The organism is Streptomyces sp. NPDC048191, assembly GCF_040652655.1.
Classification (GTDB): Bacteria; Actinomycetota; Actinomycetes; order Streptomycetales; family Streptomycetaceae; genus Streptomyces.
Genome location: NZ_JBEZMO010000035.1, coordinates 1 through 55,322, shown reverse-complemented (window position 1 = coordinate 55,322; position 55,322 = coordinate 1). Strand labels below are relative to the sequence as shown.

The window sequence follows — 55,322 nt, the reverse complement described above, 5'->3', positions numbered from 1 at the left end:
GGATCCGGACTCGGACCTCGACCGCACCGCCGCACAGCGTGCGGAACAGGCCCGCAAGCGCGGCAAGCCCGGACTCTCCCAGCATCTGCGGGAGGAGCCGAGGACACCGATCCAGGAGGAGTTCGACCGCTGAACCGCCGGTTGCGGCCGGGTAGTTGGGTGGGTGCCCGGCCCTTGACGGTGTCGGACGTCGTCACTAGCGTGGGCGACGGTAGACAGGTCTGGACAGGTAGGGCAGGTGGCTCGGCGATGACGCAACCGCGGGACCCGCTCGGCATCACCGACGGCAGATCCTCCGGCCGCCCGACGCAGGTGGAGACGCACGGGCTCGACGTGATCGGGGACGCGGAGCGCAAGGGCAGCCCGCGCACCCTGTTCTGGCCCTGGTTCGGGGCGAACGTGTCCGTCCTCGGCCTGAGCTACGGCGCCTTCGCGTTCGGCTTCGGCATCTCCTTCTGGCAGGCCCTCGTGGCCGGCCTGCTCGGCATCGTCGCCTCCTTCCTGCTGTGCGGTTTCATCGCGGTCGCCGGAAAGCGCGGCTCGGCGCCCACGATGGTGCTCAGCCGGGCCGCGTACGGCGTACGTGGCAACAAGCTGCCGTCCGTGATCTCGTGGATGCTCACCGTCGGCTGGGAGACCGTCCTCACGGCGCTCGCGACGATGGCCACGGCGACCGTCTTCGACCGCCTCGGCTGGGGCGGCGGTACCGAGACCAAGGTGGTCGCCCTCATCGTCGTGGCCGTGCTGACCGTCGTCGGCGGAGTCATGGGCTTCGACCTGATCATGCGGTTGCAGACCGCCATCACCGTGATCACAGGCGTCCTCACACTCGTCTACGTCGCCCTGGTCGCCGACCACATCCACTGGGGCACGGTCAGCGCGCTACCGTCCGGTTCCGCGCAGGAGTTCATCGGCGCCCTGGTGTTCATGATGACCGGTTTCGGCCTCGGCTGGGTCAACGCCGCCGCCGACTACTCCCGCTACCTGCCCCGGAGTTCGTCCAGCCGCGGCGTCATCGGCTGGACCACCTTCGGCGCCTCGGTCGCCCCGCTGCTCCTGCTGGTCTTCGGCCTGCTGCTCGCCGGTTCCTCCCAGAAGCTGAGCACGGCCATCGCGGCCGACCCGATCGGCGCGCTCACCACGATCCTGCCCACCTGGTTCCTCGTGCCGTTCGCCGTGGTCGCCGTCCTCGGCCTGGTCGGCGGCGCCGTTCTCGACATCTACTCCTCCGGCCTCGCCCTGCTCTCCGCCGGCCTGCCGGTGCCCCGCTACCTGGCCGCGTTCCTCGACGGCGTCCTGATGATCGCCGGCTCGGTCTACATCGTGTTCTTCGCCGATGACTTCCTCGGCCAGTTCATGGGCTTCCTCACCACGCTCGGCGTCCCCATCGCCGCCTGGTGCGGCATCGTGCTCGCCGACCTCACCCTGCGCCGACGCGACTACGACGACGCCGACCTCTACCGACGGCACGGCCGCTACGGCGACATCCCGCTGCCGCCCCTGCTCCTCACCCTCGGTGCCACGGCCGTCGGCTGGGGCCTGGTCACCAACAGCGCGGCGAGCTGGCTCACCTGGCAGGGCTACCTGCTCGGCCCGCTGGGCCTCGGCGGCAGGTCCGGCGCCTGGGCCTACGCCAACCTCGGCGTCCTGGTGGCGCTGGCCCTCGCCTTCCTCGGCACCCTGCTGCCGGGCCGGGGCCGGGTGCGCGCCCAGGAGGCGCAGGCGCCGAGCCCGGCGACCGACGAGGGGGTGCTGAGCCCATGACCGCCGGGCATCTCGCCGTCATCGACATGCAGCGGGTCTTCGCCGACCCGGCGAGCCCGTGGGCCACCCCGCGGTACGCCGACGCGGCGGCGGGTGTCCGCAGCCTGCTGCCGGCCTTCGGCGACCGCGTCACCTTCACCCGCTTCCTGGCCCCCGCGAAACCGGCCGGGGCCTGGCGCGCCTACTACGACCAGTGGCCCTTCGCGCTCCAGCCCCCGGACGCGGGACTCTGGCACCTGTCCGAGGAGTTCGCCGGCCTGGCCGGGCACGTCGTGGACGCCCCCACCTTCGGCAAGTGGATCCCGGAACTCGCCGCCCGCGTCGGCCCGGACGACCGCCTGGTCCTGGCCGGTGTCAGCACCGACTGCTGCGTGCTCTCCACCGCCCTGGCCGCCGCCGACGCGGGCACCGAGGTGCTGGTGGTCGCGGACGCGTGCGCGGGCGCCGACGACGACTCCCACCTCAAGGCCCTGCAGATCATGGAGCTGTACCGGCCGCTGGTCCGGGTGACGAACGTCGACGATCTGCTCGCGGAGCCCGGGCCGTGACCGGAGTCCCGCTCAAGCACGAGCGGATCAGCCGGATCCTGGCCCGGGAGATCCAGGCCGGCACCCGACGGGCCGGCGAGCGGCTGCCGGGCGAACACGCCCTCGCCGAGCGGTTCGGCGTCAGCCGTACGACCGTCCGCGCCGCCCTCGCGGAACTGACCGAGCAGGGCCTGATCACCACCCGCACCGGCAAGGGCTCCTACGTCCTCTTCGACGACCGCCCGCCGGACGAGCGGCTCGGCTGGGCCCGCGCCCTGGCCGTGCGGGAGGTGGACACCACCGTGCGGACCCTCGCCGTACGCGAGGCGCACGACGGCGCGCTGGCCGCGGAACTCGGCCTGGAGGACGACGTGTTCGTGCGGGTGGAGCGGACCCGGGAGCTGGTCCCGGACGGCACCGTGGTGTCGTACGAGCGCAGCTCACTGCCACCCCTGCCCCTGCTCCGCGAGCTGTTCGCCCAGGGCCTGGGCCCGCGGTCGCCCGCCGAGCTGCTGCTGCGCGCCGGGCTGCGGCCCGACCACGGGGAGCAGCGGGTCGGCGGGCGGCCGGTCGACGCCCGGGAGGCGGAGCTGCTGCGGTGCACGCCGGGGGACTGGTTCCTCGAGACCCGCCGGACCAGCCGGGCGGCCGACGGCTCCTTGGTCGAACACGTCGTCACCCTGCTCGCCCCCGACCACTTCCAGCTCGCGCTCACCTGCGGCCACTGACCACCCGGCGGGCCCGCGCCACCGACGCGTGAACCGAACTGGGCCTACCGCCCACCGGGTTGGCAAGGGAGCTGGCCCGGCGGGCCCGACGGAGCTCGCCCGAAGGCACGACACGCGCGCCCGCGGCCCCGTAGAGGGGGCCAGGACCGCGGTCCGCGGATCCAGGGCCGCATCGGCATGCGCCCACGTCAGGCTCCACCCGGGACCGGCTGGGGGCCGATTTCCACCGTCCGGCCACCACCGGGGCCCGCTGCGACCGGTAATCCCGCCGATCCTCACGCATGCCCCGCGGCCCACCGGGTACGCGAGGCGCGAGCACGCCCGGGCGCGAACCAGGCCCGGGAGGCCCGTACGACCGCCGCTACCTGGGGATCTGCCATGGAGACACCCGCACACAACGACCTGCCGACGCCGGCCCAGCAGGCGCTGGACACGCTGGCCGCGAATGCCGAGGACCAGGCCGCGCTGGACGTCCTCGCTCACAGTGACGTGCTCGTCCCGGTGCCGGACGACGCGGTCGACGGAGAGGGAGCCGATGCCACGAGTGTGGCCCTGCCCGTACTCGAACAGCCCGGAGGCGACCCGGTGGTCCCCGTGTTCACCACGGAGGGCGAGATGGTCGACCTGCTGCCGTTCGTCTCCCGCTACCGCCTCATCCCGCTCGGCGCGCTGGCCTCCCAGTGGCCCGACGAGGACCTCTCCCTGGCCATAGACGGCAACTCCACGCACGCCCTGACGCTCACCTCACAGGGGGTGCGCACGCTGCTGGCCCGTTAGCGAGCGGGCGGGACCAGCGATCATCCGCCCCGTGGGCGCGAAAATGGGTCCATGGAATACATCGCCGGCGTGGCCGGGGCCGTGGTCCTGGTGCTGGTCCTGAGCAGCATCATCCGCACCCTCGTGGTACCCAGGGGCCTCTACTCCGTGCTGGTGTTCCGCCTGTGGTGGACCTTGCGCGGACTCCTGCGCCTCACCGCCGTCCGTGGCGGTTACCACGCGATCGACCGCTCCCAGACCTGGCTGGCCCCGCTCATGCTCATCGGCATGCTGGCCAGCTGGCTGGCCGGAGCGCTGCTGGGCTTCGGCCTCCTGCTGTACTCGCTGTCCCCGCTGTCCTGGGCCACCGCGTTCCGGGAAGCGGGGTCCAGTCTGTTCACGCTCGGTTTCGCCAGCGGAGCCCGGCTGAAACTGTCGGTGCTCGACTTCATCGCAGCGGCCACCGGGCCCGTCCTGATCGCCCTGCAGATCGCCTACCTGCCCACCCTGTACGCCGCCTACAACCGACGTGAACTCGAGGTCACCCTGCTCCAGGCACGAGCCGGCGAGCCCGCCTGGGGACCGGAGATCCTCGCCCGGCAGTGGCTGGTCGACACCGAGACCGCGCTCCCGGCGCTGTACCGCGCCTGGGAACGCCTCGCCTCGGACATGGGCGAGAGCCACTCCACGTACCCCGTCCTGCTGACCTTCCGTTCCCCGCGCCCGCACCGCAGCTGGCTGGTCGGGCTCATCGCCGTGATGGACGCGGCGGCGATGCAGCTGGCCCTGGACCCGCGGCTCGCCCCGCCGGAGGCCCGGCTGGTGCTGCGGGCCGGCTTCACCGCCCTGCGTGACATCGCCCGCGCGCTGCGCATGCCCTTCGACGCCGACCCGTCGCCGGACGCCTCGATCCGGCTGCCCTTCGCCGAGTTCGACGCGGCCGTGGCCATGCTGGAGTCGGCCGGGTTCCGCGCCGAGCGCCCACCCGAGGACGCCTGGCCGCACTTCCAGGGCTGGCGGGTCAACTACGAGGCGATCGCCTACGAGCTGTGCCGCCGCTGCGACGCCGTACCCGCGCTGTGGACCGGTCCACGTGACTTCCCCGGCGGCCCGATCCCGCCCGACCGCCCGGAGGACCGCCGGCCCCGCGAAGGACGGCCGGAACTGCCCCCCGCCACCGGATAGGCACCGGCCCGGGGCGGGAAGATCCCAGCGGAGACAGGTCCGCACGTGTAGAAGGAGCCGATCGTCGTGAGGGTCGTCCTGCTGGGCACCGCCGCCGGGGGCGGCTTCCCGCAGTGGAACTGCGCCTGCTCACTGTGCACGGCCGCCCGGGACGGCAAGCTGCCCTCCCGCACCCAGGAGTGCGCCGCCGTCACCGGCAACGGCCGCGACTGGTGGCTGCTGAACGCCTCCCCGGACCTGCGCACCCAGCTCACCGCCACACCGGCGCTGTGGCCGGGCCCCGGCCGCCGGGAGACCCCGCTGCGCGGCGTCCTGCTCACCGACGCCGAGGCCGACCACGTCAGCGGCCTCGCCGGACTGCGCGGAGCGGCGGGCCTGAAGGTCTACGCCGCCCCGCCGGTCCGCGCCGTGCTGGCCCCCGCCCGCGCCGCCCTGGACCGCTACGCCCGCTGGGAGTGGGCGGACAGCCTGGCCGAGGGCGGCTTCGTGCTGGCCGGGGGGCTGGTGGTCACGGCCCATCCGGTGGGCGCGAAGATCCCGAAGTACGTACCGGCGCAAGCGCCGGAGGCGGGCGCGCCGTGGGTGACGGCGTACCGCGTCGAGTCCCTGGCCAGCGGGGGAGTCCTGGTGTACGCGCCCTGTGTGGGCGCCTGGGGCCCGGAGCTGGAGGAGCTGTGCGCCGAGGCCGACTGCGTCCTGCTGGACGGCACCTTCTTCGCGGCCGACGAGGCGGGTGCGACGGTGCGGTCCGGCGCCGGGCAGGCCGCCACGGGCCACCTGCCGGTCACCGGGCCGGACGGCACCCTCGCGGCGCTGTCCCGTCATCCCGGCGCACGCCGGATCTACACCCACCTCAACAGCACCAACCCGCTGCTCGACCCGGCGTCACCGGCACGCGCGCGTGTCGCCGAGAAGGGCGTCGAGGTCCTGCCCGACGGGGCCGAGCTGGTGCTCTAGAAGTCCTGCTCGCTGAGCATGCGCGCCAGCGCGGCGCGCTGCAGCGGCAGCACCTCGGCATGCAGCGCGCGGCCCTTGGAGGTGAGGGCCACCCACACCCCGCGCCGGTCCTCCGCGCACACCGAGCGCTCGACCAGCCCGTCCTTCTCCAGCCGGCCGATCAGCCGGGACAGCGCGCTCTGGCTGAGGTGGACACGGCCGACCAGGTTCTGCACCCGGCACTGTTCGCCCTGCGCGGGCGACTCGGTCGCCAGGATGTCCAGCACCTCGAAGTCGCTGGCGCCCAGCCCGTGCGGGTGCAGGGCCCGGTCGATCTCGCACATCGTGTGCGCGTGCACGGCGAGGATGTCCCGCCACCGTTCCTCGAGCCGGGCGTCGGCCGTCTTGACTGCCATACCCGCACGGTAGCACCGATCCGGCCAATTGTTGAGGGTGCAACTAGTGCGTGTGCAAGTGGCTGCAACCCGCTGATCAGGCCGCCGGGTCCTGGAGGAGGCCGATGAGGTTGCCGTCGGCGTCCTTCACGGAGGCGATGAGCCGGCCGTTGCCGACGTCCCGCACGTCCTGGAGCACCTCCGCGCCCGCCGCCAGCAGGGCCGCGAGACGCTCCCGGAGGTCGGTGACGTGCCAGAACGGCACCGGCCCGGTCATGCCCTGGGCGTGACCGTTCGGGTCGAGGCCGACGTCCTGACCCTCGGCCTTGAAACCGACGTAGTAGGGCTCGTCCGCGTACGGCTCGACCCCCAGCAGGACGGTGAACAGGGCCTTGGCGCGGTCCTTGTCCTTGACGGGGTAGATGATCGTCTGCAGACCGGCGGTCATGGGTATCTCCTTCTGAGCTGCGTGGCCCGGCGGGTTGTTTTCCGCCGGTGCACATCACGCTAGGGCCGCAGAGCCCGCCCGGGCTTCTCCGATCCTGACGTGTTGCCCGGCCGTGCCGCCATCGGCGGTGACACCACGACCTGGTCCGGGAGACGGGGACCGGTGAGACGGGGAGGACAGTCCGTTCCGCTGCCCAGACGCGCCCGCCGTGAGCCCAGACGCGCCCGCCGTGAGCACGGACGCGCCCGCCGTGGGGGCCGGCCCTCGCCGCGGGGACCGGTACGCCTCCGGCGGGGACCGGTACGCCTCTGCCCGGGGACCGACGCACTCGCCGTGAGGCCCGGCTCCCCCTCCGTGCGGCCCGGCTACCCCTTCGTGAGGCCCGGCTCCCCCGGTGAGGCCCGGCCACGGCCGCGAGGACCGGATCCGAGTACCGGCCCCGCCGTGAGGGCGCCCTTCCCGCCGTGCCGTCCGGGCCGGTCCGTGCGGCGGTCAGGTCGACTCGCGGCGCACCAGCTCGGTCGGCAGGATCACCGCAGCGGGGTCCTCGCCGCCGATCTGGGCGAGCAGCACCCGCACCATCTCGTTGCTGATCCGGTCCCACGGCTGCCGGATCGTGGTGAGCGCCGGGGTGGCTGCCGTCGCCGCGGGGGAGTCGTCGAAGCCGCCGACAGCGATGTCGTCGAGGACCCCTTCCCGGCCGCCCGGTGCAGCGCCGCCAGCACGCCCTGCGCCATCAGGTCGGAGGCGACGAACACCGCGTCCACGTCTGGGGCCCGCGCCGCCAGCCGCTCCGCGCCCGCCTCACCTCTCGCCCGGCTGTAGTCCCCGGAGACGACCCGGCCGACGCCACGTTCGGCAACGGCTGGGAGAGCCAGGCCCTGTTCGGATACGACGACTAGGCGCTCACCTCGATGACGCGGTTCAGCCACCGCTGAGCCACCGGTGCCGGGCCCGGCCGTAAGGGGCGGCCGGGCCTTCGCTGAATTTCCGGGGTCATGTGCACCACCCTCGGTCGCACGGCCGTTCGGTACCGGACAACGACCAACGAGTGCCGGACGGGACGGAGTTGGCCGGTCCACAGTGGGAACACTGCGTACGAGGAGGCCGGGGACGGAGGCGGACGGATGATGGGAACCCCCTCGGGCCGGATGCGGCGGACGATCCTGGAATGGCTCAAGGAGCCCACGGATCATTTCCCGGTGGGCAGAAGCCGCGACCTGGGCGAGACGGGAGTCACCGCACGGGCCGTCGCCGCCAAGCTGGGAGTGCCCCGCCGGACCGCCGTCGCCCACCTGGACTTCCTCACCCGGCTCGGCGTACTGCGTACCCGTCGCATCCGCTGCCGCACCTACTACAGCCGCGACGAGATCCGCATCGCCGAGGTGGCCCGGGTGTTCGAGAAGGGCTGGTGACGGACGCCCGTGGCTGCTTCGGCCGGACCACGGGGGAGCCGGTCGCCGACAGGCGGCTCGCCCGTCGCTGCGAACGCCCGCCGACGGGGCCCGCTGCCGACGCCCGAAGGGGCACGCAGGGCCTACCGATCGTGCCCGACGCCGACGCGCGAAGGGGCGCGCCGGGCCCACCGATCGTGCCCGCCGCCGACATGGCGGGCCGTCCGAGTGGGGCACCGGGCCCACCGACCGCGCAGGCCACCGCCACGTCCAGCCGTCCGTGGGTCCGCCGATCGTGCCGGCCACTGAGGCGTCCAGTCGTGCGTGGTGCCGCTGAGGTTGTTGATCGTGCCGGGCGCGCCGCGCGGAGTGGGGCGTGGCGTGGCACCGCCGAGGCAGCCGATCGTGCCGGGCGCGCCGCGTGGAGTGGTGCGTGGGGCCGCTGAGACAGCCGATCGTGCCGGGCGCGCCGCGTGGAGTGGTGCGTGGTACCGCCGAGGCAGCCGATCGTGCCGGGCCCGCCGCGCGGAGTGGTGCGTGGTACCGCTGAGACAGCCGATCGTGTCGGCCGCCCGGGGCGTGCAGTCGTCCGTGGATCACGGAACCTGCCGGTCGTGTCGGCCGGCGCCGGAGCCGTCGAGCCCGTCGATCGTGACGGCCGCTCTCCGAGGGCTCGGCGAACCCGTGGCCCGATGGCAGGATGGGCCGACCGACGGCGAAGGGCAGCGCACATGGACCGACCCACGGCACTCGTCCCGCAACACCACCTCTCCCTGGGCGCCCGCGGCCCCGAGGACGTGGTGGCCGACGCGTACGGGCGCGTGATAACCGGAGTGGAGGACGGCCGTATCCTGCGCGTCCACGGCATCGGGGACCCGCACACGGCCCGCGTGGAGGTGCTGGCCGAGACCGGAGGCCGACCGCTCGGACTCGAACCCCTGCCGGACGGCGGCCTGTTGGTGTGCGACGCGGAACGCGGCCTGCTGCGCGTCGATCCCGTTGAAGGCGCCGCCGGCTCGGTCCGTGTCCTCGCGGACTCGGCGGCGGGGGAGCGGCTGCGCTTCTGCAGCAACGTCGTCGCCCTGCCGGACGGCGCCGTGTACTTCACCGTCTCCAGCCGCCGCTACCCGCTCCACCAGTGGATCGGTGACATCCTCGAACACACCGGCACCGGACGGCTCCTGCGTCTGCCGCCCGCGGGAGGCGAGCCCGAAGTCCTCCTGGACGGGCTGCAGTTCGCCAACGGACTGGCGGTCGGCGGTGACGGTTCCTTCCTGGTGGTGGCCGAGACCGGCGCCTGCCGCCTCACCCGCTACCACCTGACCGGCCCGCGCGCCGGTCGGGCCGACCTCTTCGCCACGCTTCCCGGCATGCCGGACAACCTCTGGCGCGAGGGCCCCGACGGCCCGCTCTGGGTCGCCCTCGCGAGCCCCCGGGTCCCGCCGCTGGACCTCCTGCACCGCACTCCGCCCGCCGTGCGCGCCGCCGCCGCGCGGGCCGCCGTACACGCGCCGTACCGCCCCGGCGGCACGATCGGCGTGATGGCCCTGGACGACACCGGACGGACCGTCGGCCACCTCGTCCGCCGCCGCTCCGGATTCCGCATGGTCACGAGCGTCTGCCCCGTCGGGGACCAGCTCGTCCTCGGCAGCCTCCGGGAGCCCGGTCTCGCGGTCTGCGCCCGTCCCTCGGCCCGCTGACACGGCGGTAGGCTGGTGCCCGGCCGTGATCATCCGTCGGGGCAGGCCGACACACCCGTCGGGGCAGGCCGAACAGGAGACGTAAGCGCATGACAGCCCCGGAAGCCGAGAGCCTCCGTGCCCGCCCCACCCCCCGCCGGCGATCCGAGTGGCGCTCCCAGGCACCCGTCGTCGCGGTGGTCGCCGCCGGCGGCGCGCTCGGCGCGTGCGCCCGCTACGGGCTCACCCTCGCCCTGCCCACGCCGCCCGGGGGCTTCCCGTGGGCGACCTTCTGGACCAACGTCAGCGGCTGCGCGGTGATGGGGGTCTTCATGGTCCTCATCACCGACGTGTGGGCCGCCCACCGCCTCGTACGCCCCTTCTTCGGCACCGGCGTGCTCGGTGGCTTCACCACCTTCTCCACCTACGCCGTCGACATCCGCAGACTGGTCGACGCCGGCCGCCCCGGTCTGGGGCTCGCCTATCTCGCCGCGACGCTGTGCGCGGCCCTCGCCGCGGTGTGGCTCGCCTCGGTGGCCGCCCGCCGGGTGCTGATCAGGAGGCAGCGATGACGTCACTCACCGGCCGGGCCCTCAGGCTGACCGTCTACATCGGCGAGGACGACACCTGGCACCACAAGCCCCTCTACTCCGAGATCGTGCACCGCGCGCACGCGGCCGGACTCGCCGGGGCGAGCGTCTTCCGGGGCATCGAGGGCTTCGGCGCCTCCTCCCGCATCCACACCTCCCGTCTGCTCTCCCTGAGCGAGGACCTGCCGGTGGCGGTCGTCGTGGTGGACACCGAGGAGCGCGTACGGGCGTTCCTGCCGCAGCTGGACGAACTCGTCGGCGAGGGGCTCGTGACCCTGGAGGAGTGCGAGGTCGTGAGATACGTGGGCCGCGCGGGCGGCCAGGGGGACACGGATCCGAAGGGTAAGAAGTCGTTGTGAACTGGCTGCTGGTCATCGCGGGGGCCGTGGTCGGCGCACCGATGCGCTATCTCACCGACCGCGCCGTACAGGCCCGGCACGACTCGGTCTTCCCCTGGGGCACCTTCGTGGTGAACGTCACCGGCAGCCTGATCCTCGGGCTGCTCACGGGCGCGGTCTCCACCGGTGCCGCGGGGCCCCACGTGCAGCTGCTGGTGGGCACCGGGCTGTGCGGCGCGCTGACGACGTACTCGACCTTCTCCTACGAGACCCTGCGGCTGACCGAGGCCGGTTCCGGGCTCTACGCTGCCGTGAACGTCGTCGCGAGCGTGATGGCGGGCCTCGCCTCGGCCTTCGCCGGTGTCTCGCTCGCGCACGCCCTGTGGGCCTAGGCGCTTGCCAGAGGGCCGGGCGCAGCAAGTACTGTCTACAGCACTGTCGACCAACTCTCCCCAGAACTGGATCCCATGAGCGCCATCTCCGTCGGTCAAGCCGCCGTCCTCGGCATCGTCGAGGGGGTGACCGAGTTCCTCCCGGTGTCCTCCACGGGTCACCTGAAGATCGTCGAGGGACTCATGCACATCCCGGTCGACGACAAGTCCGTCGTCGGTTTCTCCGCCGTCATCCAGGTCGGCGCCATCGCCGCCGTGCTCGTGTACTTCTTCAAGGACATCAAGCGGATCGTCTCCGCCTGGTTCCGCGGTCTGACCAACCGCGAGGAGCGTTACCACCACGACTACAAGTTCGCCTGGTGGGTGATCGCCGCCACCGTCCCGATCGTCCTGGTGGGCCTGGCCGCCAAGCCGTTGATCGACGGCCCGCTGGCCTCGCTGTGGGTGGTCGCCGGCTCGCTGATCGTCGGCTCTGCGGTGATGTGGGCGGCCGACCAGATGGGCCGCCACAAGCGGGGTGAGGACGACACGTCGTTCAAGGACGCGATGTGGGTCGGCTGCTCCCAGATCCTCGCCCTGCTCTTCCCCGGCTTCTCGCGTTCCGGTGCCACCATGTCCACGGCGCTCATCCTGGACCTCGACCGCGTCGCCGCCACCCGGCTGTCCTTCTTCCTCGGCATCCCGGCCCTGACCGGCGCCGGCATCTACGAGCTCAAGGACGCCCTCGGCGCGGGCGTGGGCGCGGCCCCGCTGGCCGTCGGCACCATCGTGTCGTTCGTGGTCGCCTACGCCTCCATCGCCTGGCTGCTGAAGTTCGTCGCCAAGCACTCCTTCAACGCCTTCGTGATCTACCGGATCGTCATCGGTGTGGGCCTGCTCGGCCTGCTCGCCACCGACGTCCTCAGCGCCTGACCGGACTCTCCTGATCACCCACGGGGTGCGGATGCCTGCATTCAGGCGCCGCACCCCGTGAATGTTTCCTTACGGGATGCCTTGACAGTCCCGCCACGCAACCCGCAGGATCGCTCCCGTGAACCTGTCAGACAGCCAGACAGGTGGTCTGGGTCCCCGGCGTGTGAGCGCCATGGAAGCGGTCCTCGGCCACCTCCGCAGCGCCATCGAGCGCGGCCAGTACGCCATCGGCGACAAGCTGCCTTCCGAGGCCGAGCTGTGCCGCACCCTCGAGGTGTCCCGGCCCGTGCTCCGCGAGGCACTGCGCGCGCTGCAGACGATGGGCCTGACCGTCTCCCGGACGGGCAAGGGCACCTTCGTCGTCGCCAGTGCCGTCGAGGACCCCACCTTCGGCGACTACGCGGCCAGCGACCTGCTGGAGGTGCGCCGGCACATCGAGATCCCCGTCGCCGGATACGCGGCCCTGCGCCGCAGCCCGGAGAACCTGGACCACCTGGCCCACCTGCTCGACCGCATGGAGCGGGAGACGGACACGACCGCCTGGGTCGCGATGGACACCCTCTTCCACCTCGCCGTGGCCGAGGCCGCCCAGAACCCGGTCTTCCGCCGGGTCATCGAGGAGATCCGCGACGCACTGGCGCGTCAGTCGGCCTTCCTCAACGAACTGGGCGGCCGCCGCGAGCAGTCCAACCGCGAACACCGGGCCATCGTCGAGGCGCTGATCGACGGTTCCGAACACGACGCGGTTCAGGCCATGAGCCACCACCTGGACCGCGTCGAGACGACCCTCACCGACATCGTGCGTCCCCAGCGGACGGACGACCTCCCCACGGAAGGCGGACTCGAGGCGTGAGCGAGCAGCACCTCAAAGACGAGACGCGCCCCTCGTCCGGCCATGTCGACGCCGGAGACGCCGGCTACAGCAAAGGCCTGAAGCACCGGCACGTCAACATGATCGCCATCGGCGGAGCCATAGGCACCGGCCTCTTCCTCGGCGCGGGCGGCCGGCTCGCCGACGCCGGGCCCTCCCTGTTCATCGCGTACGCCGTCTGCGGCGTCTTCGCCTTCCTGGTCGTGCGCGCCCTCGGCGAACTCGTCCTGTACCGGCCGTCCTCCGGCGCCTTCGTGTCGTACGCGCGGGAGTTCCTGGGCGAGAAGGGCGCGTTCACCGCCGGCTGGATGTACTTCCTGAACTGGGCGACCACCGGCATCGCCGACATCACGGCGGTCGCCACCTACACCCACTACTGGGGCATGTTCTCCGACATCCCGCAGTGGGTGATCGCGCTCGTCGCCCTCGCCGTCGTGCTGACCGTGAACCTGATCTCGGTGAAGATCTTCGGTGAACTGGAGTTCTGGTTCGCGATCGTCAAGGTCTCCGCGCTGGTCGTCTTCATGGCCATCGGCATCTTCCTGCTGGTCACCCAGCACCCGGTCGCCGGCCACCACCCGGGTCCGTCCCTGATCACCGGCAACGGCGGCGTGTTCCCCAACGGCCTGCTGCCGATGCTGCTGATCATCCAGGGCGTCGTCTTCGCCTATGCCTCCGTCGAGCTGGTCGGCGTCGCCGCCGGTGAGACCGAGAACCCCGAGAAGATCATGCCGAAGGCGATCAACTCGATCATGTGGCGCGTGGGCCTGTTCTACGTCGGCTCCGTCGTGCTGCTGTCCATGCTGATGCCCTGGAACAAGTACAGCGCCGGTGAGAGCCCCTTCGTGACGGTGCTTTCGCACATCGGCATCCCCGCGGCCGGCGACGTGATGAACCTGGTCGTGCTCACCGCCGCCATGTCCTCGCTCAACTCCGGCCTGTACTCCACCGGACGCATCCTGCGCTCCATGGCCGTGAGCGGCTCGGCGCCGAAGTTCACCGCGAAGATGAGCCGCAGCCAGGTCCCGTACGGCGGAATCCTGCTCACCAGCGGTATCTGTGTCCTCGGCGTGGGCCTCAACTACGTCGTCCCCGCCGACGCGTTCGAGATCGTCCTCAACTTCGCGGCGATCGGCATCCTCGCGACCTGGGGCATGATCATGGTCTGTCACCTGTTCTTCTGGCGGAAGACCCGGAAGGGCGAACTGATCCGGCCGTCGTACCGGCTGCCGGGCTCCCCCTGGACCGAAGTGGTGACGCTGGCGTTCCTCGCCTCCGTCCTGGTCCTCATGTACGCCGACGGCGGCCCCGGACGCACCACCGTGCTCTGTCTGCCGCTGATCGTCGCAGCGCTGGTCGCGGGCTGGTACGCCGTCCGCGGCCGCACGTCCCGCACATCCACCGGCGCCGACGCGTGACCCGTGACCCGGCCCGCCCCGACCCATCGATGCAGGCAGTGATGTACAGCAGTTCCCCCGCAGACGCACCCATCGTCCGCGAGCCCCTCCACGCCCCCGTCGCCCACCTCGTCCGCGGCGGGGTCGTGGAGGGCATCCACTACGGTTCCGTCGTCGTCCTCGGCACCGACGGCCGGGTGCAGTTCCAGCTCGGCGACATCGAGGCCGCCTTCTACCCGCGCTCGGCCGTCAAGCCCCTCCAGGCCGTGGCCATGCTGCGGGCCGGACTGCCCCTCGACGGCGAACTCCTCTCGCTGGCGGCCGCGAGCCACTCCGGCGAGGAGCGGCACCTCGCCGGTACCCGGCGGATCCTCGAACTCGCCGGGCTCACGGAGGACGACCTGCGCAACGTCCCCGACATGCCCTTCGACCCGGTCGTCCGGGACACCTGGGTGCGCGAGGGGCGGGCGCCCTCCCGGCTCGCCCAGAACTGCTCCGGCAAGCACGCGGCCATGCTGTGGACCGCGAAGATCAACGGCTGGTCCCTCACGGACTACCTCGACCCGAAGCACCCGCTCCAGCAGGCGATCCAGGAGATCGTCGAGGACCTGACCGGCCAGCAGGCCGCCCGGGTCACCGTGGACGGCTGTGGCGCACCGCTGTTCTCCATCTCCCTGCACGGCCTGGCCCGCGCCCTGTCCCGGATCACCACGGCGACCCCCGGCACGCCCGAGGCCCAGGTCGCCGACGCGATGCGCGCGCACGCCGAGATGGCCTCCGGCTCGGGGCGCGACGTCGCGGCGCTGATGCGGGCCGTGCCGGGGCTGCTGGCCAAGGACGGCTTCGAGGGTGTGCAGGTCGCTGCGCTGCCCGACGGCCGGGCCATCGCGGTGAAGATCGCCGACGGGGCGAATCGCGCCCGCGTTCCGGTCGCGGCCGCCGCGCTCGCTCGCGCGGGCGTCGACCCTGAGCTGCTGACCGAGTTCGCGGGGGAGCCGCTGCTGGGCGGTGGGGAGCCGGTGGGTCGTGTGCGTGCGGTGCGCGCGCTGGACCCTTTTGAGCTTCCCGCCTGCGCGTAGGAATTCACCGATTCAGCGGGGGACCGCGGGTCAGTCGCCGGTCCGCCGGCCATCTGTGGTTGATCGCGCAGTTCCCCGGGCGCCCCTTTCGGGGCGCTCCCACCTCCGTACCTCAGAAAGAGGACCGTTTCCTCATGACCGCCGCCGCCACCCGCAGCGAACACGATCTGCTCGGCGACCGGGACGTACCCGCCGACGCCTACTGGGGTGTGCACACCCTGCGCGCCACGGAGAACTTCCCCATCACCGGGACCCCGATCTCCGCCTACCCGCACCTGATCGACGCCCTCGCCGCCGTCAAGGAGGCCGCCGCCCTCGCCAACGAGGAACTCGGCCTGCTGGCGCCGGAGAAGGCGCGCGCGATCGTGGCCGCCTGCCGGGAGATCCGGGCGGGCGGGCTGCACGACCAGTTCGTCGTCGACGTCATCCAGGGCGGCGCCGGCACGTCCACCAACATGAACGCCAACGAGGTCGTGGCCAACCGTGCGCTGGAACTCCTCGGCCACGCGAAGGGCGCGTACGGGTATCTGCACCCCAACGAGGACGTCAACCTGGGCCAGTCGACCAACGACGTCTATCCGACCGCCGTCAAGATAGCGACCGTCTTCGCGGTCCGCGGACTGCTCAAGGCGATGGCTGTACTGCAGGACTCGTTCGCCCGCAAGGCCGTCGAGTTCCGTGACGTGCTCAAGATGGGCCGTACACAGTTGCAGGACGCCGTGCCGATGACGCTCGGTCAGGAGTTCTCCGCGTTCGCCGTCATGATCGAGGAGGACCGCAGCCGCCTTGCCGAGGCCGTCGAGCTGATCCATGAGATCAACCTGGGCGCCACGGCGATCGGTACGGGTCTCAACGCCCCGGCCGGCTACGCCGAGGCCGCCCGCCGGCACCTCGCCGCGATCACCGGGCTGCCGCTGGTCACCGCCGCCAACCTGGTCGAGGCCACCCAGGACTGCGGCGCCTTCGTCCAGATGTCCGGCGTACTCAAGCGGATCGCGGTCAAGCTCTCCAAGAGCTGCAACGACCTGCGGCTGCTGTCCTCCGGTCCGCGCGCGGGCCTCGGCGAGATCAACCTGCCGCCGGTACAGGCCGGTTCGTCCATCATGCCGGGCAAGGTCAACCCGGTGATCCCGGAGGTGGTCAACCAGGTCGCCTTCGAGGTGATCGGCAACGACGTCGCCATCACCATGGCCGCCGAGGCCGGCCAGCTCCAGCTCAACGCCTTCGAGCCGATCATCCTGCACTCCCTGTCGGAGTCCGTCACCCACCTGCAGAGCGCCTGCCTCACCCTGGCCGAGCGCTGCGTGTCCGGCATCACCGCCAACACCGAGCGGCTGCGCGCCACCGTGGAGAACTCCATCGGCCTGGTCACCGCCCTCAACCCGCACATCGGGTACACGGCCGCCACCGAGATCGCCAAGGAGGCCCTCGTCACCGGCCGCGGAGTCGCCGAACTCGTCCTGGAGAAGGGCCTGCTGCCGGCCGAGCGGCTCGCCGGGCTGCTGCGCCCCGAGATCCTCGCCGGCAGCGGGGCACCTGCCGCCTGACCTGCCAAGACGCACACTGGATTACGCTCCGGGCCCGAGCGGGAGGCACAATAGTGATCATGACAACGACGTCGTCCCTCACCTTCCTGCCGGTCCTGGAGCGCATCGCCGAGGAGATGGAGCGCACGCCCGGGCGGGGCCGGGCGGCCGACTACATCCCGGCCCTCGCCGCCTGCGACCCGCGCCGCTTCGGCATGGCCGTCGCCGAGCTGGACGGCACGGTGTACGGGGTGGGGGACTGGCGCGAGCCGTTCTCCACGCAGTCCATCACCAAGGTCTTCACCCTGGCCCTGGACCTGGCCCGCGAGGGCGACGAACTCTGGGAGCACGTGGGCCGCGAGCCCTCCGGCAACCCGTTCAACTCCCTGGTGCAGCTGGAGTACGAGAACGGCATCCCGCGGAATCCTTTCATCAATGCGGGCGCCCTCGTCGTCACCGACCGCCTCCAGACCCGTACCGGAGACGCGGCCGGGGAACTGCTGACCTTTCTGCGGGCCGAGAGCGGCAACGCCTCCCTCGACTTCGACAAGGAGGTCGCGGCCTCCGAGACCACGCACGGCGACCGCAACGCCGCCCTCGCCCATTTCATGGCGTCCTACGGCAACATCGACAACGACGTGCCGGTCCTCCTCGACCAGTACTTCCGGCAGTGTTCCGTCACCGCCTCCTGCGCCGACCTGGCCCTCGCCACCGGCTTCCTCGCCCGGCACGGCATCCGCGCCGACGGCGGCCGGCTGCTCACCCGCAGCCAGGCCAAACAGGTCAACGCGGTGATGCTGACCTGCGGGACGTACGACGCGGCCGGGGACTTCGCCTACCGCGTGGGCCTGCCCGGCAAGAGCGGGGTCGGCGGCGGGATCATCGCGGTCGTGCCGGGCCGGTGCACGCTGTGCGTGTGGAGCCCGGGTCTGGACGAGCGGGGCAACTCCGTGGCCGGAGTGGCGGCCCTCGACCGGTTCACCACCCTGACCGGGCTCTCGGTCTTCTGACCGGACGTGTCCCAAGGGGGCCCCGGCAGGCGCCGCTGAACGGGCGCGGGGTGGCGACATACCGCTCCGCCGTGTGGGCGCGACAACGCACGACGTACCGCGGCCGGCAACGCACTCTCCCTCACCCACCGGTTACATCGCGGCCCCCGCCCGGCAGGGCTGCCGTCGCCTTCCGGCCATCCTGCGTTGACACGCTGCACCAGTGTTGGCCATGGCATTTCCCGTCGATCTCCGCCGCTGCCAGGTGCTCGGGCTGGCCGGCACCGCCTTTCTCGCGCTGGGCGGTGAGACGGCCGGTGCCCTGCCCGTGCAGGATCTCCTGGCCCCCGCCTCGGCGCAGGTGGCGCTCGGTCTGGTCGGGGTGTACTTCGGTGTCGTCCTGCTGATAGCGGCCTGGATGCTGCTCGGCCGCCTGGTGCGCGGCCCCCAGCCGCCCACTCCGCGCTCCCTGCTGCTGGTGCTCGCCGTGTGGACGGCACCGCTGCTGCTCGCGCCGCCGTTGTTCAGCCGGGACGTCTACAGCTACCTGGCGCAGGGCGCCATGGTCGACGCCCACATGGACGTCTACGCCCACGGACCCGCCCAGCTCGGCGGCCCGCTCGCCGACGAGGTGGCCCCGATGTGGCAGCACACCGGCGCCCCCTACGGTCCCGCCTTCCTGGCCCTGGCCTCCGCGCTGTCCGGCCTGACCCACGGCCGGCTGCCGGCCGGCCTGCTCGGCATGCGCCTGGTCGCCCTGCTCGGGGTGGCCCTGATGGCGGTGGCGCTGCCCCGCCTCGCCCGGCACAGCGGCGCCGACCCGGCCGCCGCGCTCTGGCTCGGCGCCCTGAACCCGCTCGTCCTGCTGCACCTGGTGGCGGGCGCCCACAACGACGCCCTGATGCTCGGCCTGCTGGGGCTCGGCCTGGTCGCCGCGCGCGGGGACCGGCCGGCCGGCGGGGTCGTCGCAGCCGTCCTCGTCACCCTGGCCGCCCTGGTCAAGGCGCCGGCCGCGCTCGGTCTGCCGGCGGTCGTGGCCCTCCAGGTCCGCGCCGGCCGGCGCCCGGTGCCGGCCGTCCTGACCGCGGCGGCCGCCTCCGCCGTGACCACGGTCGCCGCCACCGCCGTCGCCGGCACCGGCTATGGCTGGATCGGCGCCCTGGACACCCCCGTCTCCCCGCACAACTGGGCGCTGACCAGCCTGCTCGGCCGCGCCACCGGCGCCCTGCTGGAACACCTCGGCAGCAACCTGGCCCCGCTGGCGCTGCCGGCCTGGCACCTGCTCGGCCTCGGGGCCACCGCCGTCGCCGTGGCGCTGATATGGCTCCGCCTGCGCCTCAGACCGGTGTACGCCCTCGGACTGAGCCTGCTGACGGTCGCCGTCTTCGGTCCGGCGATCCGCCCCTGGTACGTCCTGTGGGGCCTGTTCCTCATCGCCGCCGCCGCGCCCAGCACCTCGATACGGCACCGGGTCGCGGCCCTGGCGGGCGTCCTGGCGCTCGCCGTCCTGCCCAGCGGCGGCCCCGCCGACCCCGGGCAACTGGTGCTCGCCGTCTCCGGCGGGGTGCTCGGCGTGGTCGTCCTGTGGCAGGCCCACCAGGCGGCCCAGGCCCCGGCACCGGGACGCATGGCGTGAGCGGGCCCCGTACGACCAGGGCCCGTCTGCTGCTGGTCCTCGTCCTCGGCGCCGCGGTCACCGTCTTCACGGCCACCGTGCCGCTGCTGCGCGACTTCTTCGACCTGCGCGTCTACTACGGCACCGTGCACACCTGGGCGCACCACGGCGGCCGCATCTACGACTACCGGGTGCCGGGCACGGCGTACGGATTCACCTACCCGCCGTTCGCGGCGGTCGCGATGCTGCCGCTTGCCCTGCTGGGCCGGACCTCGGCGATCGTGGCCTCCCTGCTGGTGAACCTGGCCGCGCTGGGGGTGATCCTGCGCATCCTGGCCGGGCCCGACTGGCGGCGGCACGGCTGGTACCGCTGGTCGCTGTGCCTGTGTCTGCTGGCGCTGTTCGAGCCGCTGCGGGACACCTTCAGCTTCGGCCAGGTCAATCTGGTGCTGCTGGCCCTCGTCATGGGGGACTGCCTGCTGCTGGCGACCGGCCGGGAGCGCTGGGCGGGCGCCGGGATCGGTCTCGCCGCGGCCGTGAAGCTCACGCCCGCCCTGTTCATCGGCCTGCTGCTGCTCGCCGGCCGGCGCCGGGCGGCCGGTGTCGCGACGGCCGTCGCCGCCGCGGCGACCGCGCTGGCCGGGTGGGCGGACCCGCGGGCGTCCCGCTTCTACTGGACCCAGGCGCTGTGGGACACCGGCCGGGTGGGACGGCTCGACTATGTGTCGAACCAGTCGCTCCAGGGGGTGCTGGCCCGGCTCGGCGAGCCGGGCGGCGCGCTGTGGGCGTCGGCGGTCCTGCTCACCCTGTGGGTCTGGGCGTGGCGGTCCCGCAGGGCGGTGACGGCGGGTGACTGGACGGCGGCCTTCGCGCTCACCGGGGCGGCGGCCTGTCTGGTCAGCCCCATCACCTGGGTGCACCACCTGGTGTGGCTCCTGCCGTCCTTCGCCGTACTGCTGCGTGCCGGGCGCCCGCGGATCGCGGGAGCGCTGTACGCGGTCCTGTGCACGAGTGTGGTCTGGCTGTGGTTCGACGACGCCTCGGGCATTGGCGGCTTCCTGGGCAGCAACACCTACACCTGGATCACACTGGGCCTGCTGCTCGGCCTGCCGACGGGTCAGCCACGCCTGATCCGGCTGACCACGGCCCGCAGTACCACCACCACGGCTGCCGCGCCGAGCCCCGCGAGGCCGGCGACGACGGCCCTGCCCGACCAGCCCCGGTCGTCGTCCGCCGAGGTGGCGGCGGCGACCGGTGCGGTCACCGACGGCTGCCGCGGCTTGACGCGCAGCCCGTCCAGCGAGCCGACCGGATCCACCCGTCCGGCCGCCTCGAAGCCCCAGTCGAGCAGCTTCCGGGCCTCCTCGTACACGGTGAACCCGCCGCCGGTCTGAGGGTGCATCACGGTCACCACCAGCGTGCGGCTGCCATGGCGGGCCGCGGCCACCAGGGTGTTGCCCGCGTTGGTGGTGTAGCCGTTCTTGATGCCGATCAGGCCGGGATACCGTGCCACCCCGTTCGCTCCGGTGAGCAGCCGGTTGGTGTTCCGGATGCCGAACGACGCGCCGTCGCCGGGGAAGTACGCCTCGGCGGTGGAGCAGTAGTGGGCGAAGTCGGGGTTGCGCAGCCCGTCCCGGCCGAAGACGGCCAGGTCGTAGGCGGAGGACACCTGGCCGTCGGCGTCGTAGCCGTCGGGGGAGACGACATGGGTGTCCAGGGCGCCGAGCGAGCGCGCCTTGGCCTGCATCCGCTTGGCCGTGGCCTTCCAGCCGCCGCCCATGGAGGCGAGCACGTGCACGGCGTCGTTGCCGGAGCTGAGGAAGACGCCCCGCCACAGGTCGGCCACCTGGTAGGAGTGCCCCTCCTGGACGCCGACCAGGCTGCTGCCGGCGCCGATGCCGGCCAGCTCCTGGTAGCGCACGGTGTGCTCCATCCCGGCGGGCAGGGACGGCAGCAGGGTCAGGGCGAACAGGGTCTTCAGGGTGCTCGCGGGCGGCAGCTTGCGGTGCGCGTCGCTCGCGGCCAGCACCTCCCCGCTGCCGGCGTCGGACACCACCCAGGACAGCGCCGAGACGTCTGGCAGCTCGGGCGCGTCCCGGTGCGGCCGGACCTGGATGCCGGAGTGGTACAGCAGGGACGGCCCGGGCAGCGTGGCCCGGGGTCCGGGCGGGGCGGGTTCGCCGGGCCGCGGCCCGGAGGCGGCGGCGACCGGAGCCAGCGCCAGCACGCCCGCCGCGCACAGGGAGCAGGCCGATACGGCCACCCGATGAGAAAGTCCGGTAATCATATGATCAACGTACGAACGCTTCGGGCCTGGCTCGCGCGGCAAGGGCCGTTCGGCCTACGCGAGCAACCCGGAGGCCGGACCCCGGCCCCCGGGCGGCGGTGGGGTCAGCCGGCCGGCAGGGTGGGCCGGATCTGCCGCAGGAACGCGGCGTTGTCCGGGGTGGAGCGCAGCCGCTCCAGCAGGGTCTCCAGCCCGGACGGACCGCCCTCCCGGGAGCGCAGGACGCGGCGCAGGCCGTGTACGGCCGTCAACTCCTCCGGGGTGAGCAGCAGTTCCTCGCGGCGGGTGCCGGATGCGTCGAGGTCCACGGCGGGGAAGAGGCGCCGGGCGGCGGACTCCCGGTCCAGGCGCAGCTCCATGTTGCCCGTGCTCTTCAGCTCCTCGAAGTAGTAGCCGTCGGCGCGGGAGCCGGTGTCCACCAGGACGGTGGCGAGGATGGTCAGCGAGCCGCCCTCCTCGGCCTGCCGGGCGGCACCGAAGAACCGCTTGGGGCCGAGCAGGGCACCCGCGTCGACACCGCCGCTCAGGGTACGGCCCCCGGCGGCGGAGGCGTTGTTGTGCGCCCGGCACAGCCGGGTCAGCGAGTCCAGCAGGATCACGACGTCCTCGCCGGCCTCCACCAGGCGCCTGGCCCGCTCGACGACCAGCTCGGCGAGGGCGATGTGCTCCTTGGCCGCCCGGTCGAAGGTGGAGGCGTACACCTCACCGCGTACCGAGCGGCGCATCTCGGTGACCTCCTCCGGGCGCTCGTCCAGCAGCAGGACCATCAGCCGGCACTCGGGGTGGTTGCCGGCCACGGCGGCGGCCAGCTGCTGCAGCAGCACCGTCTTGCCGCTCTTCGGCGGGGCCACGACGAGTCCGCGCTGGCCCTTGCCGACCGGCGCGAAGAGGTCCGTGACGCGTCCGGCCAGTCCGGACGCGGGGTGTTCGAGGCGGATGCGCTCGTGCGGGTGGAGCGGGGTGAGGTCGCGGAAGTGACGCCGGCCGCGAAGGTCCGCCGGGTCGCGTCCGTCGACGCGCGTGACCTCGGTCAGGGCACGCTGTGCACCCCGGACCCCTTCGACGAGGTCGCCCTTGCGCAGTCCGAGGCGCCGGATCAGGGCGGCCGGGACCTGCGGATCGGCGGGTGAGGGCAGGAGGCTCGTGGCGCGCAGGTGCCCCTTCCCGTGCGCGTCGATGTCGAGGACACCGGTGACGAGCCGGGCGGCCGGGGCCTGCTGGACCACGGGAGGGTGTTCGAGTGTGGTGGTCATGGTGGGAGGTCCTTTCACGGACGGAAGAAGAGAGGGGGAAGGGGGGAGAGGCCGCGAGCGGGAGGCGTCGGCGACTGCCTCCGTGCGGCGGGAACGCCACCTCGGGTGCGGGAGAACGCTCTGGTCACGAGGTGGTGCGGAGAAGATGCCCGGGCCGGTCGGAAACCTCGGCCAAGGGGCGGATGGAGAGGACGGCGACACGGTGTCCGTACGACGGGACACGCACATGCGCTGATCGCACTATACCCGTGCGCTCGCTTCGGTCAACATGATGCCGTCCGCGTCCATTCCCTCCCTGAGCCACGCCCACCCTTCGCCCGAGCACCAGGAGAAGAACCTGTGGAGACCACTCCCGCCCGGCCCCCGCACCGTCTGGACCCCTCGGGCGGCTGCCCGCACCCCGTCAACGCGCGGCTGCTGGCGGACGGTGCCGTGGCCCCGGTGGAACTGCCCGGCGGGATCGGGGGGATGGCCGTGCTCGGGCACGAGGCGTTGAAGGAGTTCCTGCAGCATCCCGAAGTGGCCAAGGACGCACGCCACTTCACGGACCTGCGGGAGGGGCGGATCCCCGTGGGCTGGCCCCTGCTCACCTTCGCCACCGTGCAGGGCATGACCACCGCCGACGGTGAGGACCACCGGCGGCTGCGGTCCCTGGTCGGTCGCGCCTTCACCCCTCGACGAGTCGAACAACTTCGGCCCCGCGTCGAGCAGTTGACCGCGTCCCTGCTGGACGACCTGGCCCGGGCCGCGGACGCCGGAGCCGGTGTCGCCGATCTGCGGCGGCACTTCGCCCTGCCCCTGCCGATGGGGGTGATCTGCGAACTCCTCGGCGTGGACGCCCGGTTCCGTGACCGGCTGCACCAGCTCAGCAACCGGGTGGTGGCCACCGACATCGAGCCGGCCGAGGCCATCGCCGCCAACCGTGAACTCCTCGCGATCCTCGGCGAGATCGCCGCGGCGAAGGCGGCGGCGCCCGCGGACGACCTCACCAGCGCGCTCATCGCCGCCCGGGACGAGGGTGGCGACCGGCTCGGCGACCAGGAGTTGATCGGTACGCTCCTGCTGATGGTCGTCGCCGGGCACGAGACCACGCTCAACCTCATCACCAACGCCGTCCGTGCCCTGTGCGCCCACCGCGACCAGCTCGATCTGGTGCACGCGGGCGGGGCGAGCTGGGCCGACGTGGTGGAGGAGACCCTGCGCTGGGACGCCCCGGTCAGCTACTTCCCCTTCCGGTACCCGGTGCGCGACCTGGTCGTCGACGGCACGTCCATCCCCGCCGGCACCCCCGTGCTCGCCGGTTACTCCGCCGCCGGCCGCGACCCGGCCGCACACGGCCCGGACGCCGATCGCTTCGACGTCACCCGTCCCGCCCGGCCCGGCGCCGTACGCCATCTCTCGCTCGGCCACGGCGCGCACTACTGTCTCGGCGCGCCGCTCGCCCGCCTGGAGGCCGGCATCGCGCTGGAGCGGCTCTTCACCCGTTTCCCCGGCCTCGAACTCGCCGCTCCGGAAGCCGATCCGGCCCCGCACGCCGGTTTCGTCGGCAACAGCGTGCGCACCCTGCCGGTCCGGCTCGCACCCGCCGCGTCCCGCGGAGCCTGAGCCGCGTACCAGCCCCACGAACACCGTCCGGGACGGTCGCCTTCATCAGTGGCACGGGCGCCTGCCTCGTCAACGGAGCCAACCTCATGGGCGACGGCGACGACAGTGCGACCCTCGGCGTGGCGGGCCGGGGCCGTGCGCCCCGGCTCCTCGCCGTCGACCCGCCCCACGAGATTCCCCGGGCTGCGTCATGCCGGGGAACCGCACCAGACATCCCCAGACCATAACGATCCCGGACGACAAGGGACTTGACCGTCAACCGTGGACTATGTTCAGGACATGTCCACGCCACCGCAGCCCCCGCAGCCGGCCGACCAGCCTGCTCCGCCGCCCCAGCAGCCGACGCAAGCGCCGGCCGTCCCGTCGCAGCCGACGGCCTACCCCTACCCGAACCCGCAGTCCCCGCCGCCGGGCAACTTCTACGCCCAGCCCACGCTGGTCGGCGGCCCCGCCGCCCAGCCCCAGCCGGGGCAACCGGACCAGTTCGGCCGGCCGCAGCCGGTGAACCCCTACGCCCAGGCCCCTCAGTTCGGGCCCGCGGTGCCCGTGCCCCCGTCCGGTGGCGGCGGGGCCGGTAAGGCGGTGCTGTGGGCCGCGGTCGGCGCGGTCGTCGCCTCCGCCGCCTGGGCGGGCGGTGTCCTCCTCGTCGGAGGGAAGAGCGACAGCGCGGACCTGCGCGGCTACGCGGCGCCCTCCAACATGTGCTCCAGCGCCGACTACTCGTCCTTCAAGGACGAGTATCCCGAGGACGACTCCTCACCCACCAAGACCTCGCTCAAGAACGTGGCCCTGGACGAGAGTTACTGCAGCCTGGGCCTGAAGAAGACGGGCTCCTCGTACGCCGACGCGTACCTCTCCATGCAACTGGACCTGCACAAGAAGACCGACCCGGGGCCCGAGTTCACCGCCACGTGGAAGAACTACGGCGACAGCCACACGGGTTACGACGTCTCCCCGGTCAGCGGCATCGGCGACGAGGCCTACCTCGTCAGCCAGGACACCACCACCGGCTCCTCCAGCAGCGGTTCCCGCTACGCCACCCTCGCCGTCCGCGACGGCTGGGTGACGTACACGATGAGCTACAGCGCCTACTTCACCTCGTACGACCAGGACAAGAACCCGCCCGCGCTCGGTGACGTGGGCGCCTGGCTGAAGAAGGACGGCAAGGCCACACTGGGGCAGCTCAAGGACTGACCCGCACGCCCGGCCCAGCGCGCGTCGGTTGGGGGCGCGCTCACGCCGACCGTGCCTCCGCCTCCTTCACGATGTCGTCGAACCGGGCGCCCATGGCCTCGGCGAGGGCGTGCGCGCCGGACAGGGGGCGGACCATGACCATGAGCTCGTCGATCAGACCGTCCTCGTTCACGTGCAGGAAGTCGCAGCCGGTCAGCTCCCGGTCGCCCACCCGGGCCGAGAAGACCAGCGCGGAGTCGGGACCGGCGGGGGCGCCGATCTCGCGGACGTACCGGAAGTCCTCGAAGACCTGGGAGACCGCACGCAGGATCGCCGCGGTGATCGCCTTGCCCGGGTACGGCTTGAAGACGACCGGGCTGGTGAAGACGACGTCCTCGGCCAGCAGCGCCTCCACCGCATCGATGTCGCCGGCCTCGACCGCCGCACGGAACGCCTGCATCGGACTCACCTCGCATAGTCAATTAATTGAATAGGTGCGGATGAGATTAATCAACGACTGCTAACCTGTCCACATGTCGCTCAAGTACGCCGTCCTGGCCGCCCTGCTGGAGGGCGAGGCCTCGGGCTACGAGCTGTCGAAGTCGTTCGACGTCTCCCTCGCGAACTTCTGGCCCGCCACCCCGCAGCAGCTCTACCGCGAGCTGGAGCGCCTCGCGCAGGACGGACTGGTCCAGGCCCGGACGGTGCAGCAGGAGCGGCGACCGAACAAAAGGATGTTCACGCTCACCGAGGCCGGCCGGGCGGAGCTCGGCGCCTTCGCCACCGAGCCGCCGAAGCGGCCCACCGCCGTACGCGACGAGCTCCTCATCAAGATCCAGGCGATGGACGGCGGCGACGCGGAGGTCACCCGCGCGCTGGTCGAGGAGCGCAGGGGATGGGCACGCGGCAAGCTGGACCGCTACCGCCGGGTGCAGGCCCGCCTCCTCGACGGCAGGAGCGAGGACGAGTATCTGCGCACCGCGGACCGCGTCGGCCCGTACCTCACCCTCATGGCCGGGATCGGCTTCGAAGAGGAGATCCTGCGCTGGTGCGACCGGGTCCTCGCGGTCCTGGCGGAGCGGGTGGCCCTAGGCTGAGGAGATGTTCGGTCCCCAGGGTCCCAGCCTGCGCGAACTCGCGGTCCAGGCGCTGTCGTCCGTGGAGCGCGGCTACGACCTGCTCGCCCCGAAGTTCGACCGCACGCCGTTCCGGACGCCCGACGAGGTCCTGGGGTCCGTGGCGAAGGCGCTCGCCCCGCTCGGCCCGTTCGAGGACGGACTGGACCTGTGCTGCGGCACCGGCGCGGGCGTGGAGGTGCTGACCGGGCTGTGCCGGCGGAGCGTGACCGGGGTCGACTTCAGCGCCGGCATGCTGGACGTCGCCCGGCGCCGGGTGCGGCCCGCCGGCGGGCCCGAGGTCGCCTGGGTGCGCGGTGACGCCCGTGCCCTGCCGTTGCGGGCCGCCTTCGACCTCGTGGTGTCCTTCGGGGCGTTCGGTCACTTTCTCCCGCGTGAACTGCCGGGGCTGTTCGCCCAGGTGCACTCCGTCCTGCGCCCGGGCGGCCGGTTCGCGTTCCCGGTGCTCGCCCCGCCCCGTCCGACGCGGGCCGGCTTCTGGATGCTGCTCGGCTTCGACGCGGTGATGCGGGTGCGCAACGCGCTCTGGCGGCCGCCGTTCGTCATGTACTACCGGGCCTTCCGGCTCGGCCGGGTGCTCGGGGAGTTGGAGCGTGCCGGGTTCACCGTCGAGCTGCGGGCCCTGCCCGAGCTCGGACGGCGTGACGACGGCAGCCCACGGGCCCGGCTTGTGGTGGCCCGGCGCGCTCAGCCCGCGGCGGGCAGCGTGAACTCGTAGACCAGGGTGTCCCGTTCGGCGTCGACCAGCAGGTCGGTGATCTCCAGCGGCCGGGCGTACTGGTCGTGCACCTGCCGGGTCACCCGCACCGAGGAGGCGCCGTCGACCTGGGTGATGGAGTCGCGGTGGTGCAGCGACAGGCCGGCCTTGCGCATCCAGTCGTAGGCCCGCCGCAGCTGCGCGGGGGTGGCGCCGTCGGCCCGTCCCCGGTACCGGGCCAGCTCCGCGACCTCCGCCAGCGCCACCGCAGAGAACGATGTCACGGCCGTCCGCAGCGACCGGCCGTCCGGTGTGGCCGACCGGTAGCGGTGGACCAGCGTTGGCCGGTGCGGGGCCAGGTCCAGTGCCCGCGCGTGCTCCGGCGGGGGCGTTTCCCAGGTCACCGTGGCCCGGTCGACCGCGGCCGGGTCCGTCGAGCGGGCGCCCAGCGGGAAGGCCGGCGTCCCGGGGGCCTCGACCGGACGGGCGGGCAGCGTGGCATGGCTGCCCCGCCGGTCGGTGGCGACCAGACCGTTGCGCCGCAGCACCTCCAGCGCCTGCCGGACCGTCTCCCGGCTGACCTGGAAGTGCGTGGCCAAGTGCCGTTCGCCCGGGAGCCGTTCACCCGGCGGAATGGTGCCGTCGCGCAGTTCGTCGAGCAGCAGCGCCGCGATCCGCCCGTACAGGGGCAGGTCGTCGCTCGGTGCGGGTTCGTGCGGGGTGGTGCGGGCCATGCCGCGCCTCCTGTTGTGACAAGACGTAGCCGTGCGGACTCAGTGCGCGACCACAATTAGCATTGGTCTAAACCACGAGGGAAGAGCCGCCTGCCGGTTCGGCCGAAACACACCCGCGCGCCCCGGTCGTCACAGGGCGTCGTACAGGGCGCCGATGAGTGCCATCTTCCGCGGGTCGTCGGCGATGCGCGGTCCCATCCGGTTCATGACGTACCCCAGCGACACGCCGGCCTCCGGGTCGGCGAGCCCGCACGAACCGCCGAACCCGTCATGGCCGAAGGCCCGTGGGTTGGGCCCGTACGAGCCCTGCGGGCCGCTCAGCCACAGGCCGAGCCCCGCCTCGGTCTCCCCCTCGAAGCCCGCGCCCAGCACCAGATCACGGCAGCTGCCCTGGCTCTCGCGCACCCGCTCCGCCGCCTCCGGCGACAGGAACCGCCGCCCGCCGTGTGCGCCCCGTCCGGAGAAGACGCCGTACAGCGCCGCGACGGCGCGGGCCGTGCCGTGTCCGTTCGCCGCGGGGATCTCCGCCGCCCGCCACTCGGGTGTGTTCGCCGCCGCCGCACCCACCACCGGGTTCGTCAGCGCCGCCACCGCGGCGGGCGCCAACTGGCTGAAGATCGCCGCCTGTTCGCTGCCGGACGCGGCACGCGGCTGTACCAGCTCGGCCGCCCGGCCGGCCTCCTTCGCCGACAGCCCGATCGTGAAGTCGGCCCCGAGCGGCCCGATCACCTCCCGCTCCAGGAAGGCGCCCGGCCGCAACCCGGAGATCCGCCGCACGACCTCGCCCACCAGGAAGCCGTACGTCAGCGCGTGGTACCCGGACCGCGTGCCCGGCTCCCACCACGGCTCGGTCGCCGCCAGGCGGGCGGCCGTCAGCTCCCAGTCGTACAGCTCGGCCAGGGAGTGCGGCTCCCGCAGTCCGGACAGCCCGGCGCGGTGCGACAGCAGGTGCCGTACGAGCACCTTCTCCTTGCCGGCCGCCGCGAACTCCGGCCAGTACGTGGCGACGGGCGCGTCGAAGTCGAGCAGCCCCCGGTCGGCGAGCAGGTGCGCGCACAGGGCCACCGGGCCCTTCGTCGTGGACCAGACGTTGACCAGCGTGTCCCGCTCCCACGGTCGGGTGGCGGCGGCGTCCGCCCAGCCGCCCCACAGATCCACCACCGTGGTGCCGTCGACGGTCACCGCTACGGCGGCGCCCAGCTCGCCCCGCTCCCGGAAGTTCTCCTCGAACGCCTCCCGCACCGCGGTGAAACGCGTGTCGCAGTGGCCGTGGACCTGGATCTCGTGCGCGGGCATGGCACCTCCGTCGTCGCCGGACACCCGCGGCCGCGGCGCTGCGGCCCGGGTGCACCGAACGTACCGACTGGTCGGACTGGAGGGAAGTGCCCGCGCGCCCGCCCGCGGGATCAGGCGCGTGAACGTAGCCAGCGCAGCTTCTCCGCCTCGTGGAAGGGGCCGCCGCCCTCGTGGTCGTTGAAGTCGTAGACCTCGATCGCCTTGTCCTCGTGCGCCCACGCGTTGAACGCGGCGAACACGGTCGACGGCGGGCAGGTCTGGTCCTCCAGCGCAGCCGAGAACAGCGCCGGTGCCCGGCCCCGGGCCGCGAAGTGCACCCCGTCGAAGTAGGACAACGTGCGCTGCACCTCCGCCGAGCGCCCGCGGTGGGTCTTGAGGAACAGGCCCACCTCGCGGTAGGGGTGACGGTCCGTCAGGGTCGTGGCGCGCGGAAAGTCGCACAGGAACGGCACGTCCGGGACCACGGCGGCCAGGTCGGGGACCAGGCCGCCGACGGCCAGGCTGATGCCGCCGCCCTGGCTGGCGCCGACCGCCGCGGTCCGCTCCGCGTCGGTCAGCGGGTGCGAGCGGGCCGCCTCGACGGCGCGTACGGCGTCCGTGAACACCCGGCGGTAGTAGTAGTTCTCGGGTGCGTCGATGCCGCGGGTCATGAAGCCGGGGTACGCGGGCGCCGCGCCCACCGGGTCCGGTGTGCCGCCCCCGCCGCCCCAGGCGCTGCCCTGGCCCCGGGTGTCCATCACGAAGTGCGCCCGGCCGGTCGACGCCCACAGCAGGTTCTCGTGCGGCAGTCCGCGCCCGCCGCCGTAGCCGATGAACTCCACGACCAGCGCCAGGGGTTCGGTGGCGCCGGCCGGGAGTCGCAGCCAGCCCTTGACCGGGTGGCCGCCGAAGCCCGCGAACGTCACGTCGTACACCTGGACCGTGGACAGCCCGGTGTCCACGGGCTCGAAGCGGGCGTCCAGCTCGTGCTCGCGTGCCTCCTCGAGGGTCTTGTCCCAGAAGGCGTCGAAGTCCTCGGGCTCGGTGGACTCGCTGCGGTGTGCGCGGAGTTCGTCGAGAGGAAGGTCGAACAGGGCCATCAACAACCGCCTTTGTGAAGGAAACAGCGTCAGCTCACCGTACGTGGGTGATCGGAGGACGGGCCAGGCCCACGACCGCTTCGCGCCATCCTTCCGGGCGCGTTCCTTGCTGGTCACCGGCGAGTAAGCGCTTGCCCCCGGCTGCCCCGCGACGGGCGCTTTCGGCGCAGTGATCGGGTCGCCGTCAGGTCAGTGGCTGGGTCCACCTCGGTCCCGTCCGCGCCCACTCGCGCTCCCACTCGGCCAGCCGGTGGCGCAGCGCGATCCGGCGCTCGACTGCGTGCACGAGGAACACCACCGCCGCCGCACCGCCCGCCGCGCACAGCCCCACGGTCACCGCGTGCTGCAGGACCGCCGCGTCGTCCGGTGGCGGCGCCACACTGTGGCCCCGGGCGTCGAACCACACGGCGACCGTGTCACCGGTGCGGGTCCCCGCCGGCACCCGGGCCCACGCCGTGCGCGTTCCCCTGCCGGGCTCGGCCCAGCGGACCTCGGCGCGGTACGGGTGCTCCCGGTCGCCCTCCATGGCGGTCAACTGCTCGGGCCGGTCGGCGATCACCTTCGCGCGCACCTGGTGGCGCTCGGCCCGCTGAGCGGCCGCGAGGCTCCGGGCCTCGTCATGCGCGTGCAGCCCCGCGGCGACGCCGACCAGCGGCGTGACGAGGAACAGCAGGACGGCGACGACCAGCAGCGTCCAGGCTTCCACGACATCTGCACGGCGCCGCAGCGGATTGCGCCGCCAGCGCCAGCCCCGCACCCCGGTACGCATGTCCACCTCCTCGCACCGTCGGAGCCGCAGAGCCGACGGGCCCGTCCACAAGGCCCGTCACCCCCCGCCGCGCACGCACACGAGCGTCCACACCCGTCTCGTACCCCGTACGGCGCACCTCGCTCACTCCAAGAGCCGCCAGTTCAAGTCCACCTGGAGCACGGAAACCCGCCACGCGCCCCACGCCCACGGGACCACCCGACGTGCGAAGCGGATCCGGCCCGCCGGCCGGCCTGCTGCGAACAGCGCGACCGGCCGGTGTGCGACGGGGCGGATCAGCCGAAGCGTTCGATGCGGATCCGGTCCGTCGGCTGGCCCGCCGAGACCAGGAGCCGGGAGGCGTGTTCGGCGAAGGCGTTGGATCCGCAGATGTAGGCCTCCCATCCAGTGGAAGGCTGCTCGGCCAGGAGGGGCGCCACATGTGCGGCGGCCATACGTCCCACGGGAACCCCCTGTGGGGCGCTGCGGGTGAACACGGGCGTCGTCTCCGTGCCCAGCTCCGACGCGTAGATCAGCTCCTCGGGGCTGCGCGCGGACACCAGCATGCGCAGCGGCACGGTGAGGCCGCGCCTGCGGTGGTGCCGCACCATCGACATCAGCGGGACGATCCCGGAGCCCGCGCCGATCAGCAGCGCGGGCCGGTCGCCCGGCCACGCGAAGAAACCGCTCAGCGGCCCGCGCACCTCCAGCGTGTCCCCGGGGCGGGCGACGGTGTGGAACCAGCCGGAGACCTCGCCGTCCGGCACATGGTCCAGGGTCAGCTCGATGTGCCCGGAGTCGTCCGGCGCCGAGGCGATCGAGTAGTGGCGCTGGGCCACATAACCGTCCGGAGCGGTCAGCCGGAGCATCAGGTGCTGGCCCGGCAGATGCCCCGCCCAGCGCGGCACCGCCAGCCGGAAGGTGGCCGCGTGCGGCGTCTCGCGCCGGATCTCCGTCAGCGTGGCGGTCTGCCACAGGGCGGCCACCTCGCCGTTCACCGCGATGCGCCCGGGCACCGCGAACCGTGGCGCGGCCGCACCCGAGCCGGAGGCCCGGGCGACCGGCTCCGTCGCCGCCGTGCCGGTCGTCGTCACCGTCTCAGTCACCGGAGTACCGCTGCTCCTCCCAGGGGTTGCCGCGCTCGTGATAGCCGTTGCCCTCCCAGAAGCCCGGCTCGTCGTGGTCGAGGAGCGTGAGACCCGCGATCCACTTGGCGCTCTTCCAGAAGTACAGGTGCGGCACGAGGAGCCGCGCCGGGCCGCCGTGCTCGGACGGCAGTGGCTCGCCGCCGTACTCCCAGGCGATCCAGGCCTTCCCGCCGGTGAGGTCGGCGAGCGGCAGGTTGGTGGTGTAGCCCGTGTGCGAGCGTGCGACCGCATGGGTGGCGGACCCGCGGGGCCGCACCACGTCGAAGAACGCGTCCAGGGAGACACCACCGAAACGCACGCCGAACTTCGACCAGCCGGTCACGCAGTGGATGTCGCCGTCGTACGCCGACACCGGCAGGGCGTGCGCGGCGTCCCAGTCCCAGGTGTACGGCCGTGCCACCAGACCGTCGATGCGGAAGGACCAGTCGGCCGGTACGAGGTCGGGGGTGACCTCGGCGGACAGGACGGGCCAGTCCTCGCCCGCGTCGTACTGCCCGGGCGGCAACCCCGGGTTGTGGACGCGCGGGCGGCCCGTGAAGCCTCGCGTAACGTTCATGCTTCAACCGTACGTGGTCGTCGCGGGTGCTTCCGTCCCTGGTCACCGCCGGATGATTGCGGCCGGATGAACTCTTTCGGGCCAGGGGAATAGCTCCGCGGCGCTTCTCCTTTGCGCTCCATGCCGGCACCGGTACACCGGTGACAGCGCGAGAGAAGTGGGGAAGTGCATGCCCAAGGCGTATGTGTACACGCGGCACGGCGGACCGGAGGCCGAGGCGCTGATCGACCTGGACCGCCCGAGGCCGGGCCCCGGCGAGCTCCTGGTCGCGGTCCGCGCGGCGGGGGTCAACCCCGTCGACTGGAAGCTGCGCCAGGGTTTCCGGCGTCCCGGTGAGGGCGAGCCCGCCTTCCCCGTGGTCTTCGGCAGCGAAGCGGCCGGTGTCGTCGAGGAGGCCGGGCCGGGGGTCACCGGCTTCGCCGTCGGTGACGAGGTGTTCGGCGGCACCGCCGGCGGCGGATACGCCGAGTACGTCCTGCTGACCGCCGACGTGACCGCCCACAAGCCCGCCGCGGTCTCCTTCCGTGACGCCGCCACCCTTCCGGTAGCCGCTGCCACCGCCTACGACGGCGTCCGCCAGCTCGGCCTGCCCGGCGGGTCGACGCTGCTGGTGACGGGCGCCGGGGGCGGTGTCGGCAGCGCGGCCGTGCAGATCGCCCGCGCCTTCGGGCTGCGGGTCGTGGGCGTGGCGAGCGAGGGCAAGAAGGACTTCGTGGAGTCGCTGGGCGCCGTGCACGTGGCCTCCGGACCCGAACTGGCCCAGCGGGTGCGGGCCGCCGCGCCGGACGGGATCGACGGGGTGTACGACCTGGTGGGCGGCCCGGTGCTCGCCGAGGCCGCCGAACCGCTGAAGGACCGGAGCAAGCTGGTCACCGCCGGCTCGCCGCCGGCGGCCGCCGCCGCCCTCGGCGGCGCCGCGGTCCAGCGCGCCCGCACCGGAGCCGTTCTGCAGGCGGTCGCCGACCTCGTCGTACGCGGCGCCCTGAAGCCGCACGTCACCCGCGCCTTCCCGCTGGCGGAGGCCGGCCAGGCGCTGCGCGCCGTCGAGGCGGGCCACACCCTCGGCAAGATCGTGATCGAGGTGGCCGCGTGAGCCTCATAGCCGGTACGGGCGTCGGCGACCGGAATCCCGCGGACGCCCCGCACGTCCTCGACCACCCCGCCCGCGCCGCGCTGACCGGCCCGCACGCCCATTTCGCGGAGCGGCGCGGCCGGGTGCTGCGCTACCCCGTAGACGTCTCCCCGTGGCTGGCGCTGCCCGACGAACCGGAGGAGCGGGACTGGGCTGACCTGGCCGCGCTGGCCGGGCCCGGCACGGAGGTCCCGCTGCTCGGCCACCGCGGCGAGGTGCCGGAGGACTGGGAGATCACCTTCCGGGTCGACGGAGTGCAGCTCGTGGACGACGGACTCGCCGCCGCGCCGGACGCGGAGGCCGTCCGCCTCGGCCCGGCGGACGTGCCCGAGATGCTCGATCTCGTGGCCCGTACCCAACCGGGCCCCTTCCTGCCGCGGACCATCGAACTCGGCACCTACCTCGGCATCCGGCGCGACGGCGCCCTGATCGCCATGGCGGGGGAGCGGCTGCACCCGCCGGGCTGGACCGAGATCAGCGCGGTCTGCACCGACCCCGCCTTCCGCGGCGAGGGCCTCGCCACCCGGTTGATCCTCGCGGTCGCGCACGGCATCCGCGAGCGCGGCGAGACGCCGTTCCTGCACACCGGCGCCCAGAACACGGGCGCGATCCGGCTCTACGAGTCCCTGGGCTTCCGGCTGCGCCGCCGCACGGCGTTCCTCGCGGCCCGTGCCCCGCAGTTGTCGGCGGACGACCGCGCGGCCGTGCCGGTCGCCTGACCACCGGCGGGCCCCGGGCCCGCCGGTCAGCCGGACCCGGTCTCGCCGGGATCCGCGTTGTACCGCTCCAGGTAGGCCGCGAAACGCACCAGGTCCTCCTCCGGCCAGTTCGCGAGCCGCTCGCGGAAGGCGGCCCGGCGGCTGTGGGTGACCTGGGCGAGGATCTCCCGGCCCGCCTCCGTCAGGTCGAGCACCTGGACCCGGTGGTCCTCCGGGTCCAGGCGGCGCTCGATCAGCCCGGCCCGCTCCAGCGCGGCCACCTGGCGGCTGACCGTGGACTTGTCCAGCGCGTAGTGCGCCGCCAGGTCCGTCGCCCGGCAGCCGCCCTGCTCCTCCAGGTGGCCGAGCAGGGTGTACGACACCAGGGACAGCTCGGGGTGCATGCGGCCCGCCGAGGCGCGGGCCCGGCGGGCGAAGATGGTCATCTCGCGCTGGATCGTTTCCACGGCCGACTCCGCTGCGCTCACGGGAATACCTCCTCCGGCGTTCTAGTTGTATAGTACAACTTGAAGCAGTAGTTGTATAAGCCAACCTTTGGAGGTCGCCCGCGATGAGGTCACCGGCGCTACGCCATGTGCTCACGCACCTGATCACCCCGCTGCTGATGTGCTTGGGCATGGGGCTCGCGTACATGGGTGCCTTCGTCACCCCGGAGCCGCACCACCTGCCCGTCGCCGTAGTCGGCAGCGCCCCGCAGGCGAAGGTCTTCGCCCAGACGGTCAAGGACACCGCCGGGGACAAGCTCGACGTCCGCACGGTCGCCACCCGCACGGACGCCGTCGACCTGCTCAAGTCCCGCGCGGTGACCGGTGCCTACGTGCCGAGCGCCAAGGCCCCCGAGCTGCTGGTGGCGAGCGCCGCCTCCGACATGGGCGCCACGGCGGTCGAGAAGGTCTTCACGCCGGTCGCCGCCGAGGAGGGCGTGCCGCTGAAGATCACCGACGTGGCGGAGCCGGTCGCCGACGACCCCACGGGGCAGGGCCTCTTCTTCCTGCTGATCGCCCTCAGCATCGGCTCCTACGCGTCGGTCGCCGCCCTCGGTGCCGCGGGCGCCGCCCTCTCGATGCGGATACGGGCGCTGCTCGCGCTCGGAGTCTCCGCCGTGGTCAGCGGCATCGGAGCGCTGCTCGCCGGACCGGTGTTCCACCTGGCCCACCACGGCCTCGCGGGCGTGTGGGGCATGGCCTGGCTGTACTCGGCCGGCATCCTCTTCATCGGCGTCGGCCTGCACACCTTCCTCAAGCGGTGGACCACGCTCACCATGATGGTGCTGTTCGTCATGCTCAACTTCACCAGCTCCGGCGGGTTGTTCCGCCCCGAGCTGCAGAACGGCTTCTTCGGCACCCTGCACGCCTTCTGGAACGGCGCCGGCTTCGTCGAGGGAGTCCGCAGCCTCCTGTACTTCGGCGACGACGGTCTCTCGCGCAATGTGGCGACGCTGGTGGTCTGGCTGTTGGCGGGCCTGGTGGTGACCGGGATCGCGGCCCTGTACGAGCGGCCGCGGCGGGCCCGGCACGCGGCCGGCCACACCGGGACCGCGACCGGGGTGGCCGCCGTACCCGCCCCGGCACCGGCCGAGCAGCCGGCCGCGGAACGGGCCCGTGCGGAGGCCGAGGAAGCGGAACGGGCCCGTGTTGAGGCCGAGGTCGAGGAAGAGGTCGAGGAGACGGTCGGCGTCTGACCGGTGCCGGTCCCGGGACGGCGGACGCGGCCGCGCGCGAGAAGGCCGGGAGGAAGCCCGGGGCAGGCAGTGCCGGTGCGCGGCCGCAGGGCCCGACGGCCGGCACGCTGCCCCGGTCACCGGTACGGCCGGCCATGGCGTGCGCACGGTGCGCACGTCGCCGGGCGCGCGCCATGGCCGGCCGACGCAGCCGCCGACGCCGTTCCGCCGTCTCACCTCGCCGCCGACCCGATCGTCACCACCCGGGCCCATGCCGGTGGCGCGTCCGGGAAGTAGCCGGGGTCGTTCTCGTCGTACGCTCCGCCGGGCCGCGCGAACAGTCCCACCACCGTCCGGCACTCCGGCCGCGCCTCGGGCCACGGGGTCTGACCGTCGGTCAGGACCACCACCACGTCGGGCCGCGTCCGCAGCGCGCGGGTGAAACCGGTGCGCAGATCGGTCCCGCCGCCGCCCATCAGGTCGATGCCCTCCGTCCGGCACAACGGCTGCACCGTCCGCGCCGCGGCATCGCAGGACAGCACGGAGACCAGGTCCCGCCGGCCGCCCAGGGCCCGGCAGATCGCGGCCACCTCCAGCAGGGCGCTGCCCAGTTCCGCGTCACTGACCGACCCCGAGGTGTCGACGACCACGCACACCCTGGGCGGTCTGCGCCGAAGACTCGGCAGGACGACCCCCGGCAGCCCGGCCGAACGCCGCGCCGGCCGTCCGTAGCGGTAGTCCTCGCCCGCGCCCGGCGCGGAGACCGCCGAGCGGAGGGCCGAACCCAGCAACTGGCGCCACGGCTGCGGGGGATGGAACGCCTCCTCCGCCCACCGTCGCCAGCCCCGCGGAGCGCTGCCCGGAGCACCCCTGATGCCCTGCGCCACCCGGAACCGGACCGCGTCCCGCTCCTGCTCGCTCAGCCCGTGGGCGCCGTCCGGCCCCAGCTCCCACCCCCGGTCCAGCCCGTCGGCGCCGCTGCCGCAGTCCAGCCAGGCCAGGCGTTCCAGCCGCGGCCCGAGGCGGAACTGCCGCAGGTAGTCCTCCATCAGCTCGCCCGGCCGCAACCCCAACCGCTCCGGTGTCACGGCGTCTTCGGGCCGCACCAGCCCGTCCCCGTACACGTCGTCGTTGATCTCGCAGTCCGCGGCGATGTTCATCCGCAGCCGTTCGGCGGGCCCGGACAACTGCCGCTCGCGGGCGTACCGCTCACCGCGCCCGTGGTGGTCGCGGAGCAGATGCGACACCTCGTGCACCCACACCGCCGCCAGTTCCGCCAGCGGTGTGCGGTCCACGAACGCCGGAGAGACGTAGCACCGCCAGTGCCGGTCGACCCCCATCGTCGGCACCTCCCGCGACTCCACGGGCCGCAGCGCGAACAGCGCCGTCGCCAGGTACGGCCGGACGCGGGCCGCGTGCAGCCGCGCGGCGAAGAGCTTGCCGAGGTCCAGCGTGCCGGGCGCGTCCCCGGTCATCGGCGGGCACCCGCCGCACGGGCGGCGTCCTCGGCCCGCCGGGACAGCGACACCACCCCGGCGAGCCGCTCGATCGCCGCCGGTACGTCCCAGCCCTCCCGGCGCAGGGAGGCCAGCGTGGACGCCGGGACGACCACCACGTCCGGCGCCCCGGTCTCCATCGCCCGCACCAGCAACGCCCACGCGGCGTTCCAGCGGGCCCGCTCCGGCCGCTTGCGGACCGCGTCCACCACACCGTCCAACACGGCCTGCCGCAGATCTCCGCGCTCGGGCAGCTCGGCACCCGCCGGGTCGGCGAGCAGGGTCTCGGGGTCGGGCAGGTCCATCCGGTCGAGGCTCGCCAGCAGTTCGAGACCGGGGCCGTCGCCCACGGTGCCCCGGACCAGCAGCGACAGCACGTCCCGGGACGATCCGGCGGCGGTCGCGAAGGCGATCAGACGGAGCGTCGCCTCCCAGCTCCGCGGTGATGGCCAGGCGCCGCCCCGGCGGCTCTCCCCGCTCGGCAGTCGGTGCACGAGCCCCGGCCGTGCGACGAGGAACTCGCACACCGCGCGCCGGGCGAAGGCCACGGCACCGGGCAGCCGCTCGGGGTCGAGCGCGGGCAGGGTCGCCCGTGGCCAGGTCCCGCCGAGACCGCGCACGACGACGTCGTGGTCGTGGGCCCACTGCAGATGCACGAACCGGTTGGCCAGGGGCGGGCTCAGCTCCCAGCCGTCGGCTGCCGAGGAGCGCGGATTGGCGGCGGCCACGATCCGTACCGCCGGCGGCAGCCGCAGCGCGCCGATGCGCCGCTCCAGCACCAGCCGCAGCAGGGCCGCCTGCACCGCCGGGGGAGCGGTGGACAGCTCGTCCAGGAACAGCAGTCCCCGCCCGGCCCGTACGAGCCGCACCGCCCAGTCCGGCGGCGCCATCGGGACACCCTGGACCGCGGGATCGTCGCCCACGACGGGCAGGCCGGAGAAGTCGGACGGCTCGTGGACGCTCGCGATCACCGTGGTCAGCGGCAGGTCAAGGGCGGTGGCGAGCTGGGCCAGCGCGGCCGTCTTGCCGATGCCGGGTTCGCCCCAGAGCAGCACCGGGAGGTCGGCGGCCACGGCCAGGGTCAACGCCTCCAGCTGGGTGTCGGTGCGCGGTTCGGTGGTGGTGTCGCGGAGCAGGGTCAACAGGTCTTCCGCGACCGTGAGTTGGGGGGCGTCCGGCCGTTGTGCGGGCAGGATCGCGGAGGCGTACGAGGTCATGAGGCAATCACCTTGGGTGTGAAGTAAGAAGAAAGAACCGGAAGTTCAGAAGGAGAAGTCCAGAAGGAGAAGTTCAGAAGAAGGTGACGGCGCGGACTTGCCGCCGGGTGGGGCGGCGGCTTCGGCTGCCGGGACGGGCCGGGGCGGCGGAGGTTCCGCAGGGTCCGGACAGACCGGCCCGGTAGAGGCCGTAGGCGACGCGCCGCTCGGCGGCCGCCGTCAGCTCGTCCCGCAGCGGGCCCTCGCGCAGCACCGCGGCGGGCCCCAGCAGCCCCTCGACCACGGCCAGGGCGCCGTCGGTGTCGCCGTGGTCCAGCCGTTCCCGCACACCGGCGAGGCAGTCCGGCCGCCGGTGCGCCTCGTCGATGACCCGCAGACAGGGCAGCGGCGGCCCGCCGAGCGCGGCCAGCAGCTCCTCGCGCCGGATCTCGTCCGGCTCGTGGTCCAGGGGCGCCAGGACACCGTCGACCAGACCGATCCGGTGCGTGGCGCCCCGGCATTCCACCCGGCGCGCCTGTTCCACCGGATCCGTGGCGCCCGGTGCGCCGGATGCCCTGTGGCCGGGCGCCAGTGCGGCGGCGACCAGAGGATGGAGCCGGTCCGCGTCGAGCAGCCCGGCCCGCAGCAACTCCAGGTCGGGCGACACCCAGGTCGCCGCATCGGGCAGCACCGGCACGGCGGACGGGCCGCCCGGCGGAAGCTCGCCGACGGTCCGCAGCCGTGGCGCAGGATCGCCGGCCGCGAGCCGGTACGCCCGGCCACGGTCGCCGCGCGGGCCCGGGAGCCCGTCGGCCGGGCCGGTTCCGCGCCGGTGAAGGGCCGGGTCCGGGGCCGCGCCCCCGTCCGAAGTCTCCGCGAGAACCAGCCGGTGGCGGCTGCCGAGCCGCACGGCGAACGTTGCGCCGGGACGGCCCTCGGCGTCCAGAAGGATGCCCGCCTCGGCCGCCCACCGGCCGACGGCACAGCCGAGCCCGGCCGGTGCGAGCCCCGTCGGGTCGCTGTCGGGCGGCGCGGGCCCGCCGGCCCCCGACCTCTCGCGCAGCTCACCGGCCCTGCGCGCGTCCCACAGATGCCGGTGCAGGTCGAGCCGGTAGCGGCGGTGGGGGGGGATGCGGATGCCGGCCGTTGGGCGCGTCGGCCGGATCCCACAGCGCGAGGCCGATCCGCTGGCCGGCGTCGGCCCAGGCGGGCGGGGTACGGGCCACGAGGTGCAACGGGCCGGCCGGGCCTGCCCGTTCGTACCGCGCCAGCGTGAGGGTCAGGCCCGGGCGCAGCAGCCCGTCGGGCGCGATCCTCGGCATGTGCCAGCGCAGCAGGTCGGGGGCGAGATGGCGGAGGTCGGCACGGAGCCGGGTCGCGGTGTCCCGGCCGTGGGCGCGGGCGACGGAACGCAGATCGAGATCGACGTCGACCCGGGCGGCGGCGCAGGCCCCGGCCCAGTCCCCGGCCGCGCGGCGGACGGTGGCGAGCTCGATCATGGACGGTGGCACGGCGTACGTCCGTACGCGCAGCCACAAGGAAAGCCGGGAATCCCCGTGCGCGGTGGAAGTGAGCATCAGCGCTCACCTTGCGCGGACGGGACCCCCAATCTCTGGGAGGCGTGAGTCGTCATCGCGGCGAGCGTAGCCGCCCGACCGCCGCTGTGCCAGGTGTTTTCCCGCCCGCAACGGCGCACGCCCCGTGGGGTAAGGTGGCCCTCCGGTCGCGGACGTCGCGGCCCCGAATGCCGAGGAGGTGGGACCCATCACCGCTGTGTCAGCCGGGGTGCTCTCTCCTCAGGACGGCGCGGTGCACCGGGAGTGGTGACCGCGGGAGCGCCCTCGAGTCCCGCGCTCCGAAAGGCTTTCGGCCTCCATGCCCTCTCCTTCCGTTCCTTCCGCCGTCGTCTCCGCGCTGCGCGCCGCCGGGTGCGTCTTCGCCGAGGACGAGGCGGAGTTGATCCTCGCCACCGCCCGCACCGAGGCGGAACTGTCCTCGATGGTGGACCGCCGCGTCGCCGGGTTCCCGCTGGAACAGGTCCTCGGCTGGGCCCGGTTCCACGGCCTGCGGGTCGTCGTGGAACCGGGGGTGTTCGTCCCCCGCCGCCGTACCGAGTTCCTGGTCGACCAGGCGCTGGCCCAGGCCCCGCACGCGACGGTGGTCGTGGACCTGTGCTGTGGTTCCGGCGCTCTGGGCGCCGCCCTCGCCGCCGCGTTGGACGGCGCCGAGGTGCACGCCGCCGACATCGACCCGGCCGCCGTCCGGTGTGCCCGCCGCAACCTCGCCGCATACGGTGGCCGGGCCCACGAGGGCGACCTCTACGGCGCGTTGCCCGCCGCCCTGCGCGGCCGCGTCGGCATCCTCACCGCCAACGTGCCCTACGTCCCCACCGGCGAACTGCCCCTGCTGCCGGCGGAGGCCCGTGACCACGAACCGCGCGTCGCGCTGGACGGTGGAGCGGACGGCCTGGACGTGCTGCGCCGGGCGGCCGCCGGGGCGCCCGAGTGGCTGGCACCGGGCGGCTGTCTGCTGACCGAGACCAGCGAACGTCAGGCACCGGCCGCCGTACGGGCCTTCGTGGACGCTGGTCTGACGACCCGTCTGGCGGAGTCGGAGGAACTCTCCGCACACGTGGTCGTCGGCGTGCGTCCCTGACGCCGGTCCCGCCTACGACAGTTCCTGCGCGCGGGCGATGAGCAGGGCGACGTCGTCGTGGTTGTCGGGGTGGTGCAGGGTCCACAGGAGGAGGTCGCAGGTCTCCTCCAGCGGGCGGGCGGGGTCGTCGAGCAGGGACAGCAGGAAGTCCAGGCGTTCGTCCAGGGAGTGGCTGCGGGTCTCCACCAAGCCGTCGGTGTAGAAGACCAGCTCGTCGCCGGGCTCGAAGTCGACGGTGACGGTGGAGAACCCGACTCCGCCGACGCCCAGCGGCACGCCGGTGGGCAGGTCGAGCAGGACCGGCGACCGGCCCCGGCGGAGATGGGCCGGCGGCAGGTGACCGGCGTTGGCGATCCGGCACTGCCGCAGATGCGGATCGTGCACGGCGTACACACAGGTGGCGATGGAGTGGTCCAGGGCCGACGTCGTCTTGTCCAGGTGCTCCAGCAGCATCGCCGGGTCGAGATCGAGGGCGGCCAGCGTGGTGGTCGCCGTGCGCAGCCGGCCCATGGTCGCGGCGGCGCTGATCCCGCTGCCCATCACATCGCCCACCACGAGCGCGGTCTTGCCGCCCCCCAGCGGGATGACGTCGAACCAGTCGCCGCCCACCTCGCTGGTGGCCCCGGCTGGCTGATAGCGGGAGGCCACCTCCAGGCCGGTCATGTCCGGGGGGTGACCCGGCAGCAGGCTGCGCTGCAGGGTGAGGGCGGTGTTGCGGGCGTTCTGGTACCAGCGCGCGTTGTCGATCTGCACGGCCGCGCGGGCGGCCAGCTCCCGGGCGAGCAGCACGTCGTCCTCGTCGAAGGGCGCCGGATTGCGGGTGCGTTTGAGATCCAGGGCGCCGAGCACCTCGCCGCGCGCGATCAGCGGCACCGCGAGATACGAGTGCAGTCCCGCCCGGGCCAGCAGTTCGGCCGCCTCGGGGGAGCGGGCGATGCGCGGCAGGTCCTCGTCCTTCACGTGCGGCACCAGGACCGCTTCGGCCGAGCGCACGCACTCGGTGACCAGCCGGTCGGGCTCGTAGCGGGCGATCCGGCCCGGCAGATCGGCGGCGCGCACGGCGTCCGAGCCGTCGTCGGGACGCACTGCCAGGGCCCGGATCAACGCGGACTCCGACGGGCCCAGAGTGCTGGGCCGGCCCTCCACCACCGCGTCCAGCAGGTCCACGGCGGCCACGTCGGCGAGTTCCGGTACGGCGACCTCGGCCAGTTCGCAGGCGGTGCGGTCCAGTTCGAGCGTCGTACCGATCCGGGCGGAGGCGTCGGCGATGACGGCGAGCCGGCGCCGGGCGGCCTCCGCCTCCAGGGAGGCCCGGTACTGCTCGGTGATGTCGACCACCGTGACCGCCACACCGAGCACGTTGCCCATGGCGTCCTCGAGCCGGTACAGCGAGTGCGCCCAGGTGTGGTCCGTGTCCGGGTCGGCGGGGGTACGGCCGACGATCGTGTTGTCGATCACGGGGACACCGGTGTCCAGCACCCGCCGGGCGTCGTCCAGCATGGCCTCGGAGTCCAGCCGGGGGAGGACTTCGCGCAGCGTCCGTCCCAGGTGCTCGGCGGCCGGCACCCCGTTGATCCTCTCCAGGGCCGGGTTGACCGAGACGAACCGCAGCCGGGTGTCCAGCACGGCGTAGCCGATCGGCGACTGCTTCACCATCCGCTCGGACAGCGCCACGTCCTGCTCCAGCCGCCGTACGGTCGACTGGTCGGCGGCGAGTCCGAGAGCGTACACGTCACCGTGGTCGTCCAGCAGCCGCATGTTGCGGAACTCCACCACACGGGTGCTGCCGTCCTTGTGCCGGATCGGGAAGCCGCCCGCCCAGCTCTGCCCGGTGCGCATCACATCGGCGAAGAGCGTGCCGACCAGCTCGAGATGCCGCTCGTGGACCATGAGCCGGGCGGCGTACTCGCCGAGGGCCTCCTGGGCGCTGTACCCGAACAACTCCTCCGCCTGCGGGCTCCACAGCACGATCCGGCCGGTGGTGTCCAGCACCACCGACGCCACCCCGAGCACGTCGAGCAGACCGCCGGGCCGCACCGGCCCGCGCACGGGCTCGCCGCCCGCCGTCACCGGAGCCTCGGCTGGACTCATGCCACGCACCGCCTTCGCCCGTCCGCACGGCACGTCGTCCCCCGTGCCGACTCCCCTTGATCCACCGCGTTCACACCCGACTCTCCGACGCCTTCGCCGGTCACCTCCACCATCTCTCACCACAGCGGTGCACGTCCGCCGAAGCCGTCACGCCGGGGCCGGACCTGTCCCGGACATCGTGCACGCCCGTTCGGCGTACCGGGAGAGTTCACGCTCATGTTGCTGTGTTGGTCTGTACATGACCAACGTGCCACGCCAGACTGTCGGCCGATCGAGTGTCCCCACCCCCCGCCCGAGGAGTCGGCCATGCCCGCGTCCGCCCGGCAACGTTGTCACGCAGTTCTCGCCGGACTCGTCACCCTCGCCACAGCCTCCGTCGTGTCCCTCGCCGCACCCCTGCCCGCCTCCGCGGCCGACACCTGGACGGAGACCGGCTCCGACCGTGCCCGCCCGCTGGACGAGAGCCAGGGACTGACCTCCGTCGAGGTCCCCGCGAACAGCCCCAACCGGTACACCGGTATCGGCACCATCCCCCTCAGCGTCTCCAGCCGCGGCTGGAACCACGTCGGCGACCCCGACGCCTCGTACAACGGCTACTACATCGAGCCCTACCAGCAGGACTCCGGCAACTCGAAGATGTACCGCGTGCAGGCGCCCGACGGCACCTGGTCGGAGTACGTCCACACGCTGAGTCCCGGTGAGGCCCTGAACAACTCCTGGGACGCGATCTCGCCCGACGGGCAGTGGATGCTCTCGGGCGAGTGGGGCACGATGAACCGCCTGCTGGTCTTCCCGACCCCCGGCGTCAACCCGGGCACCTCGCCCTCGGCGAACCTCCCGCAGGCCTCCACGGTGAACCTGGACCACGCCGTCCGTGACGTCCAGGGCTGCGACTTCTCCGGCCCCACCACCCTGCTGTGCTCCTCCGACGACCCGGACGGCAGCCTCTTCGGCATGACCAAACCGCTGCTCCAGATCGACCTGTCGGCCCCGCCGAGTGGCTCCGGAGACGTCACCGGGCATGTCACCGCCCTGCGCCAGCTGCCGCTGCGCAGCGGCTGCTCGGGCACCTTCGAGGTGGAGGGCATCGACTACGACCGCCGCACCGGCACCCTGCGGGTGATCGTGATGTCGCCCGGCTTCTGCATCCTGACCGACAGCAAGACGTACAAGTTCTCCCGCGGCTGAGGTGTGCCGACCGGCGGGCGGTGCTTTGCTGGGGGATGGACGCGGTTCGGCGGGGTACCCCCCTCCACCGCAGCACGGCCACGAAAGGAGCGATCAATGGAACGCACGGAGCGGTCGCATCCGGAAACCGTCACGGTGGAGATCAGCGGTTCCAAGGAGGACGCCCGTCTCGTCTTCGACGCGCTGAGCTCCTGCTTCGCGTCCGACCGGGGCCCGGACGAGATTCCGCAGCAGCTCCACGAGGTCCGGCCGATGGTGTGGCTGGGCACGTACGACGTGGCGGACGCGCGTGGGCCGGGCTGCCCGCCGGTCCACCTCGACGCCTCCGTCCAGGCGGACGTCCAGGGCGGCTACTGGGCCGTGGACCGGTTCCGGCACACCCTGGACTCGATGTTCACCGTCGAGGAGACCTGCACGGCCTCCGGCGACCAGGAGAGGGACCTCCATCTGCGGCTGCAGAGCCGCTGACCCTCTCCGCACCACGGCAGCGCCCCGGCCGGCTCCGTACCGGCCGGGGCGTACTGCGTCTCGCCTGCGCCGAAGGGCCGGTCGAGGGGCCTGTTCCCGGTGACGGAGGCGAGGACGTTGCGCGGCTCGGTGCCGGTGCGTTCGCGCGCGAGTTAGGCGACCGCCGGTACAGCGGGCGCTTCGCCTCCGGGGAGCGCCCCGAGCGCGTCGTGATCGCCACGAAGGCGTCCGTGTGCAGGTCCAGGTGGTCGTCGTGGCGCGGCGTGCTCGTGACGCCGTCGTGGCCGGCCGGCAGCTGGAAGCGGTCGTCGGGCGGGACGCGGGGCGTCTCTACCGGGGCGTCCTGGACGGCCTGGCCGGGCGCGTCGAGCCGGGCGGGGTCCATGCTCGGTTGTGCAACTAGTTGCATAAAGGGGGCGGGTTCCTCTACAACAAGAGGCGACGACACCGCGCACGGAGGGCCCGATGAGCCGTTACCCGCACCTGATGACCCCGCTCGACCTGGGCTTCACCACCCTGCCCAACCGCGTGCTCATGGGCTCCATGCACGTCGGCCTGGAGGAGGCCGAGCGCGGCTTCGAGCGCATGGCGGCGTTCTACGCGGCCCGCGCCCGCGGCGGAGTGGGCCTCATCGTCACCGGCGGCATCGCGCCCAACGAGGAGGGCCGGCCGTACGAGGGCGGCGCCAAGCTCACCACCGAGGCGGAGGCCGGGCAGCACCGGGTGGTCACGGACGCCGTGCACCGCGAGGGCGGCCGGATCGCGATGCAGATCCTGCACTTCGGGCGGTACGCCTACCACCAGGACCTCGTCGCGCCGAGCCCCTTGCAGGCGCCGATCAGCCCCTTCGTGCCGCGCGAGATGACCGAGGACGACGTCGAGCGGACCATCGACGACTACGCCCGCGCCGCCCGCCTCGCCCGGCAGGCCGGCTACGACGGCGTGGAGATCATGGGCTCCGAGGGCTACCTCATCAACGAGTTCGTCGCCCGGCAGACCAACCGGCGCACCGACCGCTGGGGCGGCTCGTACGAGAACCGGATGCGTTTCCCGGTCGAGATCGTCAAGCGGGTGCGCGAGGCCGTCGGCGAGGACTTCATCGTCATCTACCGGCTCTCCATGCTGGACCTGGTCCCGGGCGGCTCCTCGCTGGAGGAGGTCGTCACCCTCGCCAAGGAGATCGAGGCCGCCGGGGCGACGATCATCAACACCGGCATCGGTTGGCACGAGGCCCGCATCCCCACCATCGCCACCTCCGTGCCGCGCGGCGCCTACACCTGGGTCACCAAGAAGCTCATGGGCGAGGTGTCCGTGCCCCTGGTGACCACCAACCGCATCAACACCCCCGAACTCGCCGAGGAGTTGCTGGCCGGCGGCTTCGCGGACATGGTCTCCATGGCCCGCCCGATGCTCGCGGACGCCGACTTCGTCGCCAAGGCCGCCGCCGGCACGCCGGAGGCCATCAACACCTGCATCGGCTGCAACCAGGCCTGTCTCGACCACACCTTCAGCGGGAAGATCACCTCCTGCCTGGTCAACCCGCGCGCCTGCCACGAGACCGAGCTGGTGCTCTCCCCGACCCGGCTGAAGAAGCGTGTCGCCGTCGTCGGCGCCGGTCCGGCGGGCCTCGCCTGCGCGGTGAGCGCCGCCGAACGCGGCCACGAGGTCACGCTCTTCGACGCCGCGAGCGAGGTCGGCGGCCAGCTCAACGTCGCCCGCAAGGTCCCCGGCAAGCAGGAGTTCGACGAGACCCTGCGCTACTTCCGCCACCAGCTCGACGCGCACGGCGTCGACGTACGCCTCGACACCTGGGTCACCGCCGAGACCGTGGCCGGCTACGACGAGGTCGTCGTCGCCACCGGCGTGACCCCCCGCACCCCGGACATCCCCGGCGTCGACCACCCCCGCGTCGTCGGCTACCTCGACGTCCTGCAGGGCGCCGCCCCCGTCGGCGACCGGGTCGCCGTCCTCGGTGCCGGAGGCATCGGCTTCGACGTCGCCGAGTACCTCACCGACGGCGGCGACAAGGCGAGCGAGGATCCGGAGACGTACTTCCGCGGCTGGGGCGTCGACATGGACTACCAGGCGCCGGGCGGCCTCGCCGCGCCCGAGCGGCCCGCCCCGCCGCGCCAGGTCCACCTGCTCCAGCGCAAGCCCACCAAGGTCGGCGCCGGCCTCGGCAAGACCACCGGCTGGATCCACCGCACCGAGCTCAAGCACCGCGGCGTGACCATGGTCCCGGGTGTGCGCTACGACCGGATCGACGACGCGGGCCTGCACATCACCGTCGGCGAGGAGAGCACGGTCCTGGAGGTCGACACGGTGGTCCTGTGCACCGGCCAGGAGCCGCGCCGCGACCTGTACGAGGAGCTGACCGCCGCCGGGCGCAGCGTCCATCTCATCGGCGGCGCGGACGTCGCGGCCGAGCTGGACGCCAAGCGGGCCATCAAGCAGGGCACGGAGCTGGCGGCGGCGCTGTAGGGCGCCCGCGGCACGTCCCTAGGATGACCCCATGTCACTCCCGCACGCGATCCTCACCGCCCTGCTGGAAAAGCCGTCGTCGGGACTGGAGCTGACCCGCCGCTTCGACAAGTCGATCGGCTACTTCTGGTCCGCGACGCACCAGCAGATCTATCGCGAGCTGGGCAGGCTGGAGACCGAGGGGCTCATCCGCACGCTGCCGTCCGAGCAGCCCGCCCGCGGCCAGAAGAAGAGCTACGAGGTCCTGCCCGCGGGCCGCGCCGAACTGGCCCGCTGGACCGCCGCCGCACAGGATCCCAAGCCCCAGCGGGACGTGCTCCTGCTGCGGCTGCGGGCCGCGGCGGTGGTCGGCAGGGCGGGCCTGGAGGCGGACCTGCGCCGCCATCTGGAGCTGCACCGGCGGCAGTTGGCCGAGTACCGGGAGATCGAGGAGCGCGACTTCCCGCCGGACCGGAACGCCCCCGAGGACCGGCTGCGCCACCTGGTGCTCCGGGCCGGCATCGACCTGGAGTCCTTCTGGACCCAGTGGCTCGGCCACGCCCTGGCGGAGTTCGCCGAACTGCCCGACGCCGACTGAGCCACCCGCGGAGCCGGTACGGCCGCTCAGAGCCGGTACGGCTTCGCGCGGCGGCGCAGGTACCAGCCCGTGGCGATGGCGCCGGTGCCCACCAGGGCCGCGCCGACGCCCAGCGTCAGCGGGCCGTAGTCCCGGGCCGCTCCGCCGAGGCCGCCCAGCACGCCCCGGGAGGGCGCCGGCGAGGCCGTCGCCCGGGAGGTCGCCGGCGAGGCGGTCGACGAGATCGTCGGCCCGGAACCGGAGGAGACGACCACCGACTGGGTGCCCGCCGTGCTGCCGCTGGAGCAGACCACGACCGCGGTGTACGTCCCCGGGCTCACTCCCGTCCAGGCCGCGGACTGACTGACCGACGTGCCCGACAGGGCCACCTGCCGGCCCTGGGAGAAGTTCGCCTGCCTGCTGGTGAGCAGGGCCGCGTCGCCCCAGCTGCCGTTGATCTCGGAGCACGCGCTGGTGACCACCGAGACGGTGGACCCGGTGGTGCTCACGGAGATGCCCGAGGCCGCGGCGGACGGCCCGGCCAGGACGGCGGGAAGAGCCGCGGCGGCCGCCAGGGTCAGACCGGAGCGGACGAGGAGTCGCGAGGTGTGCATGGGCTGACCTTTCGGCGGCACGGTCGGCGGTACGTCCCATGCGCCGCCGGGGGTCGGGAAACGTCCGTGCTGCCTGGGCAGAAGCCAACGTGGCCGCGGGGACGGCCGCACCCGGAAGGCGCCCGGTCAGGTGACGGTTTCCTTCGGCCGGCGGAGGGCGCGGCCCACGCGTGCGCCGGGAACCGTGTGGGCGGGCGCGTCCCTCGGCCGGCCGTCCGGCACCGGCATCAGGAGGCGCCCGTGGTCACCGTCCGTTCCGCCGACCAGCCGCCCCAGGTGCCGTCCGGCAGCCGCGCCCGCAGCCGCACCCGGTGCTCCTCGCCCGCGGTCCGGCCGACGTAGAAGCTGTATCTCGCCCGCCCGCGCGGGGGAGTGCCGCCCCAGACCAGCGAGGTGGCCGCGTTGCCGTCGAGCCGGATCCGGTACTCGGTGACCACCCCGTCCACACGCGGCGGGTCCCAGGACAGGTCGAGGTAGTACGCCCCGCCGGCCCGGTGGGCCGACGCCGTGAAGCCGGTGGGCGCGGTGCTCCGGCCGTCGTCGGTGCCCGGCGTGGTGAGGCGGACCGGGGCGCTCGCGGGGGAGAGGTTGTCGGCGGCGTCGCGGGCCCGCACCGTGAAGACGTAGCCGGTGCCCGGGCGCAGTCCGGTGACCACGGTCGCGGTCTGGCCCCCGCCGACGCTGTGGATCTTCGCGCCGCCCTGGTACACGTCGTACGAGACCACACCGCGGTCGTCCCGTGACGCGTCCCAGGACAGCTGGACCTCCCGGCCGCCGACGGCCCGTCCGGCGGGACGCGACGGCCGGGTCGGCGCCGAGCGGTCCGCCGCCACCACGGCCGGTGTCCGTGCCCGCACCGCACGGCTCGGCGGGCCCAGCCGGCCCTCGGTGTCCCGGGCCCGCACGGAGAAGACATACACGGTGGACGGCCTGAGCCTGGTGACGTCCACCATGTGCAGCGAACCCGGAACCTCCTCGACCTTCGTGGTGCCGCGATAGACCTCGTAGGTACGGATGCCCGGCTCGTCCGGCACCGCGTTCCACATCACGTGCACGCTGGTGGCGCTGCCGGCCTGCGCGGTGATCCCGGTCGGAGCTCCGGGCGCCCGGCCCTCGTCCCCCTCGTCGGGCCGGTCCCAGCCGCAGGACGTGACCAGCAGCAGGGCTCCGCAGACCAGGACGAGCGGCCAGGGAACGCGTCGCACGGCTCTGCCTCCCCGGGGACGGCGGCATCGGCATCACGCAAAGGTCCGGACCAATATGGCGCGGCGGGCGCGGCCGCGGCAAGGGGGCCGCCCGGGTGACCGACGGGTCCAGGCGGGTGACCGGAGGCGACCTGCGGTGGTGGCCATCCGGGGAAGTTACGTATGCTGAGGCTCTCTATGGCTGAACTACCCAAGAGGGCAGGGAAGTTCATGCCTGTGGCGCGGACACGCTGTCGTCGCCGAACCCGCGCCGGCACGGGCGGCCGGGGGATCCGGACCGGCTTCGGCCCGGTCCCCGGCCCCTGTTGTCGCTGTTCACGCGCTTGCGCGCGCGTTGTCCCTCACGGGGTGTCAGAAGCGTGCTCCATCCGGCCCCTTCGGAGCGGCCCCGACGGCCCGGGGGCGCGGACCCGCACCACAGTGTGCTCGATGTCCGCCCCGTCCCCGACGAGAGGGTCCCTCATCGTGCATGTCCCGTCGCTGACGCTGGCCGCGGCCGGCGCCGCCCTGCTCGCCCCGGCCGCGCTGCCCGTTCCGGCAGCCGCCGACCTGCCCCGGGAACGGCCCGTGGCCCGCGGCGAGGGCGCCGTGGCCGCCACCGACCTGCTGGCCGGGCTGGGCGAGTGCCACCAGATCTCCCGCGGCCGGTACCGCACCGACGCCGGCCGACGCGCGACGGTGCCCGTGTGCGGCACGCGCAGCGTGGTCTACTGGAACGCCGACATGGACATCGACTGCGACGGGCAGTCCACCAGGCGCTGCAACCGCCGCACCGACCCGCAGTTCGCCGCCATGACCGCCTTCCAGCAGTCCAACGGCCGCCACCTGAACGCCGCGGCCCTGCCCTACATCGTGGTCCCGGCCGCGAGCCACGTCTGGAACCCCCGCAAGTACGGCGTACGGGGCGGCTCCGTGGCCGCCGTCGTCTACCGGGGCCGCGTGCAGTACGCCGTGGTCGGCGACACCGGCGCGCGCGACGTCATCGGCGAGGCCTCCTGGGCGACCGCCCGGGGCCTCGGCATCCGGACCGACCCGCGTCGCGGCGGGGCACCCTCCGGTGTCACCTACATCGTCTTCAAGAACTCCAGTGTGGACCCCATCGAGAACCACGGGGCCGCGGTCGCCGCGGGACAGCGGCTGGCCAGGCTGTTCGCCGCGACCAGGTGACCAGCCGCGCCCCGCGGCCCTGTCACACCTTGCGGTAGCCGTACGCCTCCGCCGCCGCGGCCTCCACCGCGTCCAGGTCGGCACCCGCGGCGGCGGTGACCACCGCGGCCACCGTCCCCTCGACGAACGGCGCGTCCACCAGCCGCGTACCGTCCGGCAGTTCGTCGCCCTCGGCGATCAGTGCCTTCACCGTCAGTACCGCACTGCCGAGGTCGGTGAGCACCGCGACCCCGGCGCCGCGGTCCACGGAGGCCGCGGCGGCGGCGATCAACTCGGCGCTGGTGCCGAGCCCGCCGCCCTCGGTGCCGCCCGCCGGGGCCACCGGCACGGCCGGGGCCCCGCCCGCCAGGCCCTTGGCCAGCTCGGCGACCGATGCGGCCACCGCCGCGCTGTGCGACACCAGCACGATCCCGACCAGCTTCTCGTCGCTCACCGTCAGTCCTCCGCCGCCGCTGCCGCTTCTTCCAGTGCGGCGATCAGCAGCGCCGAGGAGGTCGCACCGGGATCCTGGTGGCCGATGCTGCGCTCGCCGAGATAACTCGCCCGGCCCTTGCGGGCCTGCAGCGGGGTGGTGGCCACCGCACCCTCCTCGGCGGCGGCCCGCGCAGCGGCGAAACCGTCGCCCAGCGCGTCCACGGCCGGCACCAGGGCGTCGATCATGGTCTTGTCTCCGGGGGCCGCCCCGCCCAGCGCCATCACCCCGTCCACGCCCGCGCGCAGCGCCTCGGCCAGCTGGCCCTCGCCGACCTCGGCGGCGTCGGCCAGCGCCTTGCCGGTGCGGCGCAGCAGAGTGCCGTACAGCGGCCCCGACGCGCCGCCCACCGTGGAGATGAGCTGCCGCCCGGCGAGGACCAGGATCGCGCCCGGGGTGTCCGGTGCCTCCTTCTCCAGGGCGGTCGTCACGGCCGTGAAGCCGCGCTGCAGATTGCTGCCGTGGTCGGCGTCCCCGATGGCCGAGTCGAGGGCGGTGAGCCGCTCCGCCTCGCGGTCGACGGACGCGGCGGCCGCCGCCATCCAGCGGCGGAAGAAGTCGGCGTCGAGCACTGGATCTCCTTGCGTGGTAGGGGTGATGACCGGCCTGCTACGGGTGGTGGTCGCCTCGTCCGCCGTATCACATCCCCCAGCGCAGCGCGGGGGTCTTCACCGGCGCGTCCCACAGCCGCAGCAACTCCTCGTCGACCTGGCAGAGCGTCACCGAGGCACCCGCCATGTCCAGCGAGGTGACGTAGTTGCCGACGAGCGTGCGGGCCACGGCCACTCCACGCTCCTGCAGCACCCGCTGCACCTCGGCGTTGAAGCCGAACAGCTCCAGCAACGGGGTGGCGCCCATGCCGTTGACCAGCACCAGCACGGGGCTGCGCGGCGGCAGGTCCTCCAGGATCGCGTTCACCGCGAAGTCGGCGATCTCCCCGGACGTCATCATCGGCCGCCGCTCCCGGCCCGGCTCGCCGTGGATGCCGATGCCCAACTCCAGCTCGCCGTCCGGTAGATCGAAGGTGGGGCTGCCCTTGGCCGGGGTCGTACAGGCGCTGAGGGCCACACCGAAGCTGCGGGAGTTCTCGTTCACCTGGCGGCCGATGGACTCCACCCGCTCCAGCGGCTGCCCCTCGGCCGCCGCCGCGCCCGCGATCTTCTCCACGAACAGGGTCGCGCCGGTGCCGCGCCGACCGGCGGTGTAGAGGCTGTCGGTGACGGCCACGTCGTCGTTGACGAGCACCTTGGCGACCTGGATGCCCTCGTCCTCGGCCAGTTCGGTCGCCATGTCGAAGTTGAGCACGTCGCCGGTGTAGTTCTTCACGACGAACAGCACCCCGGCCCCGCTGTCCACGGCCGCCGCGGCACGCGCCATCTGGTCCGGCACCGGCGAGGTGAACACCTCTCCCGGGCACGCGGCGGAGAGCATGCCCGGGCCGACGAACCCGCCGTGCAGCGGCTCGTGCCCCGACCCGCCGCCGGAGACCAGCGCGACCTGCCCGGCCACCGGAGCGTCCCGGCGGACGATCACCCGGTTCTCCACGTCCACGGTCAGGTCGGGATACGCGGCCGCCATGCCCCGCAGCGCGTCCGCCACGACGGTCTCCGGCACGTTGATCAACATCCTCATGGGAACCTCCTGGTGAGGCTAGCGGATGGGCCTCTGGCAAGTATCTTTGCTGGTCAGTATGGGTACGGTCGATTCTTGATCTTGGCGGTCCACGGCGGCGGAAGCGGGTTCCGGCGGTCCTGACGCCGACTCGGTGCTGACTCTTCCGATGGGGCGTCAGGCGGTCCTCGGTGATCGGTGGCGCTGCGGTCGTAACCCTGCTGTCGGCAGTATCGACCTTGCGGCAGTGAAGGTCACGTGGAGTGGAGCAGACGCCTGCGAATGCCCTCGGGTGTCGTCGGCCGGTCGCACTCGGTGTCGGCCCCACTGGCGACAGCAGGCAGTACGGGCAGCGGACGGGTCGTGCACCGCGTCCGGTGCTCGTCAATCCAGCTTCGACACCTGATAGTGGGCGATGAGCCACTGATCGGCGACACGCCTGAGGACCACGCTGAGGGTGACCTCGAGGGTCGGCCGGTCGGTGAAGGAGAAGTCGACGCCCAGGTAGCCGAGCAGGACGTCCTCGGCCAACTGCCGTGTTTCCAGTACCCGATAGTCCGCCGCCAGCCCGAGGGGCTGGGAATCGTAGTACTCGGCGACCCCCTGAGGGCCGACGGCATAGGGATGAAGCCCCTGGAAGACGGCGTCCTCGGTGAAGTACGAGGCGACTTCCTGCGGCTCGTGTGCGTCGACCGCAGCCTTCCATCGGTCCATGACGCCTCGCAGAATCGCTTCCCGCGTTGCTGTGCCGGTCATCGGGGTTCTCCTCTCATGAAGGGCGCCCTGGCGGCGCCCGGTCGTCGGCGTTCCTCGCTGCATGCCCGGGTCGTTGGGGTGCGGCTGCAGGGCGGTGACCACCGCGGTCATCCAGGGCCACAGGGGCAGTGTCCCGAGGACCCTCTCGCGCAGGTCCGCCTCGTCGTCGGCGCGCCACACACCAATGCTGCGGAGCTCACCCACCGGGCGCCACAGCCGGACCAGGTGGCCCGCGGAGGCGAGCTCCTTCGCACGGACAGCCTCGGCAGCGCGACGTCGATCGACCTCGGCGGGATCGGTGCCCTCGGGCACGGTCGTGGTGAGCTGGACCAGGAACTCCTTCATGGTCCCTTCCTCTCTCGGTTCGACAAGTGAGTGGTTCCCGATGGGGACAGGGTCGGCCGGTCGTCGACCAGCGGCGCGGCGCGGCGGTGCCGGCCCGCTGCAGCCGAGCGGTGAGGCGGAGCCACCCGTCATCTTCGTCGCGGCGCCGCGCCGGACGGCGGACAGGCCTCCCAGCGAAGGGGAGGAGTCGCTGGGGATACGAGGAGCACGCGGTGTCCACGGTGACCGCCGGACCGCGTAGCCCCAGGGTGTAGGCGATCCGCCCGGAGGCGACACT

54 protein-coding genes and 5 pseudogenes (1 of these 59 running past the window's edge) are annotated in these 55,322 nt (G+C 73.1%); 34 read left to right on the top strand and 25 right to left on the bottom strand.

Annotated features, from left to right (window positions below; translation table 11 throughout):
* The 7 genes from AB0D93_RS35920 to pqqB all read left to right on the top strand — a co-directional run.
* A protein-coding gene (locus AB0D93_RS35920; RefSeq protein WP_362129021.1) for a DUF2795 domain-containing protein crosses the window boundary here: on the top strand, window positions 1-133 show its 3' portion. The gene continues 191 nt to the left of window position 1, outside the view; 133 of the gene's 324 nt are visible here — the last part of the coding sequence; the start codon falls outside the window, past its left edge; its stop codon occupies window positions 131-133.
* Between the two features lie 116 nt (window positions 134-249).
* A complete protein-coding gene (locus AB0D93_RS35915) occupies window positions 250-1,764 on the top strand; it encodes a cytosine permease (RefSeq protein WP_362129018.1) in 1,515 nt (504 codons plus the stop codon).
* On the top strand, window positions 1,761-2,312 hold the full coding sequence (locus AB0D93_RS35910; protein ID WP_362129015.1) for an isochorismatase family protein: 552 nt from the start codon (window positions 1,761-1,763) through the stop codon (window positions 2,310-2,312). The genes AB0D93_RS35915 and AB0D93_RS35910 overlap by 4 nt, the downstream gene beginning before the upstream one ends.
* Window positions 2,309-3,019: a GntR family transcriptional regulator gene (locus AB0D93_RS35905; RefSeq protein ID WP_362129012.1), complete on the top strand. Its 711-nt coding sequence runs from the start codon at window positions 2,309-2,311 to the stop codon at window positions 3,017-3,019. The genes AB0D93_RS35910 and AB0D93_RS35905 overlap by 4 nt, the downstream gene beginning before the upstream one ends.
* A 378-nt stretch (window positions 3,020-3,397) precedes the next feature.
* A complete protein-coding gene (locus AB0D93_RS35900; RefSeq protein WP_362129009.1) occupies window positions 3,398-3,796 on the top strand; it encodes an SseB family protein in 399 nt (132 codons plus the stop codon).
* A gap of 51 nt (window positions 3,797-3,847) precedes the next feature.
* A complete protein-coding gene (locus tag AB0D93_RS35895) occupies window positions 3,848-4,960 on the top strand; it encodes a hypothetical protein (protein ID WP_362129006.1) in 1,113 nt (370 codons plus the stop codon).
* Window positions 4,961-5,026: 66 nt separating this feature from the next.
* Window positions 5,027-5,917, top strand: a complete 891-nt coding sequence (pqqB, locus tag AB0D93_RS35890; protein ID WP_362129003.1) for a pyrroloquinoline quinone biosynthesis protein PqqB — start codon at window positions 5,027-5,029, stop codon at window positions 5,915-5,917.
* Here the strand turns inward: pqqB and AB0D93_RS35885 are convergent.
* The 3 genes and pseudogenes from AB0D93_RS35885 to AB0D93_RS35875 form a co-directional block, all read right to left on the bottom strand.
* Window positions 5,914-6,312: a MarR family transcriptional regulator gene (locus AB0D93_RS35885; RefSeq protein ID WP_362129000.1), complete on the bottom strand. Its 399-nt coding sequence runs from the start codon at window positions 6,310-6,312 to the stop codon at window positions 5,914-5,916. The genes pqqB and AB0D93_RS35885 overlap by 4 nt on opposite strands.
* A gap of 76 nt (window positions 6,313-6,388) precedes the next feature.
* Entirely contained in the window at window positions 6,389-6,739 is a 351-nt protein-coding gene (locus AB0D93_RS35880; protein ID WP_362128997.1) for a VOC family protein, read from the bottom strand.
* A 492-nt stretch (window positions 6,740-7,231) separates the two neighbouring features.
* Window positions 7,232-7,578: pseudogene (locus tag AB0D93_RS35875) on the bottom strand (substrate-binding domain-containing protein); the annotation flags it as partial.
* 288 nt (window positions 7,579-7,866) lie between these two features.
* Here AB0D93_RS35875 and AB0D93_RS35870 point away from each other — a divergent pair.
* From AB0D93_RS35870 to AB0D93_RS35810, 13 genes are all read left to right on the top strand, one after another.
* Window positions 7,867-8,154, top strand: a complete 288-nt coding sequence (locus tag AB0D93_RS35870; RefSeq protein ID WP_362128994.1) for a helix-turn-helix transcriptional regulator — start codon at window positions 7,867-7,869, stop codon at window positions 8,152-8,154.
* 710 nt (window positions 8,155-8,864) lie between these two features.
* Window positions 8,865-9,833, top strand: coding sequence for an SMP-30/gluconolactonase/LRE family protein (locus AB0D93_RS35865; RefSeq protein ID WP_362128991.1), 969 nt, complete (start codon window positions 8,865-8,867; stop codon window positions 9,831-9,833).
* Window positions 9,834-9,922: 89 nt separating this feature from the next.
* Window positions 9,923-10,384 (top strand): fluoride efflux transporter CrcB, encoded by a 462-nt coding sequence (gene crcB, locus AB0D93_RS35860; protein WP_362128988.1) that lies wholly within the window; start codon window positions 9,923-9,925, stop codon window positions 10,382-10,384.
* Complete coding sequence (locus AB0D93_RS35855; RefSeq protein WP_362128985.1) at window positions 10,381-10,761, top strand: DUF190 domain-containing protein; 381 nt, start codon at window positions 10,381-10,383, stop codon at window positions 10,759-10,761. Before crcB (AB0D93_RS35860) ends, AB0D93_RS35855 begins: the two co-directional genes overlap by 4 nt.
* On the top strand, window positions 10,758-11,132 hold the full coding sequence (crcB, locus tag AB0D93_RS35850) for a fluoride efflux transporter CrcB (RefSeq protein WP_362128982.1): 375 nt from the start codon (window positions 10,758-10,760) through the stop codon (window positions 11,130-11,132). Before AB0D93_RS35855 ends, crcB (AB0D93_RS35850) begins: the two co-directional genes overlap by 4 nt.
* Window positions 11,133-11,207: 75 nt before the next feature.
* Window positions 11,208-12,044: an undecaprenyl-diphosphate phosphatase gene (locus tag AB0D93_RS35845; protein ID WP_362128979.1), complete on the top strand. Its 837-nt coding sequence runs from the start codon at window positions 11,208-11,210 to the stop codon at window positions 12,042-12,044.
* Window positions 12,045-12,162: 118 nt separating this feature from the next.
* Window positions 12,163-12,897, top strand: a complete 735-nt coding sequence (locus AB0D93_RS35840; RefSeq protein WP_362128976.1) for a FadR/GntR family transcriptional regulator — start codon at window positions 12,163-12,165, stop codon at window positions 12,895-12,897.
* On the top strand, window positions 12,894-14,333 hold the full coding sequence (locus AB0D93_RS35835; RefSeq protein WP_362128973.1) for an amino acid permease: 1,440 nt from the start codon (window positions 12,894-12,896) through the stop codon (window positions 14,331-14,333). Before AB0D93_RS35840 ends, AB0D93_RS35835 begins: the two co-directional genes overlap by 4 nt.
* 41 nt (window positions 14,334-14,374) lie before the next feature.
* A complete protein-coding gene (locus AB0D93_RS35830) occupies window positions 14,375-15,391 on the top strand; it encodes an asparaginase (RefSeq protein ID WP_362128970.1) in 1,017 nt (338 codons plus the stop codon).
* A 134-nt stretch (window positions 15,392-15,525) separates the two neighbouring features.
* Complete coding sequence (gene aspA, locus AB0D93_RS35825; protein WP_362128967.1) at window positions 15,526-16,938, top strand: aspartate ammonia-lyase; 1,413 nt, start codon at window positions 15,526-15,528, stop codon at window positions 16,936-16,938.
* Between the two features lie 50 nt (window positions 16,939-16,988).
* A complete protein-coding gene (locus AB0D93_RS35820; RefSeq protein WP_362129077.1) occupies window positions 16,989-17,927 on the top strand; it encodes a glutaminase in 939 nt (312 codons plus the stop codon).
* A 211-nt stretch (window positions 17,928-18,138) separates the two neighbouring features.
* The gene (gene mptB, locus AB0D93_RS35815) at window positions 18,139-19,542 is read left to right on the top strand and encodes a polyprenol phosphomannose-dependent alpha 1,6 mannosyltransferase MptB (RefSeq protein ID WP_362128964.1); all 1,404 of its coding nucleotides are present in this window, start codon (window positions 18,139-18,141) and stop codon (window positions 19,540-19,542) included.
* Window positions 19,539-20,915: a glycosyltransferase 87 family protein gene (locus AB0D93_RS35810; protein ID WP_362128961.1), complete on the top strand. Its 1,377-nt coding sequence runs from the start codon at window positions 19,539-19,541 to the stop codon at window positions 20,913-20,915. The genes mptB and AB0D93_RS35810 overlap by 4 nt, the downstream gene beginning before the upstream one ends.
* Window positions 20,916-20,974: 59 nt before the next feature.
* On the opposite strand, the pseudogene AB0D93_RS35805 reads toward AB0D93_RS35810, so the two are convergent.
* Window positions 20,975-21,808 (bottom strand): annotated as a pseudogene (locus AB0D93_RS35805) (serine hydrolase); the annotation flags it as partial.
* A 104-nt stretch (window positions 21,809-21,912) separates the two neighbouring features.
* On the bottom strand, window positions 21,913-23,061 hold the full coding sequence (gene rho, locus AB0D93_RS35800) for a transcription termination factor Rho (protein ID WP_362128958.1): 1,149 nt from the start codon (window positions 23,059-23,061) through the stop codon (window positions 21,913-21,915).
* A gap of 339 nt (window positions 23,062-23,400) precedes the next feature.
* On the opposite strand from rho, the gene AB0D93_RS35795 reads away from it, so the two are divergent.
* Both AB0D93_RS35795 and AB0D93_RS35790 read left to right on the top strand, forming a co-directional pair.
* Complete coding sequence (locus tag AB0D93_RS35795; protein ID WP_362128955.1) at window positions 23,401-24,666, top strand: cytochrome P450; 1,266 nt, start codon at window positions 23,401-23,403, stop codon at window positions 24,664-24,666.
* 279 nt (window positions 24,667-24,945) lie between these two features.
* The gene (locus AB0D93_RS35790) at window positions 24,946-25,860 is read left to right on the top strand and encodes a hypothetical protein (RefSeq protein WP_362128952.1); all 915 of its coding nucleotides are present in this window, start codon (window positions 24,946-24,948) and stop codon (window positions 25,858-25,860) included.
* 40 nt (window positions 25,861-25,900) lie between these two features.
* Here AB0D93_RS35790 and AB0D93_RS35785 read toward each other — a convergent pair whose 3' ends face one another.
* The gene (locus AB0D93_RS35785) at window positions 25,901-26,299 is read right to left on the bottom strand and encodes a nuclear transport factor 2 family protein (protein WP_362128949.1); all 399 of its coding nucleotides are present in this window, start codon (window positions 26,297-26,299) and stop codon (window positions 25,901-25,903) included.
* A 73-nt stretch (window positions 26,300-26,372) separates the two neighbouring features.
* On the opposite strand from AB0D93_RS35785, the gene AB0D93_RS35780 reads away from it, so the two are divergent.
* Window positions 26,373-26,936, top strand: a complete 564-nt coding sequence (locus AB0D93_RS35780; RefSeq protein WP_362128946.1) for a PadR family transcriptional regulator — start codon at window positions 26,373-26,375, stop codon at window positions 26,934-26,936.
* 4 nt (window positions 26,937-26,940) lie between these two features.
* Window positions 26,941-27,693 (top strand): class I SAM-dependent methyltransferase, encoded by a 753-nt coding sequence (locus tag AB0D93_RS35775; protein ID WP_362128943.1) that lies wholly within the window; start codon window positions 26,941-26,943, stop codon window positions 27,691-27,693.
* Here the strand turns inward: AB0D93_RS35775 and AB0D93_RS35770 are convergent.
* The 6 genes from AB0D93_RS35770 to AB0D93_RS35745 form a co-directional block, all read right to left on the bottom strand.
* Window positions 27,663-28,406, bottom strand: coding sequence for a GntR family transcriptional regulator (locus AB0D93_RS35770; protein ID WP_362128940.1), 744 nt, complete (start codon window positions 28,404-28,406; stop codon window positions 27,663-27,665). The two genes, AB0D93_RS35775 and AB0D93_RS35770, sit on opposite strands and share 31 nt — an antisense overlap.
* Before the next feature lie 129 nt (window positions 28,407-28,535).
* Window positions 28,536-29,702 carry a serine hydrolase domain-containing protein gene (locus AB0D93_RS35765; protein ID WP_362128937.1) on the bottom strand — a complete coding sequence of 389 codons (1,167 nt, stop codon included), beginning with the start codon at window positions 29,700-29,702 and terminating at the stop codon, window positions 28,536-28,538.
* Window positions 29,703-29,812: 110 nt separating this feature from the next.
* Complete coding sequence (locus tag AB0D93_RS35760) at window positions 29,813-30,781, bottom strand: acetylxylan esterase (protein ID WP_362128934.1); 969 nt, start codon at window positions 30,779-30,781, stop codon at window positions 29,813-29,815.
* A gap of 184 nt (window positions 30,782-30,965) precedes the next feature.
* Window positions 30,966-31,550 (bottom strand): DUF3592 domain-containing protein, encoded by a 585-nt coding sequence (locus AB0D93_RS35755; RefSeq protein ID WP_362128930.1) that lies wholly within the window; start codon window positions 31,548-31,550, stop codon window positions 30,966-30,968.
* A gap of 275 nt (window positions 31,551-31,825) precedes the next feature.
* A complete protein-coding gene (locus AB0D93_RS35750; protein ID WP_362129074.1) occupies window positions 31,826-32,545 on the bottom strand; it encodes a ferredoxin reductase in 720 nt (239 codons plus the stop codon).
* A gap of 82 nt (window positions 32,546-32,627) precedes the next feature.
* Entirely contained in the window at window positions 32,628-33,233 is a 606-nt protein-coding gene (locus AB0D93_RS35745) for a sulfite oxidase-like oxidoreductase (RefSeq protein WP_362128927.1), read from the bottom strand.
* Between the two features lie 169 nt (window positions 33,234-33,402).
* Here AB0D93_RS35745 and AB0D93_RS35740 point away from each other — a divergent pair, with 169 nt between their 5' ends.
* Both AB0D93_RS35740 and AB0D93_RS35735 read left to right on the top strand, forming a co-directional pair.
* Window positions 33,403-34,326, top strand: coding sequence for an NADP-dependent oxidoreductase (locus AB0D93_RS35740; protein ID WP_362128924.1), 924 nt, complete (start codon window positions 33,403-33,405; stop codon window positions 34,324-34,326).
* Complete coding sequence (locus AB0D93_RS35735; protein WP_362128921.1) at window positions 34,323-35,084, top strand: GNAT family N-acetyltransferase; 762 nt, start codon at window positions 34,323-34,325, stop codon at window positions 35,082-35,084. The genes AB0D93_RS35740 and AB0D93_RS35735 overlap by 4 nt, the downstream gene beginning before the upstream one ends.
* A gap of 26 nt (window positions 35,085-35,110) precedes the next feature.
* Here the strand turns inward: AB0D93_RS35735 and AB0D93_RS35730 are convergent, their stop codons facing one another.
* Window positions 35,111-35,551 carry a MarR family winged helix-turn-helix transcriptional regulator gene (locus tag AB0D93_RS35730; protein ID WP_362128918.1) on the bottom strand — a complete coding sequence of 147 codons (441 nt, stop codon included), beginning with the start codon at window positions 35,549-35,551 and terminating at the stop codon, window positions 35,111-35,113.
* An 83-nt stretch (window positions 35,552-35,634) separates the two neighbouring features.
* Here AB0D93_RS35730 and AB0D93_RS35725 point away from each other — a divergent pair, with 83 nt between their 5' ends.
* Window positions 35,635-36,765 carry a hypothetical protein gene (locus tag AB0D93_RS35725; RefSeq protein ID WP_362128915.1) on the top strand — a complete coding sequence of 377 codons (1,131 nt, stop codon included), beginning with the start codon at window positions 35,635-35,637 and terminating at the stop codon, window positions 36,763-36,765.
* 212 nt (window positions 36,766-36,977) lie between these two features.
* Here the strand turns inward: AB0D93_RS35725 and AB0D93_RS35720 are convergent, their stop codons facing one another.
* The 3 genes and pseudogenes from AB0D93_RS35720 to AB0D93_RS35710 form a co-directional block, all read right to left on the bottom strand.
* Window positions 36,978-38,219 carry a VWA-like domain-containing protein gene (locus AB0D93_RS35720; protein WP_362128912.1) on the bottom strand — a complete coding sequence of 414 codons (1,242 nt, stop codon included), beginning with the start codon at window positions 38,217-38,219 and terminating at the stop codon, window positions 36,978-36,980.
* Window positions 38,216-39,457: an AAA family ATPase gene (locus AB0D93_RS35715; protein ID WP_362128910.1), complete on the bottom strand. Its 1,242-nt coding sequence runs from the start codon at window positions 39,455-39,457 to the stop codon at window positions 38,216-38,218. The genes AB0D93_RS35720 and AB0D93_RS35715 overlap by 4 nt, the downstream gene beginning before the upstream one ends.
* 73 nt (window positions 39,458-39,530) lie before the next feature.
* Window positions 39,531-41,013: pseudogene (locus tag AB0D93_RS35710) on the bottom strand (hypothetical protein).
* Window positions 41,014-41,311: 298 nt separating this feature from the next.
* On the opposite strand from AB0D93_RS35710, the gene AB0D93_RS35705 reads away from it, so the two are divergent.
* Window positions 41,312-42,091 (top strand): putative protein N(5)-glutamine methyltransferase, encoded by a 780-nt coding sequence (locus AB0D93_RS35705; RefSeq protein WP_362128907.1) that lies wholly within the window; start codon window positions 41,312-41,314, stop codon window positions 42,089-42,091.
* 12 nt (window positions 42,092-42,103) lie between these two features.
* Here AB0D93_RS35705 and AB0D93_RS35700 read toward each other — a convergent pair whose 3' ends face one another.
* Complete coding sequence (locus AB0D93_RS35700; RefSeq protein WP_362128904.1) at window positions 42,104-44,182, bottom strand: SpoIIE family protein phosphatase; 2,079 nt, start codon at window positions 44,180-44,182, stop codon at window positions 42,104-42,106.
* 306 nt (window positions 44,183-44,488) lie between these two features.
* On the opposite strand from AB0D93_RS35700, the gene AB0D93_RS35695 reads away from it, so the two are divergent.
* The 5 genes from AB0D93_RS35695 to AB0D93_RS35675 all read left to right on the top strand — a co-directional run bounded on the left by AB0D93_RS35695 (window position 44,489) and on the right by AB0D93_RS35675 (window position 48,896).
* Window positions 44,489-45,370 carry a hypothetical protein gene (locus AB0D93_RS35695; protein ID WP_362128902.1) on the top strand — a complete coding sequence of 294 codons (882 nt, stop codon included), beginning with the start codon at window positions 44,489-44,491 and terminating at the stop codon, window positions 45,368-45,370.
* A gap of 96 nt (window positions 45,371-45,466) precedes the next feature.
* Window positions 45,467-45,838 carry a hypothetical protein gene (locus tag AB0D93_RS35690; protein WP_362128899.1) on the top strand — a complete coding sequence of 124 codons (372 nt, stop codon included), beginning with the start codon at window positions 45,467-45,469 and terminating at the stop codon, window positions 45,836-45,838.
* Window positions 45,839-46,070: 232 nt separating this feature from the next.
* A complete protein-coding gene (locus tag AB0D93_RS35685; RefSeq protein ID WP_362128896.1) occupies window positions 46,071-46,241 on the top strand; it encodes a hypothetical protein in 171 nt (56 codons plus the stop codon).
* Between the two features lie 62 nt (window positions 46,242-46,303).
* Window positions 46,304-48,319, top strand: coding sequence for an NADPH-dependent 2,4-dienoyl-CoA reductase (locus AB0D93_RS35680; protein ID WP_362128893.1), 2,016 nt, complete (start codon window positions 46,304-46,306; stop codon window positions 48,317-48,319).
* A gap of 31 nt (window positions 48,320-48,350) precedes the next feature.
* A complete protein-coding gene (locus AB0D93_RS35675; protein WP_362128890.1) occupies window positions 48,351-48,896 on the top strand; it encodes a PadR family transcriptional regulator in 546 nt (181 codons plus the stop codon).
* A 26-nt stretch (window positions 48,897-48,922) separates the two neighbouring features.
* Here the strand turns inward: AB0D93_RS35675 and AB0D93_RS35670 are convergent, their stop codons facing one another.
* Both AB0D93_RS35670 and AB0D93_RS35665 read right to left on the bottom strand, forming a co-directional pair.
* Window positions 48,923-49,489: a hypothetical protein gene (locus AB0D93_RS35670; RefSeq protein ID WP_362128887.1), complete on the bottom strand. Its 567-nt coding sequence runs from the start codon at window positions 49,487-49,489 to the stop codon at window positions 48,923-48,925.
* 227 nt (window positions 49,490-49,716) lie between these two features.
* Window positions 49,717-50,694: a fibronectin type III domain-containing protein gene (locus tag AB0D93_RS35665; RefSeq protein ID WP_362128884.1), complete on the bottom strand. Its 978-nt coding sequence runs from the start codon at window positions 50,692-50,694 to the stop codon at window positions 49,717-49,719.
* A 465-nt stretch (window positions 50,695-51,159) separates the two neighbouring features.
* Here AB0D93_RS35665 and AB0D93_RS35660 point away from each other — a divergent pair, with 465 nt between their 5' ends.
* Window positions 51,160-51,861 carry a glycoside hydrolase family 75 protein gene (locus AB0D93_RS35660; RefSeq protein ID WP_362129071.1) on the top strand — a complete coding sequence of 234 codons (702 nt, stop codon included), beginning with the start codon at window positions 51,160-51,162 and terminating at the stop codon, window positions 51,859-51,861.
* A gap of 22 nt (window positions 51,862-51,883) precedes the next feature.
* Here AB0D93_RS35660 and AB0D93_RS35655 read toward each other — a convergent pair whose 3' ends face one another.
* The 6 genes and pseudogenes from AB0D93_RS35655 to AB0D93_RS35630 all read right to left on the bottom strand — a co-directional run.
* Window positions 51,884-52,294 (bottom strand): PTS fructose transporter subunit IIA, encoded by a 411-nt coding sequence (locus tag AB0D93_RS35655; protein ID WP_362128881.1) that lies wholly within the window; start codon window positions 52,292-52,294, stop codon window positions 51,884-51,886.
* A 2-nt stretch (window positions 52,295-52,296) separates the two neighbouring features.
* The gene (gene dhaL, locus AB0D93_RS35650) at window positions 52,297-52,905 is read right to left on the bottom strand and encodes a dihydroxyacetone kinase subunit DhaL (protein WP_362128879.1); all 609 of its coding nucleotides are present in this window, start codon (window positions 52,903-52,905) and stop codon (window positions 52,297-52,299) included.
* A gap of 67 nt (window positions 52,906-52,972) precedes the next feature.
* Complete coding sequence (gene dhaK / locus AB0D93_RS35645; protein WP_362128877.1) at window positions 52,973-53,965, bottom strand: dihydroxyacetone kinase subunit DhaK; 993 nt, start codon at window positions 53,963-53,965, stop codon at window positions 52,973-52,975.
* 363 nt (window positions 53,966-54,328) lie between these two features.
* Window positions 54,329-54,700 (bottom strand): SgcJ/EcaC family oxidoreductase, encoded by a 372-nt coding sequence (locus AB0D93_RS35640; protein WP_362129068.1) that lies wholly within the window; start codon window positions 54,698-54,700, stop codon window positions 54,329-54,331.
* Between the two features lie 63 nt (window positions 54,701-54,763).
* Window positions 54,764-55,045 (bottom strand): annotated as a pseudogene (locus AB0D93_RS35635) (muconolactone Delta-isomerase family protein); the annotation flags it as partial.
* A gap of 211 nt (window positions 55,046-55,256) precedes the next feature.
* Window positions 55,257-55,322 (bottom strand): annotated as a pseudogene (locus AB0D93_RS35630) (beta-ketoacyl synthase N-terminal-like domain-containing protein); the annotation flags it as partial.

Excerpts from the sequence above, each read along its gene's own strand:
- crcB (WP_362128988.1), top strand. The coding sequence starts at position 9,923 with ATGACAGCCCCGGAAGCCGAGAGCCTCCGTGCCCGCCCCACCCCCCGC.
- AB0D93_RS35830 (WP_362128970.1), top strand. The coding sequence starts at position 14,375 with ATGTACAGCAGTTCCCCCGCAGACGCACCCATCGTCCGCGAGCCCCTC.
- AB0D93_RS35775 (WP_362128943.1), top strand. The coding sequence starts at position 26,941 with ATGTTCGGTCCCCAGGGTCCCAGCCTGCGCGAACTCGCGGTCCAGGCG.
- AB0D93_RS35785 (WP_362128949.1), bottom strand. The coding sequence starts at position 26,299 with ATGCAGGCGTTCCGTGCGGCGGTCGAGGCCGGCGACATCGATGCGGTG.
- AB0D93_RS35880 (WP_362128997.1), bottom strand. The coding sequence starts at position 6,739 with ATGACCGCCGGTCTGCAGACGATCATCTACCCCGTCAAGGACAAGGAC.
- AB0D93_RS35885 (WP_362129000.1), bottom strand. The coding sequence starts at position 6,312 with ATGGCAGTCAAGACGGCCGACGCCCGGCTCGAGGAACGGTGGCGGGAC.
- AB0D93_RS35695 (WP_362128902.1), top strand. The coding sequence starts at position 44,489 with ATGCCCGCGTCCGCCCGGCAACGTTGTCACGCAGTTCTCGCCGGACTC.
- mptB (WP_362128964.1), top strand. The coding sequence starts at position 18,139 with ATGGCATTTCCCGTCGATCTCCGCCGCTGCCAGGTGCTCGGGCTGGCC.
- dhaK (WP_362128877.1), bottom strand. The coding sequence starts at position 53,965 with ATGAGGATGTTGATCAACGTGCCGGAGACCGTCGTGGCGGACGCGCTG.
- AB0D93_RS35760 (WP_362128934.1), bottom strand. The coding sequence starts at position 30,781 with ATGGCCCTGTTCGACCTTCCTCTCGACGAACTCCGCGCACACCGCAGC.
- AB0D93_RS35910 (WP_362129015.1), top strand. The coding sequence starts at position 1,761 with ATGACCGCCGGGCATCTCGCCGTCATCGACATGCAGCGGGTCTTCGCC.
- AB0D93_RS35895 (WP_362129006.1), top strand. The coding sequence starts at position 3,848 with ATGGAATACATCGCCGGCGTGGCCGGGGCCGTGGTCCTGGTGCTGGTC.
- AB0D93_RS35715 (WP_362128910.1), bottom strand. The coding sequence starts at position 39,457 with ATGACCTCGTACGCCTCCGCGATCCTGCCCGCACAACGGCCGGACGCC.
- AB0D93_RS35670 (WP_362128887.1), bottom strand. The coding sequence starts at position 49,489 with ATGCACACCTCGCGACTCCTCGTCCGCTCCGGTCTGACCCTGGCGGCC.
- AB0D93_RS35745 (WP_362128927.1), bottom strand. The coding sequence starts at position 33,233 with ATGAACGTTACGCGAGGCTTCACGGGCCGCCCGCGCGTCCACAACCCG.
- AB0D93_RS35790 (WP_362128952.1), top strand. The coding sequence starts at position 24,946 with ATGTCCACGCCACCGCAGCCCCCGCAGCCGGCCGACCAGCCTGCTCCG.
- AB0D93_RS35700 (WP_362128904.1), bottom strand. The coding sequence starts at position 44,182 with ATGAGTCCAGCCGAGGCTCCGGTGACGGCGGGCGGCGAGCCCGTGCGC.
- aspA (WP_362128967.1), top strand. The coding sequence starts at position 15,526 with ATGACCGCCGCCGCCACCCGCAGCGAACACGATCTGCTCGGCGACCGG.
- AB0D93_RS35640 (WP_362129068.1), bottom strand. The coding sequence starts at position 54,700 with ATGACCGGCACAGCAACGCGGGAAGCGATTCTGCGAGGCGTCATGGAC.
- AB0D93_RS35720 (WP_362128912.1), bottom strand. The coding sequence starts at position 38,219 with ATGACCGGGGACGCGCCCGGCACGCTGGACCTCGGCAAGCTCTTCGCC.
- AB0D93_RS35915 (WP_362129018.1), top strand. The coding sequence starts at position 250 with ATGACGCAACCGCGGGACCCGCTCGGCATCACCGACGGCAGATCCTCC.
- AB0D93_RS35870 (WP_362128994.1), top strand. The coding sequence starts at position 7,867 with ATGATGGGAACCCCCTCGGGCCGGATGCGGCGGACGATCCTGGAATGG.
- AB0D93_RS35770 (WP_362128940.1), bottom strand. The coding sequence starts at position 28,406 with ATGGCCCGCACCACCCCGCACGAACCCGCACCGAGCGACGACCTGCCC.
- AB0D93_RS35900 (WP_362129009.1), top strand. The coding sequence starts at position 3,398 with ATGGAGACACCCGCACACAACGACCTGCCGACGCCGGCCCAGCAGGCG.
- AB0D93_RS35675 (WP_362128890.1), top strand. The coding sequence starts at position 48,351 with ATGTCACTCCCGCACGCGATCCTCACCGCCCTGCTGGAAAAGCCGTCG.
- AB0D93_RS35765 (WP_362128937.1), bottom strand. The coding sequence starts at position 29,702 with ATGCCCGCGCACGAGATCCAGGTCCACGGCCACTGCGACACGCGTTTC.
- AB0D93_RS35705 (WP_362128907.1), top strand. The coding sequence starts at position 41,312 with ATGCCCTCTCCTTCCGTTCCTTCCGCCGTCGTCTCCGCGCTGCGCGCC.
- AB0D93_RS35780 (WP_362128946.1), top strand. The coding sequence starts at position 26,373 with ATGTCGCTCAAGTACGCCGTCCTGGCCGCCCTGCTGGAGGGCGAGGCC.
- AB0D93_RS35740 (WP_362128924.1), top strand. The coding sequence starts at position 33,403 with ATGCCCAAGGCGTATGTGTACACGCGGCACGGCGGACCGGAGGCCGAG.
- AB0D93_RS35845 (WP_362128979.1), top strand. The coding sequence starts at position 11,208 with ATGAGCGCCATCTCCGTCGGTCAAGCCGCCGTCCTCGGCATCGTCGAG.
- AB0D93_RS35855 (WP_362128985.1), top strand. The coding sequence starts at position 10,381 with ATGACGTCACTCACCGGCCGGGCCCTCAGGCTGACCGTCTACATCGGC.
- AB0D93_RS35725 (WP_362128915.1), top strand. The coding sequence starts at position 35,635 with ATGAGGTCACCGGCGCTACGCCATGTGCTCACGCACCTGATCACCCCG.
- rho (WP_362128958.1), bottom strand. The coding sequence starts at position 23,061 with ATGACCACCACACTCGAACACCCTCCCGTGGTCCAGCAGGCCCCGGCC.
- AB0D93_RS35690 (WP_362128899.1), top strand. The coding sequence starts at position 45,467 with ATGGAACGCACGGAGCGGTCGCATCCGGAAACCGTCACGGTGGAGATC.
- AB0D93_RS35865 (WP_362128991.1), top strand. The coding sequence starts at position 8,865 with ATGGACCGACCCACGGCACTCGTCCCGCAACACCACCTCTCCCTGGGC.
- AB0D93_RS35680 (WP_362128893.1), top strand. The coding sequence starts at position 46,304 with ATGAGCCGTTACCCGCACCTGATGACCCCGCTCGACCTGGGCTTCACC.
- AB0D93_RS35755 (WP_362128930.1), bottom strand. The coding sequence starts at position 31,550 with ATGCGTACCGGGGTGCGGGGCTGGCGCTGGCGGCGCAATCCGCTGCGG.